Here is a 57,671-nt window from a genome sequence, read left to right as displayed (position 1 = left end):
CGTCACCGTGCCGGGATCGCGGCGGACGAGCTGATCTCCTTTCGCGTCGTAGAGGTAGGAGGTGGTCCTGCCGCCGGCGGTGATCGACGCGAGGCGCCCCTCGTCGTCCCAGATCAGCGTCTGGGCTCCGGACGGCCCCGGGCGGGTGGTGGTGTTGCCGGCCGCGTCGTAGGCGTAGGCCGCGCTCGCCATTCCCGTCGTCGTGCCGGTCACCGCGTGGGGCCTGGCCACACCGTCACCCGGAGCCGGGTAGGCGTAGGTGGTCACCTCGTCGGCGCCGCCGCCGACGCCCTTGACCGTCTTGGTCCTGCGGTTGCCGGCCGCGTCGTAGGCGTACTGGTGCCAGTAGGGCGCGGGGCCGCCGATCACCGATGCCGACGGGGTGCCGGCGCAGGTGTCGGTGGCCTGGGTCCAGGCTTCGGTGACGCGGCGCAGGTGGTCTGCGGCGAAGCACTGGGTGTCCTTGGTCTGGCCGGCGGTGCGGTCGGTGATGCGCTTGACGTTGCCGGTGGGGTCGTAGCCGTAGGTGAGGTCGTTCACCATGATGCCGTCGGCCTGCTCGCGCTCGGTGAGCGTCTCGGTGACCCGGCGGGTGCCCTCCTCGTAGTAGGTGGTGCGCCACAGCCGCTTGCCCGCGGGGCCCAGCTCGCGCTGGGCGAGCTCACCGAGCTGGTTGTACTCGGTGTCGGTGACGTAGGTCAGGCCGCCGCTCACCGTGTCGGGCCGGCCGAGGTCGTCGTAGCCGTAGGTCAACGTCTCCTGCGCGAGATCGCCCAGTTTGGGGACCGTTCTGGTGGCGGGGCTGCCGTCGGCCGCGTACGTCGTGGTCGTCGTGTAGGCGCCGGCGAGCTGCTTCTCCACTTCCGGGATGGTCACCGTCGTCCCCTCGGGACGCCCGGCCTTGTCGTAGCCGGTGATCTCGCTGACATAGGCGTGCCCGTTGACGTACCGGGTGGCGGAGGTCAGGGAGCCCTTGGCCAGCGTGTCGTAGACGTTCTCGGTCAGCAGCGGACCGGTGGCGGAGCCCAGGTGGGTCTCCACCACGCGCCCGAGCTTGTCGTACGTCGGGACGACGGTCTTGCCGCGCGCGTCGGTGCTGGTCAGGAGCTGGTCGTTGGCGTCGTAGGTCATGGTGGTGACGCCCTTGTCCGGGTCCTCGGCCTTGATCTTGCGGCCGAGCACGTCGTAGGTGTAGCGCCACACGTTGCCCGCCGCGTCGACGACCTCGGCCAGCTCGCCGCTCTTGGTGTAGCCGTAGCGGGTGACGTCGTAGGGGCCGGTCAGGGTGCGGCCGTGGTACTGCACCAGCGCGGTCATGCGGTCACGGGCGTCGATCCACTTGGTGGTCGCGGTGCCGCCCTCGGGCGGGATCACGCTCACCCGGTCGGCGCTGTAGGACGTGGTGGTGCGCCACTGCTCGACGCCGAGCTTGAGCACGATCTCCTTGGTCGGCCGCGCCGCCCCGTCGTAGGTGGTGACGGTCGCGGCGGGGACCGCGCCGGCGTCCGGCTGGTACAGCGTCTTCCCCGCAGCGTCCGTGTGGTGGTATGGGGCCCGTTTCACGCTGAGGAGACCGCGCGAGTCGTACAGGGTGTCGGTCAGGATCCGGCCGCCGGCAGGGCTGGGCTCCTGCGTCTGCCGGGGACGCAGGAAGCCGTCGTACAGCGTGTACGACGCGACATGGTTGCCGTTGGGCCGCAGCGTGCTGGTGAGGACCCAGTTCGGGGTGCCGCTGCGGTTCACGCCGTACTCGAAGCGCAGGTGCGGGCTGTCGCCGGCCGCCTCGGTACGGCCGGGCTTGAACACCTTCGCCACGCGGCCGAGCGCGTCGTACGTCGTCGAGGTCGTCCGGCCGTCGGCGTCCCTCTCCTGAAGGGTGCTCCCCCACGCCGGGTCGAAGGTGGCGGTCACCGTGTGGCCGAGCGGGCTGGTCGTCCTGGTCTCGGTGGTCAGCCCGTTGACCTCGGTGTAGGAGATGGCCGTCTCCTGCTGGAGCGCGTCACGCGACGCCGTCGGCCGGCCGTGGGCGTCGAACGAGGAGGTGCCGTCCACCAGGTAGGCGGGCGTGCCACCGGTGTAGGACTCGGCCTCCTCGGTCGTGGTGACGTCTCCTCGCAACGGCGCCCTGCCGAACTCCTGGTCGTCGTAGGACAGCCGGGTGTCGGAGATGGCGTCGGCCGGGTACGACGGGGTCGCGCCGCAGGCCACGCCGACCGTCGTGGTCCTGCTCGGGAACTCCACCAGCATCAGGGGCGCATTGTGCGCGTATGTGGTGGTGATGCACCGGTCGTCGCCGGTCGAGGCGACGTCGCCCAGGTCGTTGACCCTGGTCGGGTTGCCGTATTCGTCGTAGGCGGTCTCCACCCGCTGGGTGCGGTAGCCGCCGTCGGTGTACCGCTCCCGGGTCACGGTCCGGGCGACCTCGACCTGGTAGGCCCGCAGCGCGCCCTGGGCGGCGGTGAGCCGGGTCCACGGGTCGCGAATCCCGCCGGTGACCTCGTCGGCGCCGTCGTAGGTGATCTCCTCGCGCAGGAAGCCCTTCAGCGGCTCGGCGTCGGCCGCTTTCGTGCCGGTGGAGTCGGTGACGTCCACGGTCTTGGCACCGCCGGTGGCGTTGAGCCGGTCGCCGTGCATGCCGCGGAAGTACAGATACGCGGTCGTGGACTCGGGCTTGTTCTCGTCGTTGACCGGGTCGCCCTTGCGGACCACGACCTTCTCGTAGCCGCGCCACTCCGACCAGGTGCGCTGGTTCTCCGGCACCAGCGGGTTGTCGTCGTAGGCCCAGGCCGCGCCCTTGACGGTGTCGTAGTCGTAGCTGGTGACCATGTCTTCGGCGTCGGTGACGAGATCGTCCTCGACCACCTTGGTCACCACGTACTTGTGGAACCAGTCGTTGACCGGCGTGGTCGCGGGCGGCATCGCCCATCGCTGCGGGAAGCAGCGCTTGGTGTTGGCCTCCGCCGCGGCCGGCAGGGCGCCGGGGGCGCAGTCGGGCTTGGCGTAGCCGACGTTGGTCGCCCCGCCGGACTCGGTGGTGATGGTGGTGATGCGGGGCTTGTTCAGCGCGGGCAGGCCGTCCGCGGCGGAGTTGACCCGGTTGGCCATCATGGTGCCGTCGAACGTGACGGCCGGCTGCTTGATCGCGGTGCCGGCGGCCAGGCCGGTCTGGGTGATCGCGTTCAGCCACAGCGCCCTGTCCCCGGTGCCGTCGCCGGCCGGCGGGTACGCGTGAGACAGCTCCCACTGGTCGACGCTGCGATAGTCGCCGCCGCCCTTCGAGACCTGGGTGGTGATCTTCGACAGGCGTTTGGTGGACCAGAACGTCGGCGCGTACCTGTCCCCGCACGTCGAGGTGCATTCGGCGTCCCAGGGCACGTCCGGCCACGAGACGGCGGTGTGGGCGGCGCAGTTCTGGCCGGGCACGCAGCGGTCGGCCGGCTCGAACACCACCCGGGCGGGCGCCTGACCGGTGTACTCGGCGCCGGTACGGGTGCCGTACTCGATGCGCGCCAGGGTGCCGCCGCGCACGTACGTTCCCGTGGCGGCGCCCAGGTTCTGCGCGTAGCGGTTGGTCTCCTGGTCGTAGAAGTAGCTCATCGAGTTGCCATGCGCGTCCACGACGTGGTCGAGGTTCCAGCGGTAGGCCTGCGGGCAGGCCGAGGCGGCGAAGGCGGCCTGGTGGCACGGCTCGCCGGCGTCGTTGCCGAACACCGGCACCGTCCAGGCGGACTGCGTGGTGGTCCGGCCCGCCGTCCAGCCGGGCAGCCGGTTCAGGCCGAAGTAGTACTGCGTGCCGTCGGTCGTGGTGACCTTCCAGTACTCACCGTCGTCGTCCCCGTTGACGGCGCCGGACAGGCGCTCCACCCGGGTGCCGTCGTCGTCCTGCGACCGCCACACGTTGTTCTCGAACACCAGGCGGCCCGACTGCTCACCGAAGGACAGGACGGCGTTGTCGGTCTCCCAGCACAGGTCCCCGGTCTTGGTCTGGCCGTTGTTGCCGCCGAGGTCGTCGGCGCAGCCCCGGTACGACCGCTCGATGAAGCCGGGCGCCAGGTTCCAGCCCTCTCCGACCCAGGACGGCTGGTTGTTCGTCGCGACGGTGCGCCCGTCCACCGCGCCGGAGGAGTAGGACAGCGCCAGCGGCGGGGCGAGCTCCCCGGGCACCGGCGGCGTGCGCAGCGGGTACGACCAGGTGAAGTCGCCGCTCTGGCCGGAGACCTGCCACCTGCTGGACGGCGCCAGCGAGGTGGCCTTGTAGTCGCCCTTCGGCCCGGCGGGCGCCGCCGTCAGCGCGAATGTGCTCGCCGCGTCGCCGACCGACACCTCGGCGGTGACCGTCGCGGCCTTCAGGTCGTTGCGTCCGGCGGTGACCGGCGTCCCGTCGCCCGCGGCGGGGACGAGCCGCAGGCGTGAGGCCCAGTCACCGCCGTACGCGTCCTTGAAGGCCGAGTAGTCGACCGTCACGTTCACGGGGCCGCGTTCGGCCTGGCCGTCGGTACGCCGTACCGAGAGCAGCAGCCCGGCCGCGCCGGCCCGGTCGAGCACCTCCACCTTGACCCGGGCGGGGCCCGGCCTGGCGGCCGGAGCCACCCAGACGGGCAGCGTCCCGGCCCTGGCCTTGCCCGCCGCCGCGGAGCGGCCCCGCCCGCCGACGGGCAGGGCGGCCGGTACGGTGACCTCGGCGGCCCCGGGGGCGGGCCGGTCCGTCCTCGGCGCCGGCTGCCGCGCGGACGCCGCCTCGGGGTCGGGCCGGGCGGCCGGCGGTTCGAATGTCGTGCCCGGCACCGGCTCGACCCCGTCCGGCTTGCTGGGTTTCACGGGCGCCTGCGCGGCCGAGGCCATGACGATCTCGGCGGGCGACGCTCCGGCCGGCGTGCCGGCCATCAGCACGATGAACAAGCAGCCCAGGACCATGATCGGCCAGAGCCGCCATCGGTTACGGCGCATGAGCGACATCTCCTTTTCCTCTCAGAGTCCGATGGCGACGAAGCCGAGTGACCTCTCGCGGGTCTGCCCCTCGCAGCCGGGGTCGCGCGAGTCGAACAGGTCGCCCCAGTCGGCCCGGCAGCGGAACAGCTCGGAGCCGACCGCGGCCGGCGCGCCGGGGACGGTCGGCGGCGGGCTGGTCCAGACGTAGCCGATCCTGCGCACGACCGTCTTGCCCTCGCAGGCGGCGTCGGTGGAGCTGAAGACGTCGATGCCGTCCCGGCAGCGCAGCAACGCCGTGGTGCCGGGCAACTGGGTCATCGACAGCGTCCCGTAGTAGCCCTCGGGGCGGTAGTTCGCCCCGATCCGGGCCGTGGCGCCGGCGTGGTCGTACGGGTATCCGGTGGTGAGATGCCTGACCAGGTGGCTGTAGGCGCGGGTGTAGCCGAGCTCGAACTCCTTGGTCTGGCCCTCGCACCCGGGGTCGGTGGAGGCGAAGTGCCCCACGTTGGGGATCAGGCACCGGTAGACCAGCAGCGTGGGCACGCCGGCGGGCGGTGTGCTGTAGAGCCGTCCGACGCTGCCGAGGTTGGCGTGGGCGCCGCAGTCGTGGGCGAGGAAGTAGTCGACCGCCCCGTTGCGGCAGGAGTACACCACTGTGGTGCCGGGCTCGTCCGCGCCGGCCATCAGGCCGAGGGAGAACTCGAAGTGCGCCGCCTGCGGCACCGGCCCGTTCGTCACGATGTGCCGGCCGGTGGCGAGGTCGAAGTAGCGGCTGAGCTGGCCGCCGTACGGAACGTACCGCTCGGTGACCGGCCTCTGGTACTCCGCCTTGATCTGGTCGCCGGTGCGCACCCCGGTCCACGCGTGCACGTCGTCGACGTCCCCGGTGAACGGCGTCGCCGCCGCCCCGGCCTGCCTGCCCCGGCCGACCTGGAGCGGGCCCGTGGCGTTCACCGTGACCGCGCCCTTCTTCCAGGCCGCCTTCACGCCGTCGACGTACAGCCGGATCTCCTGGGCCGCCGGGTCGTAGACCCCGGCCAGGTGCGTCCACGCCCCGGCCTGCGCGCTGTCTCCCGGCTCGGCGGTGAGCCCCAGCTGGGTGTCGGTCCCGGACTGCGGCAGCGCGAACGACCACGTGCGGGTGTCGCCGTTGTACCGCAGCTGGAAGCCGCTGCCCTGGCCGGCGTCCTGGCTGAGGACGGTGCGGGTCCGGTCGTCGGCCGTGTCCAGCCGCGCCCAGGCGGTGACGGTGAAGCCGGCGTCGGTGCGGAGCACCGGACCGGTGGTCGTGACGGTATCCGTGCCGCCGTCGAACCTGACCGCGCCGGGTCCCACCTTGCCGGTGGTCCAGGACGCGGCGCCACCGAGCGCACCGAGACGGTAGTTGCCCGATATGTCCTGCGCCGTCGTGCCGGTCCCCTCGTCCAGCGGCAGGAACAGCTCTTCGGTCGCCGGGGAGCCGGCCAGGTCGTGGATCTCGTCGTCGGTGAGGGTCCGGTCGTAGACGCGCACCTCGTCCAGCGAGCCCGGCCAGTAGTTGACCGGCTGGCCGCCCACCTGGGCCCGGCCGAGCTGCACGGTGCCGGTCGCGTTCCACGGCGTGAGGTGGCTGCCGGTCGTGCCGGGCACACCGTCCACGTAGATCTTGATCTGCCGGGCGGCGGCGTCGTACGCGCCGATGAGGTGCGTCCAGCGACCCGCGACGGCGGGGCTCAGCGATTCGGCGACGTCGCGGGCTGCGTCGCCGGCGTTCTTGGCCGGCATCACGAAGTGCCACTTCTTGGTGGTCGGGTTGTACTGCAGGAAGAACCCGCTGATCGTGGTGCCGCTCTGGCTCACCGCGGTGCGCCAGTCGCCGTCGAGCCGGTCGAGCTTCACCCAGGCCGAGACGGTGAACGACTTGCCGGTGTCCACGGTGGAGCCGCCGCCGGTGCTCGCGTGCCCGGTGGCGCCGTCCAGCCAGAGCGCGTCACCGTGCCTGCCCGCCTGCCACCTCGCCGGCCCCTGAGCGAAGGTCGCGTCGTGGCCGTTGCGCGAGTCGTCGACGACATTCGGCTCGACGTAGCCGTCGAGCTTCCAGTGGCCACTGGGGGGTGTGCCGGGACCGACCCAGAAGTGGTAGCGGTACTCCGGCCCCACGTTGCCGGCACGGTCGACGCTGCGGGCGTACAGGTCCATGGGGCCGTCGTCGGGCGGTGTGGCCAGCACGTTCGTGCTGCCGTTCGCGGCGGTGGCTCGGTAGACGCCCTCCTGCCCGTACAGGTGGTACTCGAATCCGGCCACGTCGTCCACGCCGTCGGCGCCCAGGGCGAAGCCTCCCGTGCGTCCGACACCGCCGCCCCTCGGGCAGGGGTCGTAGTCCGGCGGCGGGCATTCGGGGTAGGTCACCGAACTGACCTTCGGCGCCTTGTCCGGGGCCTTCCTGTCGATGGTGACGTCACACCACGGGCCCCACGGCCCGGCGTCCACGCCGTCCGCGCCGCGTACCCGATAGGCCAGCTTGGCCCCGTCGCCGGCGTGCGCCGCCGGCAGGTCCACGGTGAAGGCGGAGCCGGAGGCCTTGAACTCGGTGGCGGACCCGCCCAGCTGCGCCCCGAACCTCGTGTACCACTCGAACTGCGCTTGCACCGGCCCGCCGTCCGGGTCGGAGATCACCGCCGACAGCTTCGGCCCACGCGGCCCCTGGTTCGGATCGTTGTCGATGTGCGGGTTGGCGTACGGCTCGTTCGGCTGCACGGCACACGCCGCGTTCTCCACCTTCTGGCCGGTCGGCGTGCCAGGGTAGCTGTTGTAAGTGACGACCAGACTCGGGTTCGTGTTGAACTTCTTCCAGGCGAACCCGTCGCCCTCGTTCGCCGCCTTCAGCATGATCGCCAGATGCCCGCCGCCGGATGCCAGGCCCTTGCTGACCGCGCCGAGGGCGTTGAACCCCACCCAGGCACCCGGGCAGGCGGCGCTGTACCCGCGGGCGACATTGACCGTGCCCAGGCCGACCGGTGCTCCGCCGGGGAACGGCTGGTTGTTCCACGTCGTCCCCCCGCCGACCGGATTCGTCCCCCACGCCTCCACCTCACGGGGCGAGCACGACGGGGCGTAGTTCTCGAACGCGTTGAACTCCGCCGCCAGGACGTGCCTGCCGAGCAGGAACGACGCGTCGTACTGGAAGTAGGAACGGGCCACGCCGATGCCGTTGCAGCCGCCCCAGTCGCAGAACCCGACCTTCGCCACGTTCTCACCGTCGCCTCCCCAGTACGCCTGGTTGGGATGACCGGAGAACACCAAGGCCATCCCGGTCAGCCCCGCGGCGAAGTCGGGGTCGATGTAGACGGGGAAGGTCGTGGCCGGGTCGCTCAGCAGTTTGCGGTCGGGACGCAGGACGAGCTCGTCCTTCTTCAGGTCGAGCCGCCCGACGGCCCGCGCTGCGGCCGAGTCCCACGCCATCGGCGCACCCGACCCGAAGACCTGTTCGCCCTTTGCGTCGCGAGCGGTGAGGTTGCCGTGACCGTCGTCGCGGAGCTCAATCCCCTTGGTGTCCAGGCCGAACCTCAGCTCGGCCAGCTCAGGGTTCTCAGCCGCGGCCCCGTTCTTGACCACCAGAACTTCCTTGAAACCCTGCGCGGTCGCGGTCATCCGGAGATCCACCCCCGTGAAGACCTCCGGGTAGGTCGCGCTGTCCCCGCTCAGTACCGGCTCGGGCAGCGGTTTCGGCCAGCGCAGCTCCACCTGCGCCGCACCCTCCCCCAGGCGTACGAGCGGCTGGTCGCCGCCGCCGGAGAAGACGACGGGCACCGTGGTCGCGGCCGGCTCCACGCCTCCGCCGGCCCGCTGCCGCAGCGTCGTGTCGACGGGGACCCAGCCGGAGCCGCGCCGGACGCGGACCGGGGTGGTCCGCAGCTCGGCCGTGAACGATCCGTTCGGGTTGGCGTACACGTCCCGGGCCTCGGACTGTTCCGCCGTCACCGCGATCCGCTGCCTCGTCTTCTTCGCCTGACCGACCGCCCAGGGCGCGGAGCCCACCGGGTCGTGCTGCATCTTCGCGGCCGGCGTCGCGATCGGCGGCGGATCCGCCGCCGACGCCTCCGCCGCTGCCGCCATCGGTAACAGACCGGCGATCACGGCCGTCAGCGCCGCCAGGGGCGTACGCAACCAGCACCTCACTGTGCCTCCAGAAAGTCCTCGGGCAGGCCGCACCCTGGCATGCCCGTGTGCTGCGCTGTTTCCGGGGGTGAACGCCTTCTTCGAAGGCGGTGAGGTGCTCCCGCGAGGAAGCCTCACATCCCGGCAAGGAACAGTTTCGGACGCGGGCGTTTCATGATCCAGGTCAGGAAGCGGACATTCACCGGACATTCGGTCCCGGTCCGACGGCGCGCGCAGCCGTCGCTCGACACGCCCGCCACCGCCGCGGAGACCGGGATCACGATCCCGCGGGACCGGACCTCAGGCCGGCCCGGCCACCGGCCGCTGCGGGTCCGCGACACGCTGTTCTGATCCGCGCCCCGGCCCGGACACGGCGCTGATCGTGGGCGGCACCCCCGGCGTCACACGTGCAGTCACTCCAGCGGTGTCTGTGCGCAGGCCCGGCTGATCGCCGGGCCGATGGACCGGGGCGCGGCGTGGTCAGTGGGTGTCTGGTCTGGGGATGTGGATGCCGGCGGCGCGGAGCTTGGTCTCGACGAGCGTGACTCCACGGGCCGCGGCCGATCCCTGTTCTTCGCCGTGGAGGGCGATCAGTTCGTACCGGGTCGCGGCCTCGGTGCGGGCCTGCAGACCGGTCATGATCTTCAGCAGTGCGGGGTTGGCGAGGAAGTGGTCGGCCATGGCGGTGGCGAGCTCGGCGATGCGGGGGTCGTCCGGTTCCCAGGCCGTGGCTTCGGTTGCGCGCTTGATCAAGGCGACGAACCGGGTGTCATCGAGGGCGTGCTCGAAATGGGTGAGGTAGTCGTCGAAGCCTTCCGGGACCAGGGCCTTGGCCAGCACCCAGCCCTCCCTGGTGGCCGCCACATCGTCCGCGGGGAATCCGAGGCCGGACATCCGCTCCAGCAGCGCCACCGCGCGGTCGCCCAGCAGAGCCCGGTCGCCGTCGGCGAGCCGATGCAGCGTGTCACGCCGCACGATCAACTCCTCGATCCGTTCGGTCAGCTGCCGCTCGACGTCGGCGAGCGCAGCGGCGAACAGCGCGGCATCGGCGTCGAGCAGGGGCCCGATCTCGGCCAGCGGCACCCCGGCGGCGGCCAGCGTCCGGACCTGCACCAGCCGCAGCAGATCGGCCGATCCGTACCGCCGGTAGCCGGAGCTGTCGCGTTCCGGCTCCTTGACCAGGCCCAGCTTGTGGTAGTGCCGCACCGTCTTCACCGTGACGCCGACGAATGCCGCCGCCTGCCCGATCGTGACTCCGTTCATCTGCACAATCCTGCCTTGTGCTCGAGCTCGACGACTACGCACACCATGAACGGGACCACGCCGAGCTCGGTGTGGTCCCGGTCCGCGTCTTTTCTGGTGTACGACCGGAAGGGGGCGGCGCATGGTGGCGTACGGGGCACAGGTGCTCAGTCCGTCGGCTGAGCCGGCTCGGCCGATCCGGCCTGCCCACCGCAGAACACCTCGTTGACGAGCCTTTGCTGGGCCTTCTGGAACGCTGCTGCGATGGACATGTCGGCATCGTCCACGCAGTTCAGCGCGGCGGTCAGGGTCGTGCCGCCGTCGGGTGTGCTGTACATCAGCGCCGCGTGGCCCACGGCGGCGCCGTTGTGGGAGATGAGGGTGCCGCCGCCGTCGGTGGTCACCACGAACACGCCCAGGCCGTAGTCCATGTTCGGGATGCCCGTCGGGTGCGGGGCGCACATCTCGGCCAGCAGCGGAGCCGGCAGCAGCTTGCCACCCACCAACGCGGAGATGAACGTGTGCAGATCCCGGGTGGTCGAGATCATGTCACCACCGGTGGAGATCCAGGACGGGTTCTGGCGGGTGATGTCGACCGTCTGCTGCCGGCCGTCCTCCTCATAGCGGTAGTAGGCGTGGGCGTGCGGCTCGGGGATCTCCGGCGAGGCGTCCGGCACCACGGTGCCGGTCAGGCCGAGCGGCCCCAGGATCAGCCGCTGCATCTCCTCGGCGTAGGTGCGGCCGGTGACCTTCTCGATCAGCAGCCTGGCCAGCACGTAGTTGGTGTTGGCATAGCTCCAGCCCGTCCCCGGCTCGAACCGCGCCGGCTTGGACAATGCCAGCTCCACCAGCTCCTGCGGCCGGTAGGTCTTCAACCGGTTGTCCAGCCACTCCGTGCCCGCGGGGCCGTAGGGCATGGAGATCCCCGGCGCGAACGTCCCGTCGTCGTAGACCTCGCCGGTGAAGTTGAACACCCCGCTGGTGTGCTGCAGCAGCATCCGCACCGTGATCCGCTCGTCCAGCCCGAACTCGGGCAGGTAGTCCGCCGCCGGGATGTCCAGCCCGATCCTGCCCTCGGCCACCAGCTGCAGCACCAGGGTCGCGGTGAAGGTCTTGGTGTTGCTGCCGATCCGGACATGCCCGTCGATCGGCGGCTTGGCGGCCCCGCCCAGCTCGGCCACCCCGGCGCTGCCGGCCCACTCGCCCCGCTCATCGTGCACCCGCAGCGACACCCCGGTGAAACCGGAATCGACGATCTCCTCGATCGCCTTCTGCAACTCCGGGCGATCCTGCCCGGCAGCAGCCGCCGACGCGGCCCCGCTGTCCCCAGTGGCCACCCCGGCGGCGTCGAGGGCGGCGGTGATCTTGCGGGCCATCTCGGCCATGGCGGGGCTGGGCTGGCCATGACGGATCTGAGCGGTTTCGATGGCGAGCAGGACGGTGCTGCGGAAGTTGTCGGCCTCTGCCGGAGCCTGCTTCTCGAGCAGGGTCACCGCTGCGGTCAGGGTCGGTAGCACCTGGTCGGCGAGCGCGGCGACGGACTTGCTGTCCAGTTTGATGCTCTTTGACCTGTCGCCGAGCACGTGCCCGATCAGGCCGGTCGCCGACGCCAGGGCGATGCTGCCGTCGGTGGCGATCTTTTGCGGCTTGCCTCCGGCGGCACCGGCAGCGGCAACCAACGAGACCGCGCCGTATGCGGCGGTCCGCAGGGTGCTCTTGTCCTGGTCGGAAAGGGGGATGGACATGATGGTTTGCTCCTTGGAATCTGTTATGTCCGGTCGGCGTCGCGCCGCTGCGACGAGCTTGCACCCTGACCCGAGGTCAACCTCAACCGTGATCTAGCTCACAGCTGCTTTTACGGGTCGGGGACAGCTTCGAGAGCAGACCGCTGCGAGCGAAGCATGTCCGAAGGCGCTCGTCCGGTCCGAGGACCCGTTTCGGGCACCGTCCGGCCATCACTCATGGCCTTCCCCCTTCGCGCCCGGCCTGCTTGCCCGCCCGACGGCGGGCATTCGCGCCAGGACGAGACCAAACGCGATCAACGCCACGCCAAGACCTAGAAACCCCATGTCGTAGAGGAGCTGCCCAGACCCGTGCCGGACATGGTGCACCCCGAGAATCTGATGGTCGATCAACCCTTCGACCAGGTTGAACACTCCCCACCCGGCGATCATCCAGCCGATGACCTCCTTCAAAGGAGCTGGTCGCGCCCGAGAGAGCAGCAGCACCCCGATGACGACGATGACCAGGCAGCCGAGGTGGAACAGGCCATCCCCGATCATGTTGACGTGCTCGTTGCCGGGATACCAGCCGCTGAGCATGTGATGCCACCCCAGGAGCTGGTGCAAGATGATCCCGTCGATGAAGCCGCCGATTCCGAGGCCGAGCACCAGCCCGGCCGTACGGGTGGACGCCCCGTCCGCAGGAGCAGAGACGGATGCCCCACTTCGGTATGAATCAGCCATGTGCGTCTGATTTCCCGTGGCAAGCGCGGCCACGCCCCGCGAAGCCCCATGGTTGCTCTCCGATAGGCCGGGGAACCCATGACGTCGGGGCGCCTCAGGAACGTGCCCGGATGCCGGGCGACGAGGCGGCGGGAGCCATCGACGGCAGGGCCCCATCGCCCTGGCCCATCGGTTCAGGCTCGGTGATGTGCGGACTCAGCCTTTACTTCTCCGGAACCGAAAATCTGTAGTGGCTGGAGTAGACATCAGTGGTGGGTGGGGGTAGAGTTTCTGACATCGCAAGGAACAGATCCACGAGGGCAGCGCAGGACGTCAGGCATCACGACGAACTGCCCGGACGGGCGTGGATAGCAGAAGACGACACAGGTGAAGACGGGCAGAAGGTCGGACGTGCCAGGGCCGGTGCAGGTGAAGGGTCTTGGTCGTGGACACCGCTGCCACAGCAGTAGCAGTCAAGCAGCGAACAAGCACCAACGTCGGACGTGCCGGGGCCAGTACAGGTGAAGGGTCTTGGCCGTGGACACCGCTGCAGCAGTGATGCATGAGATCGAGGAAGCAGAGATAGCGAAAGGAGTGTTGAACGCCATCAGGATCGCCCGTTGCCGGCGGAAGTTCGCCGCGCGGGTACCGTAGCCCCACGGATTGGACGGTGGTCTCCGGTCACGCACACGCGATCCCCGCATTCCCGCCCGCATCGGGCGGCCAGTGCGGAAGTAAGAGGCCGGCCCCAAGGCCGGTAGATGGTGTTGAACCTCGCGGGCCCCGGCGCATCATGGCGCCGGGGCCCCTGTTGGCATTCGGGAAGGGTATATGGATCAAGCACCGATGACGTCGGCCGTCCGCGCGCAGCCCGGACTCCGCGACACCGCCGATAAGGCGGAAACGGCTGGCAAGGCCGACACCGCGGGCAGGACCGATGGGCTCCCCACCGCACCGGGCGACACCCCCGGTCACCGGTTCGACGACGAGGACTACCCCGCATACAGCATGGGCCGGGCCGCCGAGATGCTCGGCGTCACCCAGGCGTTCCTGCGCAACCTGGGCACCGCCAAGCTGATCGAGCCGCAGCGCTCCGACGGCGGGCACCGCCGCTACTCGCGCTACCAGTTGCGGCTGGCCGCCCGCGCCCGCGAACTCGTCGACCAGGGCACCGCTCTGGAGGCCGCCTGCCGCATCATCATCCTGGAAGACCAGCTCGCCGAAGCCCTGCGCATCAACGCCGAACTGCAGCAGAGCAACGAGCGGCGACCTGAGAACGCCGGCCGCCGCTCGGCCTGAAGGCGGTGATCCCGGGCCCCCATCGGCACCCCGGTGGTTCGCGCCCCTGTCGCCGTGGGCAGGGGCAGGGCGGCCGGGTCTGGGGACCGGCCGCTCACCGCATATCCATCCAGCGCCCCGGCTCGGGCCTTAAAAAACCACGAAACGGCCCAAGACCGGTAAGCGACGGCCAAGCATTCGCGGTGACGAATGCGCGGCCGGGTGCATCGCCGGACCGCTCCCCCATGAGCAGCCTGCGACCACCGGCCCGCGCTGGTGCAACAAGTAGGCCGCCGAAGGGCGAAGCGGACCCGTTGCCGCTTTCCAGATGGGGTGGTGAACCGTACCCCCATCTGCCGGAAACGCGACGGGCCCATGATCACCATTCGTGCGGTTATGGCAGGGGATTTTGCGCTCCGGGCAATGGCGTGTCGCTACCCTGGCGTTTTCTGCGGGTGTGGTGAGATTCGGGGGTGACCCCCACCGGATTCGCCAACGGGGTCGCGCTGTCTGCCGGCAGGCGGGTTTGGCTCCGGGCGGCTCTCCACAGAGCCCGACATGAGGAGCGGTTGATGTTCCTGCACACCAAACACCTGCAGTTCGAGGCCAAACCCGAAAAGCCCGACCCGGTCTACGCTCACAAGCTCCAGGAGTTGCTCGGCGGCGCGTACGGCGAGATGACCGTGACCATGCAGTACCTGATGCAGGGCTGGAACTGCCGGATGTCCGGCAAGTACAAGGACCTGATCATGGATATCGCGACCGAGGAGATCGGTCACGTCGAGATGATCGCCACGATGATCGCCCGTCTCCTGGAGGGCGCGCCCGCCACCGCGGTCACGAAGATGGCCATGACCGACCCCGTGGTGGGTGCCGTGCTGGGCGGGATGGATCCCCAGCAGGCCATCGTCTCCGGCGGCGGACCCCTGCTCGCCGACAGCAACGGCTATCCGTGGAACGGCCGCTGCCAGCGGCAACCTCCTGGCCGACTTCCGCGCCAACGTCGCCGCCGAGGCACAGGACCGTCTGCAGACCGCGCGGCTCTACAACATGACCGACGACCCCGGCGTGCGCGACATGCTGAAGTTCAACCTGGCCCGTGACACGCTGCACCAGAACCTGTGGCTGAAGGCCATCGAGGAACTCCAGGAGGACGGCCTGGAGGACGTCGTCGTGCCGGACGCGCTTTTCGACGAGGAGTACGCCGAGCACGCCTCCGCGATCTGGGACCTGTCCGAGGGTACCGAGGGGACGCAGGGAGGCTGGGCCTCCGGCCCGCAACCGGACGGCCGGCACGAGTTCTCCTACCTCCTCGATCCCCAGCCGCTCGGCGGCCTCGCCACGGCACCGCCACCTGACCCCGCGCTGTACAACACCTACGACGGCGCCATGGGCGAGCCGCGGGGGCCTGTCCTGGGCACCGAGACCGGGCCCCTGGGCAAGCTCAAGGACAAGCTGACCTGATCGCCGCAGGAGACAGGGCCGCCCCCGCACCGGGCCGGCCCGTGTCCCGCGCGCTCGGAACGTGAGCGGACCTACCCGATGTGAGGCTTTCGTGCTTGACTCCCGCCCCCACCAGGATGAGCCGCCGACCGCCGTCCCCAAGGCCGGTGACGCCGGCGTGCCGCTCCCCCGGCGGCTGCCGGCACGTCTGCTGCGGCGGGCCGGACTGTTCGGGCCGGCCTTCGTCGTCTCGATGGCCTACATCGACCCCGGCAACTTCGCGACCAACATGTCGAGCGGCGCCCGCTACGGGTACCTCCTGCTGTGGGTGATCGCCGCCGCGAACCTGCTGGCGATGTTCGTCCAGGCGCTGTCGGCCAAACTCGGCATCGCCACCGGCCGGAACCTGCCCCAGCTCTGCCGCGACCATCTGCCGCGACCGCTGACCATGGTGCTGTGGGTGCAGGGCGAACTGGTCGCCATCGCCACCGACCTGGCCGAGTTCATCGGCGGCGCGCTCGCCCTGAACCTGCTGTTCGGCATCCCACTGCTGCCGGGCGCCATGATCACCGCGGTCGTCTCCTTCGTCCTGCTCGGCCTGGCGCCGCGCGGCCGCCACCGCTTCGAGGCGGTCATCACCGGCATGCTCGTCATCATCGTGGCCGGCTTCGCCTACCAGGTGCTGCGCTCCGGCTCCCTCGCCGGTGCCGTCGACGGCCTGGTGCCCCGCCTGGCCGGACCGGACAGCCTGCTGATGGCGACCGGGATCATCGGCGCCACCGTGATGCCCCACGTCATCTACCTGCATTCGGCCCTCACCCAGGACCACGGCAGGATCAGCGGCCTCCGCGCCGCGGTACGGGCCAGTCGCGCCGACATCGCGATCGCCCTGGGCGTCGCGGGGTTGGTCAACATGGCGATGCTGACCGTGGCCGCCGCCACCTTCCACGGCGGTGACCCCGGTAGCCTGCAGGCCATCCACGCCGGGATCGGAGCGATCCTCGGCCCCGCGGCGGCGGTCGCCTTCGCGCTGGCCCTGCTCTCGTCGGGACTGGCCTCCTCAAGCGTGGGCACCTACGCCGGACAGGTCATCATGGAGGGATTCCTCCGCCGCCGCATACCGCTCACGGCACGCCGCCTGATCACCATCGTGCCCGCCATGATGATCCTGTCCGCCGGCATCGACCCCACCCGCGCGCTCATCCTGAGTCAGGTCGCACTGTCCTTCGGCATCCCCTTCGCCCTGGTACCCCTCCTCGCCTTCACCGGCAACCGCAGACTCATGGGCGCCCTGGTCAACCATCGCCGCACCACGGCACTGGGCATCACGGTCGCCACCGTGATCATCGCCCTCAACGGCTTCCTCGTCGCCCAGGTGTTCACCGGCTGAGAGCGCCTCACCCGACCCGTCCGGTCCACCGCGCAGAGAGTGGACCCGCAACGGAACCGGATCACACGATAAGCCGGTTCGAGCAGGTCGGGAGGGGTAGCTGGGGCGGATCATCCGAGGGCGACACTGAGGATGAATTCCCGCGGTTGGATCGGTCTACCGTCTGCGCGGGCCACCTGCCGAAGCCGAACGGCCCGAGATTCGGTCCGGGCCCCTCACCGGCCTCGAACCGCCGGAGGCGCGTTCGCGCACGCGCAGCCCGAGCACCGCCGTGAACAGCAGCTCCACTGCGGCGTCGACGTCCAATGCGGCGGGCAGGTCGCCGTCGCGGATGCCGCTGCCCAGTAGCGACGCGAGGGTTTTCCTGGTGACGTCGAACGCAGCCTCGGTCCTTTGCCGGACCTCGGGGTCGGTGGTGCCGAGTCCGGCGGCCGTATCGACCACGACGCAGCCGCGACCGGCCTCTACGGATGGGCCCCTGTCCGCAGCGCCGGTCCCCCGCGCCGGCCCGCCGGCACAGGCGTACTTGGGGATATGTGCTCACTGCCCAGCAGCCTGAACAGCCACATGATCGCCGTCGCGGGTCGGATCCTCGCCGGTCGCGAGGTTCTGCGAGGCGCGCAAAGCACTGCGCGCGGCGCCGAGCAGGCCAGCCTGCCGCCCGAGCATGGAGGGATGAACGGTGATCCGCTGCACGAAGTTGAGTGTGGCCAAACGCCTGAGATGGCGTCGCAACGGGGCGAACAGGACGTCACCGGCCGCCGAGACCCCGCCGCCGATCACGACGCGGTCGAGATCGCACACCGTGGCTGTGGCGATGATTCCGCGGGCAAGAGCTTGGGTGCCCTGGTCGAAGGCGGCCAGAGCGATGGCGTTGCCCCGGCCGGCGTCGGCGGCGAGGACACGGGTGTCGGCGCCGGTCCAGCCGTGTCGCTGTGCCCAGCGGACCATCGACGGGCCACTGGCATACGCTTCCACGCAGCCGGTAGCCCCGCACGAGCACAGCGGCCCGGCGGGATCAACGACTGTATGTCCGATATGGCCGGCGTTGCCGCTCGGCCCGGGGTACGGTGCGCCGTTAAGCACGAGACCGCCGCCGATGCCTGTCGAGACGACTATCCCGAGCATCGAGGCCGCGCCGCGGCCCACGCCCCGCCAATGTTCGCCGACGGCTGCCGCTATGCCGTCACCCACCAGAGTGACCGGGACGCCGGGCACGATGCCGCTCACCAGATCGACGAGCGGGAAGTCACGCCAAGCGGGAATGTTGACGGGACTCACCGTACCGCGGTCCATGTCGAGCGGCCCTGCCGAAGCCACTCCGACCGCGCTGGGGGCCACACCTTCCACAACGGATGCGAGTAATGCTCGAAGCGCCTCGCTGAGTTGCAGCTCCGTCGCCGGTGTGGGTGTCTCGGTGTGTCTGCTCACCACCCCGTCCCCGCCGACCAGCCCGGCGGCAATTTTGGTGCCGCCGACGTCGACTGCGAGTACGGCTGTCTGACCCATTGATCATCCTGTTCTGATCAGTCCGCGAGAAGCGCTGACAGTTGGGGCGAGTACGTGGCGTGAAGGACGAGTGCGGCGCTGCCGACGACGGCGGCGTCCGCCCCGAGCGGGGAGGACGCGACGTCGATGATCCGGATGTGGCGGGCCAGCGGTCTGGTGGCCAGGGCGGAGGCGACGGCGTCGGTGTATCGCGTTTCGACGTGCTGAATGCCGTGTCCGCCGAGAACGATGAGGTCCACATCGACGAAGTTGGCGACGCTGACCGCGATCGAGGCGACGTGTTCCGCGGCCCTGTCGATGACCTCGGCCGCAAGTGGGTCGCCGGCTCCGGCCGCGACCCGGATCGAGGCGTGGTCGACCCAGGCCGGATCGCGCTCGAACGGCTCCGATAGCACGCTGCCGTCGTGCTCGCCGGCGAGCCGTCGATGCACCTCGGCGACGATCGCGGACGGGTTGACCAGCCTCTCCAGGCAGCCCCGATTGCCGCAGTAGCACTCTGGTCCGTCGGGCAGCACCGAGGAGTGACCGAACTCCCCGGCGTTCAGCGAGCCACCCCGGTAGACCTGGTGATTGAGGATGAGACCGCCTCCGATGCCGGTGCCGAAGAAGAAGTACGCGAAGTTCGCCACCCCTCTGCCGGCGCCGGACCACCGCTCGCCGACCGCGGCGGCGGTGGCGTCGTTGTCCAGGGTCACCGGCAGGCCGGTGACGTCGCTCAGCATCCGTTGCAACGGCACCCGCGTCCAGTTCGCAAGTTGGGGCGGAGCGACGATCATGCCGAGATCCTGGTCGATCGGGCCCGGGGTGGCGAGACCGAGGCCGAGCACCCGGCTGCGCGGCACGTCTGTTTCGGCGAGCACCTCGGCGACCAACTCGCTCATGGCCGAGACGACATGCGACGGATCCGTGCCAGGTGGTGTGGGCCGCCGTTTGACGACCAGCGGCCGGCCGAGCAGATCGACCACGGCACAGGTGAGCTCGACCGGGTCGAAATGGAGTCCGACGGCGCTGCCCGCATCGGCGTTGATCCGCAGGGTGGTGCGTGGTTTTCCTCCGCTGGAGACGCGGTTGGCGTGGTCTTCTCGCACGATGCCCTCGTCGAGCAGCCGACGCACGATACCAGAGACGCTCTGCGGGGTGAGGCCCGTGCGCTGGGCGATCTCCACCCGGCTGATGCCGTCGGCAAGCTGGATCTGGTCCAGCACCACCGCTCGGTTGTATCGCCCCACCTTCGGGAGATTTGTACCTGCTTGCCCCACACAAGGTCCTCTCTGCTCGTCGCCTCGGACATTCTGCACTAGGGCGTTGACTTAGTAAAACAAATGGATTTAGAGTCCCTGCCCGTAGACGTAACACGCCGGACATGAAGACATCCCGCAGCGACCCCCGGCGTACGGCGCTGTGACTGCGAGTCGATAGACCAAGCCACCGGAGGAAGTTGATGTCCACGACCCGCCGCATCCCTCAAGGGCCGGATCCGTTTGATCGCCACGGTATCCGGAGGGCGGAGCCTCAGCGGTGAGTCGCGCTCCGATCCTCGAGATGCGGTCGATCACCAAGACGTTCCCCGGTGTAACCGCACTGGCCGATGTCAACCTGGTGGTCCGGGCGGGCGAGATCCACGCGATCTGCGGTGAGAACGGCGCAGGCAAATCCACGCTCATGAAGGTGCTCAGCGGTGTGCACCCGCACGGGACCTATACCGGCAACATCGTGTACCAGGGCGAAGAGGTCCGCTTCCACGACATCCGGGCGAGCGAGCAGACCGGCATCGTCATCATCCACCAGGAACTCGCGCTGGTGCCGGGCATGTCGATCACCGAGAACATCTTCCTCGGCAACGAGCCACGCAAGCGCGGCGCGATCGACTGGAAGACCGCCCAGCGCCTGGCGATCGAGCTGATGGAACAAGTGGGACTACGGGAAGACCCGGACACCTTGATCAAGGACATCGGCGTCGGCAAGCAGCAACTTGTCGAGATCGCGAAGGCGTTTGCGAAAGACGTGAAGCTGCTCATCCTCGACGAGCCGACCGCGGCGCTGAACGAGGCCGACTCCCGGCACCTGCTCGATCTGCTGCGCGACTTCCGGGAGCGCGGTATCACCTCGATCATCATTTCGCACAAGCTGAATGAGATCGAGGCGGTCGCCGACTCCATCACGATCCTGCGCGACGGCCGGACGATCGAGAGCCTCGACGTCAAGGCCGATGGCGTCAACGAGGACCGCATCGTGCGCGGCATGGTGGGCCGTGAGCTGAACAGCCGGTTCCCCGACCATACGCCGGACATCGGCGAGGTCTTCTTCGAGGTCCACGACTGGACGGTGCGGCACCCGAACTCGGCTGAGCGCCTGGTGTGCAAAAGCTCCAGTTTCAACGTCCGGCGCGGTGAGATCGTCGGCTTCGCCGGTCTGATGGGCGCCGGACGCACAGAGCTCGTGATGAGCCTGTTCGGCCGCTCTTACGGCGTGTACCTGTCGGGCCAGGTCTTCAAGGACGGCAAGGAGATCCACCTGAAGTCGGTGGCGGACGCCATCCGGCACGGTCTTGCCTACGTGAGCGAGGACCGCAAGTCGATCGGCCTCAATCTGCTCGACGACATCAAGACCTCGATGGTGGCCGCCAAGCTGACGAAGATCTCCACGCGCAGGGTCGTCGACCCGGTCCGCGAGCACCGGGTCGCGGAGGAGTACCGCAAGAGCCTGAGAATCAAGACGCCCAGCGTCGACGAGGGGGTCACGAAGCTGTCGGGCGGCAACCAGCAGAAGGTAGTCCTGGCGAAGTGGATGTTCACCGACCCGGACCTGCTGATTCTCGACGAGCCGACACGCGGCATCGACGTGGGCGCCAAGTATGAGATCTACGGGATCATCCAGCGACTTGCCTCCCAGGGCAAGGGCGTCATCGTCATCTCCTCCGAACTGCCCGAGCTCATAGGTTTGTGCGACCGTATCTACACCGTGTTCGAAGGCACGATCACCGGCGATGTGGCGCGCCGCGACGCCAGCCCGGAACTCCTCATGAAGCAGATGACCTCTATGAAGAAGATGCCGATGCCATGAGCCGAATCAAAGACCTGCAGAAGAACCTCTTCGGAGGCACGACCTCCAACGCCCGCCAGTTCGGCATGATCTTCACCCTTGTCGCGATCGTGCTGCTGTTCCAGCTCTGGACCGACGGCCTGACCCTGACATCCGGCAACCTCATCGCGGTGGTGAGCCAGTACTCCTACATCCTGATCCTGGCCATCGGCATGCTGATGGTGATCGTCGCCGGGCACATCGACCTCTCCGTCGGCTCGATCGCCGCGTTCACAGGCATCGTGGTCGCCAAGGCGATGCAGGAGTTCTCGATTCCATGGCCGCTGGGCATCGTGCTCGGCCTGCTCGTGGGCGCGGTGATCGGTGCCTGGCAGGGTTTCTGGGTCGCCTACGTCGGAGTGCCGGCGTTCATCGTAACCCTCGCCGGCATGCTGCTGTTCCGAGGCGGCAACCAGTACATCGGCAACGCCGACACGGTTCCGGTACCCGAGGGCTTCCGCACGATCGGCGCCGGGTTCCTGCCCGAGGTGGGACCCAATACCGGGTACAACAACCTGACGCTGCTGCTCGGCCTGGCCGCCTGCCTGGGCGTCGTGTGGCGAGAGTGGAGGACAAGGCAGACGCGGCGCGAGATGAACGCCGACGTCGCGCCGATGTGGATCTCGGTTCTGCGCCTGACCGTGATGCTGGGCGTTATCATCTTCGCGACGCTACGCTTCGCCGGCGGCCGCGTCGGCACCAGCCTGCCGATCTCCGGCATCATCCTGATCGTCCTGGTGCTCGCATACTCGCACTACACCCGCAACACCATCGGCGGCCGGCACATCTACGCGGTCGGCGGCAACGCCCGGGCAGCGGAGCTGTCCGGCGTAAAGCTCAAGCGGGTCAACTTCTTCGTCATGATGAACATGTCCGTCCTGGCTTCGCTGGCCGGCATGATCTTCGTGGCGCGGTCCTCGGCTTCTGGCCCGCAGGACGGCCTGAGCTGGGAGCTCGACGCCATCGCCGCCGTCTTCATCGGCGGCGCAGCGGTCTCCGGCGGCCTCGGCACCATCAGCGGGTCCATCGTCGGGGGGCTCGTCATGGCCCTGCTCAACAACGGCCTACAGCTCGAGGGCGTCGGCTCCGACATGGTCCAGATCATCAAGGGCCTGGTCCTGCTCCTGGCCGTCGCCCTCGACGTCTACAACAAGAGCCAAGGACGCTTTTCGATCTTCGAGTCGCTGATGCGTCCGTTCCACCGAGACGCTTCGGCCACCTCGGGCAAACAATCAAGTCCAAGCTCCGATCCGGACACGGCACCGGTCGTCGGCTGACAGTTCCGGCGCCGCAGACAGCGCCGAACTCAACACGCTTGCCCCACCCCCCGCATCACTGCAAGAAGGGCTCATCTCACCATGCGCAAATTCCTCACCCAGAGCATCGCGATGGCCGGTGCCGTCGCGATGCTCACGCTGAGCGCCGCTTGCTCCAACGAGCGCGAAGGCACCACCAGCACCGGAACCGGCGACAGCACCACCGCCGCGAAGGGCTTCGCGGCCGACGCCCTCATCGGCGTCGCACTGCCGTCGAAGACCTCGGAGAACTGGGTGCTCGCCGGAGACCTGTTCACCAACGGGCTCAAGGAGGCCGGCTTCAAATCCGACGTGCAGTACGCGGGCGCGTCCACCACCGTCGCGGACCAGCAGGCGCAGATCTCTGCCATGGTCACCAAGGGCGCGAAGGTCATCGTCATCGGCGCGACCGACGCCGCGCAACTGGCCACCCAAGTGGCGCAGGCCAAGCAGGCCGGCACGACCGTCATCGCCTACGACCGGCTCATCACCAACACGCCGGACCTCGACTACTACATCGCGTTCGACAACTTCAAGGTCGGCCAGCTGCAGGGACAGGCCCTGCTCGACGGCATGAAGGCGAAGAAGGAGAAGGGCCCGTGGACGATCGAGCTGTTCTCCGGCTCGCCGGACGACAACAACTCCGCCGTGTTCTTCAACGGCGCGATGGAGGTGCTCAAGCCGCTCATCGACAAGGGTGAGGTCATCGTCGGCTCGGACCAGACGGACATCAAGCAGACCGCGATCCAGGGCTGGAAGGCCGAAAACGCGCAGCAGAGGATGGACTCGCTGGTGACCTCGACCTACAACGGCAGCAAGACCCTCGACGGCGTCCTGTCGCCGAACGACACCCTCGCCCGCGCGATCATCACCTCGGTGAAGGGCGCGGGCAAGCCGATCCCAGTCGTGACCGGTCAGGACTCCGAGATCGAGTCGGTCAAGTCGATCATCGCTGGCGAGCAGTACTCGACGATCAACAAGGACACCCGGAAGCTCGTCGCAGAGACCGTGAAAATGGTCAAGGCGCTGCAGAGCGGTGGCACGCCGGAGATCAACGACACCAAGTCGTACGACAACGGCGTCAAGGTCGTCCCGGCATATCTCCTCCCGCCGGTCATTGTCACCAAGGACAACGCGGCCGAAGCCTATGCCGACGACCCGAAGCTGGCGCCCCTCACCAAGCAGTAGGCAAGCACGATGACGCCGTCGTGCGTCCCAGGAACGATCCCGGGACGCACGAGGCAACCAGATCGATCTCAGATCGCGCGGCGCCGCCGTGATCTGAAGCGGCACATCTTCCGCGACATCGGCAACAACCGCGCGCGCTTCCTGGAGATCCGCCTCCAACCCGATGACCCCCACTGCCGGACGCCGCAGGCCGCTACGCAGGGCGAATGAGGAGACAGCGGACGTGAACACACTGGTCAACACCATCAAGGAATACGACTGGGGATCGCCCACAGCCATACCGGCGCTGACCGGCAGGACCCCGACCGGCCGCCCGCAGGCCGAAATGTGGCTGGGCGCCCATCCCGCCGGCCCATCGGCACTGATTCGCAGCGGCGTACGGCGGACACTGGCCGACGTGATCACGGACGACGCCGACGCCGAGCTCGGTCCGGCCGTGAAGGAACGATTCGGCACTCGGCTGCCATACCTGCTGAAGGTGATCGCAGTGGCACGGCCGCTGTCGCTTCAGGTGCATCCGAGCGAGGAGCAGGCCCGCAGCGGCTTCTCCAGCGGAGACGCCAACTACGTCGATTCCCATGCCAAGCCGGAACTGATCTGCGCGCTGACCCCATTCTCGGCTCTGGCCGGTTTCCGCCATCCGTCCACTGCGGCCGACCTGCTGGAAGCCCTTAAGGTGGAGCCGCTGACAGAACTTGTCGGCATCCTGCGAACCACTGACCATCGCAACGCGCTTCTTCAGGTGCTCCGGCAGCTCACCACCTGGCCGCTCGAGGCACGACCCGACCTGGTGGCTGCGGTAGGTGGAGCGGCTGCCGCCTTGAACGGCACCGAATTCGGCCTCGTCGAGAACCTTGTCACGGTCCACCCCGCCGATCCGATGGTCCTCGCACCCCTGCTGCTGGAACACCACGAACTCGCTCCCGGAGAAGGAATGTTCCTCGGCGCCGGAGTCATCCACTGCTATCTGAACGGTCTGGGAGTGGAACTCATGGGTGCGTCCGACAATGTCCTGCGTGCGGGCCTGACATCCAAGACCGTCGACCCGGCCGGGTTGCTCGCCATCGTGGATCCGCTGCGCCATCCGGCGAAAATGCTAGCACCGGACGGCGTCTACGCCGCCCCCGTGCCGGAGTTTCGCCTCCGCCGAACCGACGTGGGAGAAACGCTGAGCCTCCCGGCAGGTCTTCCTCGCATCGTCCTGTGCATCTCCGGCACCGCGATCGTGTCGACGCCCTCGCCACACGTGATCAGGGCGGGAGAGTCGCTGTTCGTCCCAGCCGCAGAACCGCTCGACGTCACAGCGGACGGAACAGTCTTTGCGGCCGAACCGGGGCTTTGACCGCGAACAGCTGCCCGCCCTGCCGTGCAGGCCACCGGGGCTGCGACTGGGCATGCCGCTGGAGCAGGTCAGGTTCCGGCACGACATGAGCACCCACGGTGTCCGCAAACTACCGGTCGCCTGGTAACACCACGACAGGCGCCCTTCGCGACCACAACCGGTCCGGCGGCCGCCTTGGGCAGGCCAGGGCCGCCGCCTCCGTTTTTGATGGCTGGTTTCTGGTTTGCTTAGTTTAATGATCTTGATCTTAAACGGACGCCTTTACAATGTAGATTTTTTAGAACGGATGCCGCGTCAGACAACGACCGTGGTGTCCACCGCCTGAGGAGCGAGGACGTGCTCGATCACCATGACGGCCGCTCCGATGATTCCGGCATGGTCTCCCAGCTTGCTGGCCTGGATGCGCAAGTGCCGCGTGGCCAGCGGGAGGGAGCGCTTGTAGATCACCTCGCGGACCCCGGCGAGGAAGTGCTCTCCGGCCTCGGCGATGTCACCGCCGATCACGATCGCCCCGGGATTGAAGAAGTTGACGATCGAAGCGAGAACGTCACCGGTCTCCCGGCCGGCCTGGCGTACGAGATGCACAACCTCAGGGTCGCCTAGGCCCAGTAGCCGCACCACGTCTCGGCTGTCCTTCGCGAACACGCCCGACGCGGTGATCCGGGCGGCCAGGGCGGCGCTGCCGGCGACGGCTTCTACACAGCCGGTGTTGCCGCAGTGGCACACCACCTCGTCCGCGTCGACGACACGGATGTGCCCGATGTCGCCTGCGGCGCCCTGAGCGCCCCGGTGCAGCCGCCCGTCGGAGATGATGCCGCAGCCGATGCCCGTACCGATCTTGACGAAGATGAGTTGGTCGGCTTCGGGGTACCCGGCCCGGTGCTCGCCGAGCGCCATGATGTTGACGTCGTTGTCGACAAGGACCGGCACACCCAGCCGCTCCCCCAGCCACTCAGGAACGGGAAAGCGGTCCCAGCCCGGCATGAGGGGCGGGTTGACGGGGCGTCCCGTCGAGTATTCGACCGGGCCCGGCAGGCCGATGCCCGCCCCGCACACGTTGGCGAGGTCGTACCCACTCTCGGCGAGCAACTCGGCGAACGTCTGCGCGAGCCATGCCAGGGTCGACTCCGGCTCCCGGTCGATCGGGACATCGGCGGTGCGTTCGGCCAGCACAGTGGTGCCCAGGTCAGTGATCGCGACGCGGTGGTGCGTGACGCCCAGGTCGGCGGCGAGCACGAGACGCGCCGCCCTGTTGAAGGCGAACGCGGCCGCCGGGCGCCCACCCGAGGAAGTGGAGGCGTCGGCGGCTACGACCCAGCGGTGCCGGAGCAGGGCGTCCAGCCGTTGGGACACCGTGGTTCTGGCCAAGCCGGTGAGCTCGACCAGTTCCGTGCGGGTGCGGGCAGGTCCCTCCCGCAGGACGGACAGCAGTGCGCCAGCCCCAATGCTCGCACCGTTGAGCGTCTCCTCAGTCACACTTGCCCTTCCACCGACGAACGAACCCCTTCAAACGCCCCTAAGTATACTTATGACTTCCAAAATCATATTTATGCTTGACCTCCGCCATAAGACCTCCTTACGATCTCGAAACATGGAGGAAATAGGTCGTAACCCGACGGATGTTTCCCAGCTTCGGGTGGGGATCGTCGGAACAGGTTTCATAGGCGGCGTCCACGCCCGAGCCGCTAGGCTCGCCGGTGCCCGCATCGTCGGTGTGGCCGGCTCGACCCCTGAACGGGCAGCGCGGGCGTACGCCGCCCGGCTGGCCGAGCGGGTCTTCCGCTCGGCAGAGGACCTCATCGAATCCGGCGAACTCGACGTCCTGCACGTTTGTACTCCCAACCACCTGCACGCCTCGATCACGATCAAGGCGCTGGAGGCCGGTCTGCACGTCATCTGCGAGAAGCCGCTGGCGACCGACTTCGACACTGCCGCGCTGATGGCTGCCCGCGCCGCGCAGAGCGCGCGTACGGCGACCGTGCCGTTCGTCTACCGGTTCCACCCGATGGCCAGAGAGGCCAGGCAGCGCGTCGCCGAAGGCCATATCGGCCGAGTCAACCTCATCCACGGCAGCTATCTGCAGGACTGGTTGCTCAGCCCGGATGATGACAACTGGCGGGTGGACCCTGCCCTGGGCGGGCCAAGCCGCGCCTTCGCCGACATCGGCTCGCACTGGTGCGACCTGGCGGAGTTCGTCACCGGCGACCGGATCGCCGCGGTGTCGGCGCAGACGGCGGTGGCGGTGCCCGACAGGACCAAAAGGCCGGACGTGCCCACCGAGGACGTGGCGACCGTGCAGTTCAGGACGGTGGGCGGCGCGGTGGGCACGATGGCGGTCAGCCAGGTCTCGCCGGGACGCAAGAACCGGCTGTTTTTGGAGATCTCAGGCAGTGAGGCGAGCATCGCCTTCGATCAGGAGCAGCCGGAAACGCTCTGGTTAGGGCATAGACAGGGCTCGGAGTTGCTGGTGCGCGATCCGCAGACCCTGTCGGTCCCGGCCCTCCGCTACTCCCCCCTGCCCGCGGGTCACGCCCAGGGCTATCACGACTGTTTCGACGCGTTCACGACCGACAGCTACGCCGCGGTGCGGGGAGAGCGTCCTGAGGGACTGCCGACCTTCGACGACGGCGCGAGGGCCGCCCGTATCTGCGACTCCGTACTCGCCTCGGCGCGTACCCGCTCGTGGGTGGAGGTGCACCCCGCGTGAGGCTCCTGGAGATGCGAGGGGTGGACAAGAGCTTCTTCGGTGTACGTGTGCTGACCGGAGTCGATCTCGACGTCGAGGCGGGACAGGTGCACGCCGTCGTCGGTGAGAACGGTGCGGGGAAGTCGACGCTGATGAAGATCCTCGCCGGGGTGCACCTCCCCGACGCGGGGACGATCGCGATCGACGGCGAGCCGGTCGCGTTCAGCCATCCTCTCGACGCGCAACGATCCGGAGTGGCGATCATCTATCAGGAGTTCAACCTCCTGCCCGAACGCTCGGTCGCCGAGAACGTCTTCCTCGGGCGCGAGCCAGTACGGCGGGGCCTGGTAGACCGCACGAAGATGGAGGTGGAGACCGAACGGCTGCTGGCGGGGCTCGGTGAGACCTCCTTCGGCGCCCGCGACGCCGTTCGCCGCCTGAGCGTCGCCCAACAGCAGGTCGTCGAGATCGTCAAGGCCCTCTCGGTTGACGCCCGCATCATCGTGATGGACGAGCCCACCGCCTCGCTGGCCGAGCACGAGGTCGAACTCCTCTACTCCCTGATCCACCGCCTGCGAGAGCGCGGCATCGCCATCCTCTACATCTCCCACCGCATGCGCGAGGTGTTCGACCTGTCCCAGCAGGTCACCGTACTCAAGGACGGCACCCGCGTCACCACGGCCGCCACCTCCGACGTCGGGTCGGCCGAGCTGGTCAAGCTCATGGTCGGCCGGGAGCTCAACGACTACTTCCCGCCCCGCGCCACGGCCGCGGAGGTCGGCGAGGTACGCCTGAGCGTGCGCGGCGGCAGGAATGAGAAGCTCAGCGGCATCGACCTGGAGCTGAGAGCCGGGGAGATCGTCGGGGTGGCGGGCCTACAGGGCTCGGGCCGGACCGAGCTGGCCAAGGCGATCTTCGGAGCGGAGCCGTTCACCTCGGGTGAGATGACCCCCCGCAGGCCCCGGACGGTCCGCCAGGCCGTGGCCGCCGGGATCGGGCTGGTCACTGAGGACCGCAAGGCCGAAGGGCTGGCGCTGCGGCAGTCGGTGGGAGACAACGCGCTGCTGGTGGCACGCACCTCCGCCGCACGCACCCCGGCGGAGCGGGCCTCACGGAGTGGGCTGCGCGCGCTCCTGGAGTCGGTACGGCTGTCACCACCCGACCCTGAGCGTGAGGTGCGCTACCTGTCCGGCGGCAACCAGCAGAAGGTCGTGCTGGCCAAATGGATGACGGTCAACCCCAGGGTGCTGCTGTTCGACGAGCCGACCCGGGGCGTGGACGTCGGTGCGAAGGCCGCCATCCACGACCTGATGCGGCAGTTCGCCAGAGACGGCATGGCCATCATGATGATCTCTTCGGAGCTGCCCGAGCTCATCGGGATGAGCGACCGGATCATCGTCATGCGAGAGGGCCGTATCGCGGGCGAGCTGCCGGCCGGCGTGTCCGAGGAGGCCATCATGCACGTGGCGGCGAGCGAGGAGACCGCATGAACGGCCAGAGCCCGTCCCCGGTGCGCCCGGTCGCGACCTCGACGACTCCCGAGCCCGTCCGGAGCAGCGTGGGAGCGAGGCATGGCGGTCTACGGCGCGGCTTCTTCACGGAGGTCAATCCGACCAGGGTCGTCTACCTCGCGCTCATCGCCGTGACCGTCATCGGCTGGGGGCTGGTCGCCGTCGACGGCGGGAACTTCCTCACGTTGGAGACCGTCGTCGGCATACAGCAGCGTTCGGCCGCCCTGGGCATCGTCGCCGTGGGGCAGACCCTGGCGATCCTCGTCGGGTCACTGGACCTGTCCGTCGCCTACCTGATCAGCCTCGGGTCGCTGGTCGCGGCCGAGATCATGGCGGGCCACGACGGCGGCGTCGTACCGGCCATCCTCGCCGTGCTCGGCGTCAGCGCCCTCGTGGGGCTGGTCAACGGTCTGGTCATCACCCGCCTGCAGGTGCACGCGTTCATCGCCACGCTGGGCACCGCGCTCATCCTCAAAGGCGTCATCGACCACCGCTATGACGGACCGGCCGGCAGCGTGCCTGAGTCGTTCCAGCGTCTGGGCTACGACCGGCTCGGCCCGGTGCCCGTCTCGGCGCTGCTCTGGGTCGCCGTGGCGGTGGCCGCCTGGTTCCTGCTGCGCCGGACTCCCCTGGGCTACCGCATCTACGCGGTCGGCGGGGACGCCGACGTGGCCCGGCTGTCAGGGGTGCGTACCAGCAGGGTCGTGGTGCTCACCCACGTTCTGTGCTCGCTGTGCGCGGGCGTCGCCGGCCTGCTGCTGGCCAGCAGGCTGGGCGCGGGCGCGCCCACGGTCGGCACCGACGGCGGATACGACCTGGAGTCGATCGCCGCGGTCGTGCTCGGCGGCACCGCGCTGGCCGGCGGCAAGGGCGGGATCGCCGGGACCGTCGGCGGCGTGCTCCTGCTTGCCGTGCTCGACAGCGTCTTCAACCAGCTTGAGGTGAACTCCTTCTTCAAGGACGTGGTCAGAGGCGTCGTGATCGTGGCCGCCGTCGCCGTCTACGCCCGTCGCGGCAGAAAGGGGCGGACGGCATGAGAAGGACGCTTCCGATCCTCGCGGTCCTGACCGTACTGCTGGTCGCGATCGCAGCCGCCAACCCACTTTTCCTGGAGCCCGCCGGGTTCCTGGCCTTCGTCAAGCGGGCCGCACCGCTGGTGATCCTGGCGGCGGGCCAGTACTTCGTCATCGTCTCAGGCGAGTTCGACCTGTCGGTCGGCTCGCTGGTGACGGTCGAGGTCGTCGTCGCCGCCCGCCTGATCGACGGGGAGGAGTCGGCCACCTGGTGGGTGCTTCTCCTGCTGATCGCCATCGGACTGCTCGTCGGCCTGGTCAACGGCGTAATCACCACGGCCCTGCGCGTTCCCTCCTTCATCACGACGCTCGGCATGATGCTCATCCTGTCGGGCGCGGTGTTCCTGTGGACGGGCGGCGCTCCCCGCGGCGCGCTGTCGGAGAGCTTCCGCGCCTTCGGCCGGGGCAACCTCGGTCCCGTGCCGTGGTCCGTCCTCATCTTGGTCGTGGTCGCCGGCACCGGGATCGCGCTGATGCGTTCCGACTTCGGCAAGAGACTCATGGCCACCGGCGACAACGAACGCGCCGCCGCCCTGTCCGGCATCGGCGTGCACCGTACGCGGATCCTCGCGTTCGTCGTCTCCGGCCTGGCCGCGGCGGTCGCGGCCATCCTGCTCGGTGGCTTCGCAGGCGTCTCGGCCCAGGTCGGCCAGGGACTGGAGTTCTCCGCCATCACCGCCGTCGTCCTCGGCGGCGTGGTGCTCGGCGGCGGCCGGGGCTCGGTCGTCGCCGCGATGGCCGGCGCGCTGACCCTGGAGGCCCTGTTTACCCTGCTCAACCTGTACGGCATCTCAGGGGCTCTGGAGTACACCGTGCAGGGCGTCATCATCATCGCGGCGGTCGCGGCGGGAGCGATGCGCTTCCCGTTCCGGCTCCGCGTGAGCACCTGATCAACCTAGAAAGCAAAGGAAGCACTATGCCGAATCATCGGCCGTTCATCGGCCTCGTCGTGGTGTCGACCGTGCTGTTCGCCGCCGGTTGCACCAGTGACAAGCCCACCGCCCAGTCCTCGGCAGGACCGTCCTCAGCTTCCTCGTCCTCGCCCGCCCAGGGCGCGAACACCGGTGAGCAGTCGAAGTTCTTCGTCCAGGCCGACTACGACGCCCAACTCGCCATGCGGACGAAGTCCGCGCAAGGCCCCGCGGACAAGCCCTGGGAGCAGGCGATCGACCCGCAGATGGTGGACACCGCGCGGTACAAGAAGAGCGGCGGCTATCACCTGTGCTTCTCCAACGCCGCAGTGAACAACCCTTGGCGGCAGGTGGGTTGGAAGACCATGCAGGCCGAGGTGGGCCTGCACAAGGAGATCACCAAGTTCACCGCACTGGACGCGGAGGGCAAGGACGACAAACAGATCTCCGATATCGCCGAACTGCAGGGCAAGGACTGCGACGCGCTCATCGTCTCGCCCAACACCACCGCCACCCTGACTCCGGCCGTCGAAGGCGCCTGCGGCAAGTTACCGATCATCATGTTCGACCGCGGCGTCGACACCGACTGCCCGGTGACGTTCATCAACCCCATCGGCGGCTACGCCTTCGGCGCCGACGGCGCCGAATTCCTGGTGGAGAAGGTGCCCACCGGCGGCAAGATCCTCGCGCTGCGCATCAGTCCCGGCGTGGACGTGCTGGAGACCCGCTGGTCGGCGGCGAAGGTCGCCTTCGACAAGAGCCGGCTCAAGGTCGTGGGCGTGGAGTTCACCGACGGTGACGCCGCCAAGACCAAGAGCATCGTCGACGACTACCTCCAGCGCGAAGGCAAGATCGACGGTGTGTGGATGGACGCCGGGGCCACCGCCGTCGCGGCGATTGAGGCCTTCGAGGACGCCGGTCAGCCCGTCCCGGCCTTCGTGGGTGAGGACCAGCAGGATTTCTTGAGCAAGTGGAAGAACGACAACCTCACCGCGATCGCTCCCACCTACCCGACCTATCAGTGGCGTACCCCGATCATCGCTGCCCTGAAGATCCTCAAGGGCGAGGAGGTGCCCAAGCAGTGGAAGCTCCCGCAGCCGAAGATCACCTCAGCGAACCTGGACACCTACCTGCAGCCGAACATGCCGCTCCTGCACTACGCCCTGTGCGGCTGCGAGAACCTGCCCGGCTTCCCTGAGAACTGGGGCGGCAAGAAGGGCTAGCCGCCGACCCGAAGAACCGACCCCCGTCACCCGAGGAGGATCCAGGCATGTGGCCGATCGGCGTCAACACATGGGTGTGGACGTCACCGCTGACAGACAACGAACTCGTACGGCTGGCCCCGCGAATCGCCGGCTGGGGCTTCGACACCGTCGAGCTGCCCATCGAGCGGCTCGGTGACTGGGACCCGCACAAGGCCGCCGCGCTCCTGGCCGAGGTGGGGCTGGGTGCCTCCGTGGCGCTGGTCATGCCGCCGGGCAGGGAACTGGTCGCGGCCTCCGCCCAGACCGTCGCCGACACACAGGACTACCTGCGTGCCTGCGTGGACGCGGCCGCCGTGGTGGGCTCACCGGTCATCGGCGGACCCGCCTATGCCTCCGTCGGCCGCACCTGGCGCATCTCACCGGACGAGCGCCGCGCCCTGTACACCGAGCTGCGCGACAACCTGCGGCCGATCGCGGACTACGCCGCCAGGCGCGGGGTGCGGATCGGCGTCGAACCACTCAACCGCTACGAGACCAGCCTGATCAACACGGTTGAGCAGGCACTGGACGTGCTCGACGGGCTGCCGGACGAGGGCTGCGGCCTGGCCCTGGACAGCTACCACCTCAACATCGAGGAGAAGGATCCGGCGGCGGCCGTACGGGCCGCCGCCGAGCGGATCGCGCACGTGCAGGTGTGCGGCACCGACAGAGGCGCGCCGGGCGCCGACCAGTTCACCTGGCCCGCCTTCGCCGCCGCGCTGCGCGAGGCCCGTTACACGGGACCACTGGTCATCGAGTCGTTCACCGCCGACAACCAAGCCATCGCCACCGCGGCCTCCATCTGGCGGCCGCTCGCCACCAGCCAGGACGCCCTGGCCACCGAAGGGCTCGCCTTCCTGAGAACCCTCTGACTCCCACCGGCCCGCCGGGCTTCTTATCGGGGCGGCCCGGCCTCTTCCGTATGCCTCCTCTCACCCCCCCTCGGAGATCCCATGCGCCGAGTGTTCGCACTCGTCCTCGTCCCCCTCCTGCTGTTATCCGCCGGCCTGAGCCACGCCCAGGCCACCACCAAGGCGGCAGCGGCCGCCTTCCGGGTGCTGCTGTTCACCGAGACCGCCGACTACGTGCACGGCTCGATCCCGTCGGGCATCACGATGGTCCAGCAGCTCGCCGCCGCCAATGACTTTGAGGTCGTCCAGTCCGCCACCTCGACCGCGCTCAACGACGCGAACCTGGCGGGCTTCGACGCGATCATCATGCTGCAGAACTCCGGCATGGTCTGGGACAACGAGGCCCAACGCCAGGCCACCCAGAAATTCGTCAACGACGGCGGCGGCATCGTGGCGATCCATAACACCACTGACATGAACATCGAGGCCCAGTTCCCCTGGTGGGACCAGCTCATCATGGGCGGCGCGCACATGACCGCGCACTCGGCCACCGTGCAGGGCACCGCCAAGGTCATGGACAAGAAACACCCCTCCACCGCGGCCCTGCCCGACCGCTGGACACGCACCGAGGAGTGGTACAACTTCAGCAAGAACATGCGCGGCGACGTGCACGTCCTGGTCACCGCCGACGAGACCACCTATGACGCCGGTGGCAGCAAGATGGGCGCCGACCATCCGATCTCCTGGTGCCGCAACGCCGAGGGCGGGCGCGTGTGGGCGACCGCGATGGGCCACGAGAACGCCTCCTACAGCGAGGCCAACTTCCGCCAGCACGTGCTCGGCGGCGTCAAGTGGGCGGCCGGCAACGCCGCGGGCGACTGCGGCGGCACCGTATGGAACCGGTTCCAGAAGGTGACCCTCGACAGTGCCCCCGACCAGCCGATGGGCCTGGACATCGCCGCCAACGGCGACGTCTACTACATCACCCGCTCCGGCAAGCTCATGCTGATCCGCAAGAGCAACGGCCAGATCGTGACCACCGGCACGCTGAGCGTCTACGTCGGCGGTGAGGACGGCCTGATCGGCCTGGTTCTCGATCCAGGCTTCGCGACCAACCGCTGGGTCTATCTCAACTACTCCCCCACCGGGTCGGCGGCGATCAACCAGGTCTCCCGCTTCACCCTTAACGGCGACACCCTGGATCTGGCCAGCGAGAGGAAACTGCTGGCCATCCCAGCCACCCGGACCGACGAGCCCGGCCACACCGGCGGGCAGCTCGCCTTCGGACCCGGCGGTAACCTCTACATCGGCGTCGGCGACGACACCAACCCCTTCGCCTCCGACGGGTACGCGCCCATCGACGAGCGGGCCGGCCGCGCCAACTACGACGCCCAGAAGACCAGCGCCAACACCAACGACCTGCGCGGCAAGATCCTGCGCATCCACCCCGAGACCAACGGCACCTACACCATTCCCTCGGGCAACATGTTCGCGCCGGGCACCGCGCAGACCCGCCCGGAGATCTACGCGATGGGTTTCCGTAACCCGTTCCGGTTCGCCGTGGACTCCGAGACCGGCTGGATCTCCTCGGCCGACTACGGCCCTGACGCCGGATCGGCCAACGCCAACCGTGGCCCCGAGGGCACCGTGGAGTGGAACCTGATCAAGTCGCCCGGCTTCTACGGCTGGCCGTACTGCGTCGGCAACAACATCCCCTTCAACGACTACGACTTCGCCACCAACACCTCCGGGGCGAAGTTCAACTGCGCGGCGCCGGTGAACAACTCGCCCAACAACACCGGCCTGACGAACCTGCCCGCGATCAAGACGGCCACCGTCTGGTACAACTACCACCTCGTGCCCGAGTGGCCGGAGATGGGCAGCAGCGGCGGCGCGGCCCCGATGGGCGGGCCGTTCTACCACTACGACGCGGCCAACCCCTCGGAGACGAAGTTCCCCTCCTACTTCGACGACACCCCGTTCTTCTTCGAGTGGAGCCGCAACTACCTGATGGAAATGCGGCTGGACGGTAGCGGCAACATCCTGAAGACCAACCGGTTCCTGTCCAACCTCGGGTTCAAGTCGCCGATGCACATGAAGTTCGGCCCGGACGGCTCGATGTACCTGATCGAGTGGGGTTCGGGTTACGGCGGCACCAACCCCGACGACGGCGTCTACCGCATCGACTACATCAACGGCTCGCGTTCCCCGATCGCCAAGGCCGGCGGCACGCCCACCTCCGGCCAGGCACCGTTGACCGTCCAGTTCTCCTCGTCAGGCTCGGCCGACCCCGACGGGGACCCGTTCACCTACGCGTGGGACTTCACCAGCAACGGCTCGACCGACTCCACCGCGGCCAACCCCTCCTTCATCTACACCACCAACGGCACTTTCACCGCCAGGCTCACGATCACCGATTCCTCAGGTAAGAGTGGCTCGGCGACGGTGCCGATCACGGTCGGCAACACCGCACCGGTGGTGCGGTTCGGCTCGCCGCCCGATGGCGGGGTCATCACCTTCGGTGACTCGGTCCCGTACACGGTGGCCGTCACCGATCCTGAAGACGGCACGATCGACTGTTCCAAGGTCACCGTGGTCACGGCCCTCGGCCACGACGCCCACAGCCACGACACCGGCACTTTCACCGGCTGTTCGGGCACCGTCTCGACCACGGCCTCAGGGCACGACGCCGACGCCAACACCTACTACGTCCTCACCGCGACCTATACCGACAAGGGCGGCCTGTCCAACACCGCGAACCTGGTCCTGCAGCCCCGGCAGAAGCAGGGCGAGTACTTCACCGGCTCGTCCGGGATCCGGATCATGGACCAGGCCGGGGCGCAGAACGGCAAGCGCATCGGCGACATCTCCAACAACGACTGGATCTCTTTTGCGCCGATGAGCGTCCAGGGGATCACGTCGGTGTCCTACCGGGTGTCCTCGCCCGTGGGCGGCGGCTCGATCGAACTGCGGGCCGACTCGCCCACCGGGCAGCTGCTGTCCACCACGGCGGTGCAGAACACCGGCGGCTGGGACACCTACCAGCAGACGACCAGCACCCCGGTCGCGGCGCTGTCCGGCAGCCATCCGCTGTTCCTGGTGTTCAAGCACCCGACCGCCAACCAGTTCGACCTCGACTCCCTCAGCCTGAACGGGCCGGGCGTCGGGAACAGCGGCGGAGGCGGCCCCGTGGCCGGCGGCGTCTACACGCTGACCGCCGCGCACAGCTCCAAGGCGGTCGACGTCGAGGGCCAGTCCACCGCCGACGGGGCCAAGGTGATCCAGTGGGCGGCCAACAGCGGCATCAACCAGCAATGGAGGTTCACCGCCGCCGCTGGCGGGGCCTTCACCCTCACCGGAGTCCAGGGCGGCAAGTGCATAGATGTGAACGCCGGCTCCACCGCGCCGGGCGCGCTCATCCTGCAGTGGACCTGCCACAACGCCGCCAACCAGCAGTGGAGGTTCACCGCCGCGGCCAACGGCAACTGGACGATCACCTCGGTCGCCAGCGGTCTGTGCCTTGAGGTGCCCGGCGTCTCGACCGCCGACGGCACCCAGCTCGACCAGTGGACCTGTAACAACGGCACCAACCAGCAGTGGAGGCTCGCGAGGGTCTCATAACCGAACGTGAAACCCGGCCACCACCCGACGACATTCCGGAATCGGGCGGTGGCCGGCCTTCACATGCCCGGACGACCGCGGCCCGGTACCGTGCCCTTCGAAAACGGCGACCCGGGTGACCCGTCCGCCGAAGTCTCCGTCAAGGGTGAAATGCCGCCTTAACCTGGGTTTCGACGGCTTTAATGTCATCTCGCCCTCGGATCGCAGGCCATGGTTCGTCGGACATCCGGATATCACGCTTTAAAAAAAGCACTTGTGACATCGTTGACATACAAAGTGCGTTCGTTGATAGTCCGTGTTGGAACCTGCTCGGTTCGTGCGTCGGCCGACCGAACCGAGGCGGTGACGCCTACGAAACTGTCGCGCTTCGGTTCGAGGGTTTTACCGGAACCTCGGGAGTCGCGCGTGCGCTCCGCACGTCGCGGACGATCCCACGATCCCGTACCGGTCACCACGGTCGCCCTCACCGTCGAGGCGGCGTACGTGGCCGGCACGCCGCTGCGGATCCGAACCCGCGACGGTGTCACCGACCAGCAAGAATCGCGCGACCAGCTCCACCCGACACCCCCCAAACAAAGGACAGCCAGATGAGAAAGGTCGTCTCGGGCATTGCCGCCGCAATCGCGTTCCTCCTACTGATCGCGGGAGCACCTGCCGCCCAGGCCGCTCCCACCCCCGCCTCCTCCAGTATCGCCGTGCTGATGCAGTCCTATGACGCCGGCTCCGGACGCATCGGCGGTGGCTGGTGGACCGGCGCCGTCGCGCTGAGCACGGTGATGACCTACCGACAGGCGACCGGCGACGCCCAGTACGACTACGCCATCTCCGAGGCGTTCGCCAAGAACAGGGACTTCACGAACGAGTACATCGACGACACCGGCTGGTGGGCGCTGGCCTGGATCCAGGCCTACGACATCACCGGCCACAAGGCCTACCTCGACATGGCGGAGACCACGACCCGGTACATGCACGACTACTGGGACTCCCAGTGCGGCGGCGGGGTCTACTGGAGCACCGAGAAGAAGTACAAGGCCTCCATCGCCAACGAGCTCTTTCTCGCCGCGACGGCCGGGCTGCACAACCGGATCCCCGGCGACACCACCTACCTCGGCTGGGCCAACGCCACGTGGAACTGGTTCAAGGGCACGGTCCTGATCAGTGGCAACCTCGTGAGGGACGGGCTGAACGTCGGCGGCTGCGGCCTCAGCAGCGCGACCTACACCTACAACCAGGGTGTGATCCTGCGGGGGCTGGTCGAGCTGTCGAAGGCGACCGGCGACACCTCCCTGCTGAACACCGCCAAGTCCATCGCTACCGCGGCGACCCAGAAGTTCTCCAGGAACGGCGTGCTGTACGAGGGATGCGAACCGAACTGCACCGGCGACGGCCAGTCGTTCAAGGGCATCTTCATCCGCTACCTGCGTGAACTGGCCACAGCGACCAATACCACCGAGTACGACGGTTTCATCACGACCACGGCGAACTCGATCCTGACCAACAACACCAACAGCGCCGGGCAGCAGGGCAACTCGTTCGTCGGCCCGTTCGCCCTGTGGACGTACAACACCCAGGCGAGCGCGGCGGCGGCCCTGGTCGCCGCCCTCGGCAGCACCACCCCACCGCAGCAGGGCGGCGTCCTGCGCGGCCAGGAGTCGGGACGGTGCGTCGACCTGCCCGGGTTCGGCCAGACCAACGGCACGCGGGTGGCATTGTGGGACTGCAACGGCGGCGCGAACCAGACCTGGACGTTGAACTCCTCCCGGCAACTGGTCGGGTTCGGCGGCAAGTGCCTGGAGGCCAACGGCTTCAGCTCGGCCGACGGGACCACGGTGCAGATCTGGGACTGCAACGGCGGCACCAACCAGCAGTGGACCCTCAACACCAACGGCACGCTGGTCAACGCGAACTCCGGCAAGTGCCTGGACGCCACCGCGCACGGCACCGCCAACAGCACGCCGCTGCAGCTCTGGACCTGCACCGGCGGCGCCAACCAGAAATGGGTGCGCGCCTGACGCCACGCGGACGAACGCCGCACCCGCGTTCGCCCTGACGACCGGAGGCGGCCTGCGGCACCGGCGAAGGCCGTGGGGTGGTCACACCGGCCGCCCCACGGCCCCGTACCAGGTGAGGCCTCGTCCCCTCTCGGATCGCGGCACGCCGACGACGAACCGGTCGCGGTGGCCCCGCCCCGCACGCGGCGGAGATCTTCCCGTTCAACCCGCTATGACAACGTGGTCATAAATCACCCGGCAGGAGTTTTAGGCGCGATGTTCTCCCCACCCCCCACCAAACCGGCATGCTTTCCGTCCGGGAGTCCCGCATGAGACTGAAAAAATGGTGTATCGGCCTCGTCTCCGGTATCACCCTTCTCGGATCGACGGTCATCCCCACCGGCCAGGCCGCCGCCGCGGCCGCCCCGGTGAGCGATCCGGCGGCGCTGGTCAACCCCCTGCTCGGCACCTCGAACGCGGGGAACACCTTCCCCGGGGCCGTGACACCGTTCGGCATGGTGCAGTGGAGCCCCGACACCCCTTCCCGGCCGGAAGGCGGCAACTACGCCTACCGGGACAACACGATCACCGGGTTCAGCCTCAACCACATCTCCGGCCCCGGATGCAACGCGACCGCCGACGTGCCAATCATGCCGACCGTCGGAGCGGTCAACGGGACCGCGACGTCCACGTTCTCCCACGCCAACGAGACGGCCGGCGCCGGCTCGTACGCGGTGAACCTGGACAACGGCGTGCGGACCGAGATCACCACGACCACCCGCTCCGGCATGGCGCGATTCACCTTCCCCGCCACCGGCCAGGCCAACCTGCTGTTCAAGCTCGGCTCCCCGGCGACCCGCACGGACGCCATGAGCTTCACGAGGGTCAGTGACACCGAGATTCGCGGATGGGTCACCTCGGGATACTTCTGCGCCGACCGCCCCACCTACACACTGCACTTCAACATGGTCTTCGACCGGCCGATGAGTTCGAACGGCTCCTTCAGCGGCGGCAACTCGGTGACGTTCAACACGAGCAGCAACCGCGTGGTGCACGCCAAGGTGGGCGTGTCCTACGTCTCGGAGGCCAACGCCGCCGCCAACCGCGCCGCCGAGAACCCCGGCTGGGACTTCAACGCCACCCGCCAGGCGGCCCACAACGCCTGGAACGACATGCTCGGGAAGATCCAGATCTCCGGCGGGACCTCGGACCAGCAGAAGGTGTTCTACACCGCGCTGTACCACTCGCTGCTGCACCCCAACGTCTACAGCGACGTCAACGGGCAGTACACCGGCTTCGACCGCAGGGTGCACGCGGTGAGCGGCAACCAGCGAGCCCAGTACGCGACCTTCTCCGGCTGGGACATCTACCGCTCCCAATCGCAGCTGCACGCGCTGGTCGCGCCACAGCAGGCGAGCGACAGCGCCCAGTCGCTGGTCAACGACCACGCGCAGAGCGGATACCTGCCCAAGTGGTCGCTGAACCACGCCGACACCGACGTGATGAACGGTGACCCCTCCCCCATCATCATCTCCAACTACCACGCGTTCGGCGCTCGCAACTTCGACACCGCGGCGGCGAAGAACGCGATGGTGAGTCAGGCCGGCAGCACCAACTTCATCCGCAAGGGGCAGCACTACGTCGACGAGCTCGGCTACCTGCCCTCCGACGGCACCTACGAGAGAGGCTTCTACGGTTCGGTCGCCACCACCCTGGAGTACGCCACCTCCGATTTCGCCATCGGGGCGTTCGCCGGCCGGCTGGGCGACACCGCGACGCAGAACCGGTTCGTCAACCGTGCCCAGACCTGGCGCAACGTGTTCAACCCCGCGAGCGGCTTCATGCAGCCCAAGCAGATCAACGGGCAGTGGAGGCCGAACTTCAACCCGGCCAGCAGCCAGGACATGGTCGAGGGAACGTCGTGGCAGTACACCGGCATGGTGCCGTTCAACCTCCGCGGCCTGGCCGACGCCAAGGGCGGCAACGCCGCCATGGCCGGCTATCTGGACAGCGTGCTGTCCAGGCTGAACGGCTCCAGCAACAACTCCCAGTACGCCGACATGGGCAACGAACCGTCCATGGCGCTGCCCTGGGCGTTCAACTACGTCGGGCAGCCGTGGAAGACACAGCAGAAGGTCCGGCAGGTCCAGAACGAGCTGTGGACGAACTCGCCGACCGACTGGAGGGTCGGCAACGACGACCTCGGCACGATGAGCGCCTGGTACGTGTGGTCGGCGATGGGGATGTACCCCAACACCCCCGGCACGGCCGACATGGCATTGGGCAGCCCGCTGTTCACCGAAGTCAAGGTGTCGCTGGGAGGCGGCGGCACGATCACCGTCACCGCGCCGCAGGCCGCCACCAACGCCCCCTACGTGCAGAGCGCCACGCTCAACGGGGCCACCTGGAACAACGCCTACCTGCCGGCGTCGTTCATGACCGGCGGCGGCACGCTCGCCTTCACACTGGGCACCACCGCGAACACCTCCTGGGCGACGAGCGCCTCCTCGGCACCTCCCTCCTACCCGGGAACCGGCGGCAACGGCTCCGTCACCGGCCCCCTCAGGGGTCAGGAGTCCGGGCGATGCGCCGACGTGACCGGCTTCAGCCAGGCCAACGGAACCCGGATCGCCCTGTGGGACTGCAACGGCGGCACCAACCAGAGCTGGACGGCGACCACCGGCAAGCAGCTGATGGTGTACGGCAACAAATGCCTCGACGTCAACGCCCACGGCACCGGCGACGGCGCCGTGGTCCAGATCTGGGACTGCACCGGCGGCACCAACCAGCAGTGGAACGTCAACTCCGACGGCACGGTCGTCGGCATCGAATCCGGCAAGTGCCTCGACGCGGTCGGCCGCGGCACCGCCAACGGCACACTGCTCCAGCTGTGGACGTGCAACGGCGGCGCCAACCAGAGATGGGCACGGAGCTGACCGGGAGCGACGGCGCCGGACCCGCGTCCGGGCAGGCGACCGTGTAGCGTCGCCCCGCCTCGTGGTCCGCGAGGTCCCCGGTGGACGCTCTCAGGCGCACCGGGCCGGAGACCTCGCGGACACTCGGCCCCGGTCACACCGCTCGGCGGGCGGTCCTGGTCGATTCCTCGACCAGGACCGCCCGTCGAGGGACGACCTGCTCGGCTGATCGGAGCTGGCCGGACCGTGTCGGGCCACCGGGAAACGTGACCTGGCGCAACAACGGCGGCATATCACGACCATTGACGCCATCTATGACATCTGGCTAACTTCATAACCAACTCCTTGTTAGGCCCGCTTGCTTTCGAAGACACCCCCCACTTGTGACATCGTTGTCAGATTTTCTGTCTGACAACGATGTCAGTCCCTCGAAAGGTATCCATGCGCCTGCATCGCCGACTTTCCGCGTCGGGAGGCTCCCCGCTCCCACTCCCCCGCTCTCATCGCGGCGGCCTCCTCTCCTCCGCACCGGTCCGGGCCGCCACCAGCGGCCGCGTCGGCTCTCGATCCGCGGGCGCCGGGCACGGAAGCGCCGGCACGGCGGGGGGCGGCGCCCGTCCGGCCGTCCGGCCGCGTCGTTCCAGGATCCGTCACGGCCTCGGCGTCCTCCTCCTTGCCGCCGCGACCGTGTGCGGCGTCGGGCAGGCCCCCACCCAGGCGGCAGCCCAGGCGGCTCCGAGCCGCCCGACGTTGACCTTCTCCGACGCGGGCGCGCAGTCGACGCTGGGCGCGGCGTACACGAAGGCGCTCACCAACCTGCTCGACGTCAACACCGTCCGCTACGACCCGGCGGTGTACAACCAGACCGGTCTGATGACCGCCGATCCCGGGACGTTCATCCGCGCCGGCGCCGAGTACGCCCAGCCGTGGACCAGGGACACGGCCGTCAACGTGTGGAACGCCGCGAGCCTCCTGCAGCCCGACGTGGCCAGGAACACCCTGTGGTCGGTGGTCCGCCGGCAGTCCAACGGCCAGCTCATCGTCGAGCAGGACAACCAGTGGTGGGACCAGGTGATCTGGCTGACGGGCGCGTGGAACCACTACCTGGTCACCGGGGACCAGGGCTTCCTCACCAACGCCTACCAGGCGGCCGTCAACACCCTGAACACGCGAAGGAGCGCCAACTACAACAGCGCGTACGGCCTGTTCCAGGGGCCGTCCTTCTTCAACGACGGCATCGCCGGCTACCCGGCTCCCCCGGCCGACAGCACCGAGAGCAGGGGCGGGTTCGTCGGGAGCTACCCGACCGACACGATCATGACGTTGAGCACGAACACGCTCTACTACTCCGCCTACCGCAGTGCGGCGCTGATGGCCTCGGCCCTCGGCAAGCCTTCCGGCGAGGTCGCCGCGCTGAACTCCTCGGCGGACACCCTGAAGACGAAGATCAACCAGCACTTCTGGATCCCGGCCAAGGGCACGTACGGTTACCTTATCCACAACGGCGGCAGCCTGTCCGGCACCCTCGACCAGTCGGAGGAGGGCTCCGGGCTCTCGTTCGCCGTCATGTTCGGCATAGCCGACGCCGCCCAGGCACGGTCGGTCATGCAGAACACCAACGTCCAGCCGTACGGCATCGCGGACGTCTATCCGCACTTCCCCCGGTACAACGACGCCAAGCCCGGCCGCCACAACGTGTCCGTGTGGCCGATGGTGCAGGGGTACTGGGCCGACGCCGCCGCACGCGCCGGCGAGCCGGCGCGTTTCGCCTCCGAGGCCGTCACCCTGGCCGGGCTCGCCAACTCGAGCGGCGGATTCTACGAGGTCTACAACGCCAAGACGGGCGCGGTGGACGGCGGGTGGCAGACCAACCATCACTGGGGCGGGCTGCGCGACCAGACCTGGTCCGCGACGGCGTACCTGCGCATGATCTACAACAACGTGTTCGGGATGGGGCCCACGGTCGGCGGCCTCTCCTTCCAGCCCACCCTGCCCTGGGGATGGGGGGACGTGACGCTGTCCGGGCTGCGGTACCGGTCGGCGACGCTCAACGTCACCCTGCGCGGCGCCGGGAACGTCGTCGGCTCCTTCAAGATCGACGGCGTGTCCACGTCCGCGCGTTCTGTGCCCACGTCGCTGAGTGGGACGCACTCGGTTGAGATCACGCTGACCGGCGGTACACCGGGTTCGGTCAGGGGCCACGGAGGGCTGTGCCTGGACAACCGCCAGGCGAGCACTGCGAACGGCAATGCCGTCCAGGTCTGGTCCTGCAACGGCAGCGAGGCCCAGCGGTGGACCGTCGTGGGGGCCGGCAACACCGTGCGCGTGCAGGGTAGGTGCCTGGACGTCAACGGAGGCGCGACCGCGAACGGCGCGCCGGTGAGTCTCTACGACTGCAACGGCACCGGCGCGCAGGTCTGGATTCCGCAGGCGAACGGCGCGCTGCGCAACCCCCAGTCCGGCAAGTGCCTCGACCTCCCCGGCTGGTCCACCGCGTGGGGGACTCAGGTGGCGATCTGGGACTGCAACGGAGGTGGCAACCAGCGGTGGTTCCTGCCCGCCTAGTACCGCGGCACCTGTGTGGTCACCTCGGTTCGTGGCCACACAGGTCTCGTGACAACTGCAGATCTTGAGCGGCGGCCGTTGCGGACCGCGAGCTGGGACGCCGACGCGGTCCGCGATGACCTGTGTGATCGTGTGGTGGACCATGCCGGGGACCGCGGCGGCCTCCTGCTCGTTGACGACACCCGACTCCCGAGGAAGGACCCGCACTTGGTGGGGTACGGCGACGGTACTCCGGCACGGCCGGCCGGACCGGGAAGCGTCGGATCCTCTGCGAACGGTACGCACGGCCCAATATGTGAGAAACCCGCGGCCCACTCCGGCAGCGACAAGAAGGGAGACCCGACCTGGCACGATCCTGCTGAGGCCGGTCGGGAGTCAATCCAAACGGTGTTTTCCGGTAAGCGCCGACCTGTGTCGACCCGACTGCCCTGCCCGGCCATTCGCATCTCCACCGCTGAGCTCGCCCACCTTCAGGGCGTTCCCCACGGCGCTGAGACAGCCGACACCACCGACACGAGGGAGAGCGCCGCATGAACGCGCCAGACGACATCGAACACCTCCTGCGGGACCTGGAGCGCGAAGGCCTCATCCTCCACCTCGGCATCGGTGACGCCACCGTGTGGTTCGCCACCGAGTTCCGTGAGCAGGTGATCGCCGACCGGCTGGCGATGCTGCCCGACAAGCCCCTGGTGAGCGTCGCCACGGCCGCCGCGGTGCTCAACGCCCCGCACTCCCACGTCATCGCCGAAGTCCGCGCCGCCACGTTGACCGGCCATGACAGCGGTCATCGGATCTGGGTGCGCCGTGAGGCCCTGGTGCGACGCCTGACGGCCCTGGGCTCACCCCGCTCAGCACCACCCCGCCCGGCCCGCCCGAACTCCCTCGACGGCTCCACGCACGGCCACGCGCGTCCATAGGCGAGCGCTCGCGGGACGCCTTCCACGCCGGCACGCCGCCGTTCGCCGAGGTCGAGAGCGAGAGCGAGGTCGAACCCACCGTCTTGGCCGCCGGGCCGGACGGGAGGAGCCCGGTGAGGAGGGACCCGCGCGATTCCGAGAGCCGGAGCGCGGTGACGCGCTCCGGCTACCCGGCGGGAACCGGGTCGTGATGGTGCGACATGCCGTCGCTCAGCCGCGCCGCCACTTCTGGTTGGCGCCGCCCGTGCACTCCCACAGGTTCAGGGGAGCGCCGTCGTTGCCGTTCCAGCCCTTGATGTCGACGCACTTGCCGGCCTGAGGATTGACGAGATCGCCGGCTCCGTTCAACACGAACTGCTGCGCCGGATTACCGCTGCAGGTCGCGATCTGTATCACCGCGCCGTTGTCCCGCGACCCCCAGGCCACGTCCATGCACTTGTTGTTCTGCGTGCGCAACGTGCCACCGATGAAGGTCCACCTCTGGTTGGCGCCGCCGTTGCACCCGTAGGCCACCAGTTGCACGCCGTCGCTGAAATTGCCGCCCGGCACGTCGACGCACTTGTTGTTCCAGTTGCTCACCAGCGCGCTCGTGTCACCGCCGGGGTCCGAGGGACCGCCGGCCCCGAAGGGGCTCAGGACGATGGCGGCCGAGCGCGGGTTGCCGTCGTGCACCAGCGATTCGAAGTTGCCGACATCGTCGAAGGGGAATCCGTACGCCTTGCCGTCCACCATGTTGGCGTGGATGATCCGCGAGTAGTGGTTGGTCAGCGAACCCCGGTAGAAGTCGGCGGCGTTGTAGCTCGGCTGGGTGTCGACGGTGCCGAGGGTGGAGCGTTGCAGCGCCGCGCAGATCGTCCGGGCGATCGGGCCTTGAACCTGGTCGTTCGGCGCGTTGAGGGCTCCGCTGCACCCCCACACGTCCGCGCTGCTGGGCTTGTTGATGGAATACACCTGCCGTCCGGAGGCGTCGGTGAAGTTCATCACGTTGCCGGACGTACGGCCGAAGTACCTGGTGTTGGGCTGGGCCTGGAACGGCACGACGGTCAGTGTCTTGCCGGTGTAGGCGTTCCAGGCGCTGGTGATGTACGGGTCGAGGTAATTCCTGTCGAACAGCCCGGCGTCGGCGGCCTTGCCGGGCGCCAGCACCCGCAGCACCGTGCCGTCGGAGCGGGTGCGGACGGTGTTCGCCCAGCCGGGCTGCGCCCTGACGGCGTTGATGATGTTCTGGCGGCCGTTACCGACCACGTCGCCGGTTCGCTTGGTCACTCCGTCGCCGCCGGTCACGCTGACGGCGTGCGGGATGGCGAACTGGTCGACCTGGGAGCTGTTGAGCCACAGGCCCGCGTCGTTGTAGGTGAACTCGCTCCAGTCCAGCAGGATGTCGTGGTTGGGGTCGCCGGAGGCCCAGGGCGCCGGCTGCACCAGGCCGTCCGGGGTGAGGAAGAACTTGAGCCTCTCGCCGATGGCGAAGTACACCCGGGCCGACAGGAAGCGCGGGAAGTGGATGGTCGTGCTCCCGCCGTTGCCGGGGCCCGGGATCGACGCGTCGGGTGCCGGGGACGGGGGCAGCGAGCCGGCCGGCCACGGGGAGAACGCGCCGCCCTGGTTCACGTAGCCCAGCCGACCACCGGGCCGGATGTCCTGACCGATGACATACAGGTAGACCGGTTCGTTGCGTCCGGTGTTGTTGGTCACAATGACCGGCAGCAGATCCGGTCCGGCCGCGTGCGCCGGGGCCGTCGCCGTGACGGCGGCCATCGGCAGGGCGAGCGCGACGGCGGCCAGCCAGGTGAGCAGTTTTCTTCTGATGGACTTTTGTTTTGCGTACATGGTCAGCTCCTGGACAGGGGGCGACTCATGGACCGACTCACCGTCGAATCCGATGAAGGCGAGTGGACGGGCCGCCCTCCAAACGGTGGGCCCCGCGTTTACGAAACCCGAATAGGGTGAGAGCGCTCTCTGTACATTTTGATGGCAAAGGGATGATTGTCAACAGAGTCCTGCGCGACTTAACGCCCTGATGGGCGGTACGAACCGGCCGCATCGCCACGACGATGTCTTCGCTTCAAGCGAAGACGTCATCCCAGAACCCGACGGCCGGAATCCGAGTCCGGCGGACAGGAGCCGTACCGCCACAGGGGGTTGGCGGCACGAGACGAGACGAAGTCCAGGCGATGGGCGTGGGAGCGCTCTCTCACAGGAGTCCGCATAAAGTGGTTCAATGCGATTTTTTAGATCTTGACAGACGTCTCGCATTATATTAGCTCTCTCTCCCGAGAGTGCTCTCGCGCTTTTTGTACTAACTATTCCCCGAGCACAGTGATTTGACCTTCCGCGTCGTTGGCGGCATTACGGAAAAGCCTTCTGGGCCGGGACCCGCAGGGGCGGGCGGCCCCACGGCGTCACCTGGAACTGAAGATCAGGCGGCGACCGGGCACCCATTCCCGGCGCGACGCGAACGCCCCTCCTCCACCGAAAGGACGCGAATCGGAGATACGCGGCAAACAACCGCCGACGGATTTCGAGGACGATGTCATAATCCGTCGTATGACAGCCGACGCACCGCTCAAGCAGCCCGGCCGCCCGAGCCTGATACAGGTGGCCGCGCTGTCGGGGGTGTCGGCGAAAACGGCGTCGAGGGCACTGAGCGGCGAGGGATACGTGGCGGCCAAGACTCGTCAGCGGGTGTACGAGGCCGCCGACCAGCTCGGCTACCGGCCCAACGGAGTCGCTCGCGATCTGCGTCGCGGCGCCAAGGCCTCCACGCTCGTCGGCCTGATCAGTGGCGACCTGGCCAACCCGTTCTACTCGCGGCTGGCCAGCGGGCTGGAGCGGGAGCTGCGGATGAACGGCCTGCAGCTCATCACCGCCAGCACCGAGGAGAACCCCGAATGGGAACGCCAGCTCACCGACACGCTGCTGGAGCGTCGCGTCCGGGCCCTGGTGATCGCCTCGACCATGGACAGACACGACCACCTCGCCCGTGAGCGAATACACGGCATCCCGTTCGTCTTCGTCGACCGCCCGCCGGTCGGGCTTTCCGCCGACGCGGTACTACTGGACAACCGCGCCGGTGCCCGGCAGGCGGCGAGACATCTGGTCGAGGCCGGGCACCGGCGCATCGGCGTGATCGGCGACCTGTCGCGGTTGTCCACCCACCGGGATCGGATCTGCGGGTTCGCCGAGGTGATGAAGGCGGCCGGGATCACCGACTGGGCCGACTACCTGCTGGAGGACGCGCACGACGTGGCCGCCGCCGAACGGGCGGTGCGGGAACTGCTGGACCGCACCCCCGCGCCGACCGCGCTGTTCACCACGAACAACCGGATCACCACCGGTGCCGTACGGGCACTGGGGGGACACCCGTCGCCGCCGGCGTTGATCGGCTTCGACGAGCTGGACCTGGGCGACTTCCTCGGGATCAGCGTGATCACGCACGACCCCGAGGAGATGGGACGCTGGGCCGCGCAGCTGCTGCTCGACCAGCTCTTCGGCGACGCCGACGAGTCGGCCCGGCACGTGGTGCTGACGACCCGCCTCCTCATCCGTGACTCCAGCGAACGTCCGCCACGCGACCTCCGCGGCTGAGCGCCCGCGGCGCTCACCTCCGCGGGCGGTCGTCAGGGGGCGGCGTCGAGCCCGGGACGACATGCGCTATCAGCTACGTGACCAGATCTGGTTGCCGGCGCCGTTGCATGTCCAGATGGTGAACAGAGTGCCGTTGGCCGTGCCGTGTCCGGTCGCGTCCAGGCACTTGCCGGACCCGACGTTGACGACCGCGCCGTCGGCGCGGACCCGCCACTGCTGGCCGGCGGAACCGTTGCAGTCCCAGATCTGGACTGCGGCCCCGTCGGTGGTGCTCCCGCCGGCGACGTCGAGGCACTTGGTGTCGAAGACCTTCAGTTGGTTGGTCGTGGTCGACGTCCAGGCCTGATTCCCGCCGTTGTTGCAGTCCCACAGCGCGGGACGGGTACCGTTAGTCTGGCTCGCTGCGGGCACGTCAACGCACTTGCCCGACTCCTGGCCCTTGAGGATGCCGGGGGCGTCGGTGCGTGCCCATCTCTGGTTGACGCCGCCGTTGCATGCCCAGATCACCAACCCTGTGCCGTTGGCCGTGCCGTGTCCGATCGCGTCCAGGCACTTGCCCGACCCGACGTTGACGACCGAACCGTCGGCGTTGACCGTCCATTGCTGGGCGCCACTGCCGTTGCAGTCGTAGATCTGCACCACGGTCCCGTCGGCAGTGGCGCCGCCGTTGACGTCCAGGCACTTGGTGCCGTAGACCTTCAGCTGCCTGGACGGGGTCGCCGTCCAGCTCTGGTTGGTGGCGCCGCTGCAGTCCCAGAGGTTGACGGCGGCGCCGTTTGCCTGGGTGAAGCCGGGCACGTCGACGCACAGGCCGGATTCCTGGCCCTTGAGAATGCCGCCGAAGTCACCGGCGGCGTTGGGGGTGACGGTGAAGTTGTCGAACAGGTTGGTCTGGTAGCCCACGACACCGAGGCCTGCCAGGCCGGTGGTGAACGCGGTGTCTGTCACCGTGCCGAGCGTCGTGCCGTCGGCGGTCGCGGTGATCTGGTTGCCGGAGAAGCCGAGTTTGATCGTGTGCCAGGTGTTCAGGCCCAGCGCGGCCCGGGCGCCTGAGGCCAGTGTGGTGAGGATGCCGCCGCTGGAGTTTCTCGCGATCGACCAGGCGCCGGTGTTGCTGATCCGCAGCTGGTAGGCCGCCTGATGGCTCTGCGGGCGGTTTTGGGTGTTGGCCCGCCCGAGCAGGGTCACCGTGCCGGCTTGTTGCATGTCGACGTCGACGCTGACCGTGTAGTTGCTCCAGCCGGGGTCGCCGACCAGGGTGTAGGCGTCGCTGTCGTCCTGCCAGTTGATCGGCCTGGTCGGGGCGACCTGCTGCAGACACTGCCCGCCGCGGCCGGCGGCGCAGGGGCGCACCTCGTAGGAGCCCTGCATGTCGGAGAAGTACTTGGCCTGCTTACGGGTGGCGTAGCCGTCGAAGTTGTCGGAGTAGGGCAGCGCCAGGGCGCTCACGGGCGGGCCGGTCGCGGTCCCCTTGCCCTGTCCGGTCGTGGTGGTGAGCGTGTAGATGCGGTTCGGCTGCATGGTCAGCGAGTACGACCCGGACGAGGGGGTGATGTCGGCCTGCCTGACGAAGTGGTCGGCGGGGTTTGACGAGCCCAGGTCGGTGGACCACACGCGGACGGTGCCGGTTTTCAGACCGCCGGACACGGTGACGTTCACCGTCTGGGTGGAGGTCGTGCCGGTGGTCTCGTAGATCGTGGAGTAGTCGGTGTTGTTCGTGGACCTCAGCGAGATGTAGCTGCCGTTGGCGCGGTCGCCGCCGAGGTAGCCGCTGGCCGAGCCGGTGAGGAACCTCCAGCCTGGCTGGGTGAACTGGGCCACCTGCGCGTTGGCCCACAGGTTCCTGCCGAGCTGGTAGGAGCCCGACCACGGGGTGTTCGCGGTGGCCAGGGCGACGGTGCTGTAGGGGAGGTTGGAGTACAGGGAGGCCACCAGCGGCCAGTTCATGAAGCCGGTCATCTGGCCGTCGAGGTAACCGCGGGTGATGCTGCGGATGTAGGGCACCGAACCGCTGTTGAAATCCTGCGAGCCGAACTCGCTGGCCCACAATGGTTTGCCGGTGGCCTTGGCATTCGACGACGAACCGCACGAGGTCGCCTCGGAGAGGTATCCGCACGGGTAGTGCGCGCCGAGCACACCGACCGCGTTGTTGAACGCGCTGTCGCCGAGCATGTCGTCGGCGACCTCCCAGCCGCTGTCATTGCCGACGATCTGCACGGAGCCGTAGCCGTTGGCGTTCAGTGCCGAGCGCAGGTTCTTGTACCAGGTCTTGTCGTGGCCGCGTTCGTTCCAGCCGCCGATGTAGTTGATGTTCAGGCCGTGCTGCCTGGCGCAGTTCAACCAGGAGATGTCGTAGTCGATCATGTCCTGGGACCAGAAGTTGCCGCCGCCGATCCAGCCGGGCGCCGCCCAGGGCAGTGCGACCAGTTTGATGTTCGGGTTGCGGGCGACGGCCTGCTCGCCGAGCCAGAACTCATATCCGACGTTGCAGTTGATGTCGCCGCGCACATGCTGGTGGCTGGGCTCGGAGCCGTCGGTGGAGTTCGCGTCGCCGCCGATCTCCAGCTTCAGCAGTTGCACCGCGGCGCCGTAGTTCGGTTTGAACAGGTAGTCGAGGATTTGTGAGCGCTGTGGCTCGAGGTAGTCGATCAACAGGCGGGAGTTGCCGCCACCGCCGCTGATCGCGCCGACTCCGTCGAACGTGCGTCCAACGCCGTTGCCGTTGAGGTTGACCGTTGTGGTGGCCGCGTCGGCCGGTGTCGTGACCGCGACGCAGGCCATCGAGGCGATCAGCCAGGATACGACCAGGATGAGCAGGCTTCGTGAGGTGCGTCTGCGCTGCGCTGGGAACATCGATTCTTCCCTTTCTACGCCGGCGGAACAATCGCGAGGAGCATTCGAGGATCGGCGGTGGGCGGCTCTGGTGCGGGGGCCATCGGAGCCGCCCACCGGGTTGTTGGGAGCGGTCGGCGCCGGTTGTTACCGGCGCGGCCCGCTCACGCGGGCAGCAGTGTCCAGCGCTGGGGAGTGGCGAGGCCGGCCGTGAGCGCCAGGCTGGGAAGCGGGAGCGCGGGGATCGCCAGAGACGATCGCCATCGAGTCTTCATGGTGACTCCGAGGATCGGACCAGACTGGGGGGAATCAGTCCGATAGGGAGGTGCGGTAACCGTAATGAAAGATGACGTTCGCCGATATGTCAACGATGTCATACCACGGAGGTTGACCACCCCAGAATGAACGGTACCCCCGTTGGCCTGGGAGAACAGCGAGAAACGTATGGCGGCGACGCTGTGGTTGACTGTTACGCCGTCAAGTCGACCCCATTGCGGTCCGTACGTTCACCCGCCGGTCACCGGCCTGATCACAGCGATCGCCGTGGCTGGAAACCGGCATGACGCCGCTCTCCCGATTCACCGCCACCCGCCGGAAAACGACAGAAACCGGGCGGGAGCCGGCACGTCGACGTGGTCGCCGGCCGCCCGACGACCGGCGCGGCCCGCTCCTCGAAGGCTCGGCCGCGCCGGCTCGGCGCGGGTCGGCGGCCAGTGCGGCCAAGCGGTCAGTACGGCCAGCCGGGAACGTTGAGGCGTACGCTGTACAGCCCGAAGTTCCCGGTGTTGCCGCCGCGTGACGCCGTCCCGGAGGTGATGAACAGAGTCTGCCCGTCGGGGCCGCCGAACGCCACGTTGGTGGTGTTCTGCCCTGCCGAGATCGTGCCCAGGGGGGCGCCCGAAGGCGCGAAGACGTGCACCTTCCCGTCGTTGTAGGAGACCTGGTACAGGTTGCCGGCGCAGTCGACGGTCACACCGTCCGGGTTCGACACCGACGCGAAGTCGCCGCGCGCGCCGACACTACCGTCCGCGTTGACCGGATACCTGTAGACCTTGCCCGCGCCGCCGACGTAGAGCGTCCCGCCGTCGGGCGAGAGCGCGATGCCGTTCGGTCCTTTGATCGTGTCGTCGACCATCGACACCACGCCATTCTTGACGCGGAAGACGCCGGTACGGCCGGACATCTCGTCGGGCCGGTTGGCGCGGTTGAAGTCGGGGTCGGTGAAGTAGACGGTGCCGTCGGCCGCGACCGTGAGGTCGTTCGGCGAGTTGAACGCGCGCCCCTGGTAGTTCGCGGCCACCACGCCGCGGGCTCCGTCCGCCAGCCGGAACGACGAGACGCTGCGCTGGTCGTGCGTCGCGGCCGGCAGCGTGGTGCCGTCTCTGCTGATGGCAAGGCCGTTGCTTCCGGCGCCCGCGATGAACATGGTGAACGTGTTCGGCTCGGTGAACCGCAGGATGTCCGACGGCTGCACGCCCTGGGAGCCCGCGCCGTCGCGCATGCTCGACAGCAACAAGGTCTGCGACGTGGCGTCCCAGACCGGGCCCTCCAGGAAGTTGAAGCCGTCGCGGATCTTGGTGGCGGCGACCGAGGGCGAGGACAGCGGGTTAGGGTAGCTCGCGCCCGGGGTGCACGGCCCGACGCCGGGGCGGGGCGGGTTCGGCGGCGCGGTGACGGTCCACCGCTGGTTCGCGCCGCCGCCGCAGGGCCAGATCTGCAGCGGGGTGCCATCGGCGCTGCCGTTGTTCGTGGCGTCCAGGCACTTGCCGGACGCCGTGTGAACGATCTGTCCCGGCCCGGCGGGCCAGGTCCAGCGCTGGGCGCTCGTGCCGTTGCAGTCGTAGATCTGGACCCTGGCGCCGTTGGCGGTGGAGGCGCCCGCCACGTCGAGGCACTTGCCAAGGGCCCGGATCGTGCCGTCGGTTCCTGTGGTCCACTGCTGCGCGGTGCTGCCGTTGCAGGTCCACACCTGCACACGGGTGCCGTTGGCGCTGTTGGAGCCCGCGACGTCGACGCACTTGCCGCCGATGCCGGTGATCGGCGCGGTAGCGGCGGCGAACGCGGAGGTCACGTGGGCCACGGCCGCCGGCACCGCCGAGGCGGGTGCCGCACCCGCCATCGTCATGGCGAGCGCGACGGCCACCGCGGCCGACGCGGCCACCGGCACACGCGGCCACGACCTTCGGCGGTCGATCGAGGGGGATGTTCGCACCGGTCCTCCAAGGGGAGATCGTCGATGGGGTTTACCCGGATACTCAGCCGCTGTGGAGGCGCCGGTTCGCGGGCGCCTCCACAGCGGCGGTCACCGCACGGACCAGCGTTGTGCCCCGGTGCCGTTGCACTCCCACAGCTGGACCAGCGTCCCGTTCGCGGTTCCGCTCGCCGCCACGTCGAGGCACTTGCCCGATCCGGCGCCCACGATGGTGCCGTTGGCGGTGAAGGTGAACTTCTGCGCAGTGCCGCCGTTGCAGGTCCAGATCTGCACCTTCGTGCCGTTGGCCGTGCCGTTGCCGTTCACGTCCAGGCAGCGGTCGCCGTAGACGCGCAGTTCGTCGGCCGCGGTGCGGGTCCAGCGCTGGTTGGTCCCGCCGTGGCAGTCCCAGATGTGGATCTGCGCGCCGGGGGTGGTGCTGATCCCGGAGACGTCCAGGCAGCGGTTCGACTGCGGGTTGGCCAGCGACACCGCGGTGCCGACCGGCGGCACGACCACCGGGGTGAGGCTGCCGGGCACGGCCCGCAGCGCGGCGAACCAGCGCTCGGCCATCTTGGCGTAGCCGGTCGCGTTCGGGTGCAGGCCGTCGGCGAGGTCGGCGGTGGTGAACCCGGTGTGCATGTCGACCAGGTGAGTCATCGGCCCCTTCTGCGCGACGACGCCGGGGATGGCGGCGTTGAAGGCCTGGATCCGCGCCTCCAGCGCGGGGTCACCCGCCGGAACGATCTGCGCGACGAAGAGCTCGGCCACCGGCGCGTTAGCGCGGATCTTGTCGATGAGCGCGGACAACCGGGCCGGCGCGGCCGCGACGTCGTAGTTCTGGTTCATGTCGTTGGTGCCGATGTGCAACAGGACGGTGCGGGGGGCGGAGTTCCGCAGCCAGCCGACGATGTTCGCGTCGAGGTCGTTGATCCGCCACCCCGAGTGCCCCTCGTGGTCGTGGTCACCGAGGGTGGAGGGCCCGTTGAACCCGGATCCGACGAAGTCGACCGTGTACTGCCCGGTGACCAGCCGCTGCCACAGGTTGACGCGGTAGCCGCCGGGCACGTTGAATCCGTCGGTGATGGAGTCGCCGAGCGGCATGACCCGCACGCCGCCGTTCGACTCGGCTCGCATCGACGCTGCCTGCACTGACCCGGCTTGTGTCGACGCTGCCTGTGCCGGTGCGGCCGTCGTCATCGTCAACCCGGCCGCGGTGAGGGCGAACCCGAGCACGGCGGCCCAGAACCGCCTGGAGTTCCGTCGCATGGCTGATCCTCTCGTCCGCACCGTCCCAGGACATGACCTCGACAGGTCGTAGCGGGGTGGGTGCGTGGTTCAGGGGGGTGGAAAGGTCTGCTGCCGGCCGGTGCCGTCCGCGCGGTCCGCGATCAGGGGCGGGTGCCGTGACTCATGCGGTGTCCCGGATGACCGGAACACCTTCCGAACGCCGGGCCGACGAGCACGCCGTTCACCGGTGTCCAGCGCCGACCGGTGCTGGTCGAATGCCGATCGAATGCCGTAAGCAAAGAGGAAGTCACCAATGTTTGTCAACGTTGTCTTCATGATTGTCGGGAACGGCGCCCACCCCCACGACGGCGGCCGAGGGCTTGCCGAAAGCGCGGACAAGGCCGTGTGACCAGGTGTCCGGCAGCCGATCCCCTCGTCCGCCGGGGTGTCGGCCGCCCGGCGTCCCGACCGGGACCGGCGGCCTCCGACCGGCGTCGTGCGGCTTCACCCTACCGATCGCGGGGCCGGACAGCAGTGATCGTTCCGGCTTCGGACGGCCCCGCCGGCCCGCTCGCACCGACCTCGTTCATCGAACGGCGGACAGAACGACGGCCAACCGGCGGTCACCTGCGCCGCGAAGCATTACATTTGACCGGGATATCGTTATCACCCCTGTGGTGGCGGACGAGTCAGGCCGTGGGCGGGAGCGCGATCCCGGCAGGAGGACTTCGGTGGGTGGACAGGACAGGCCGCGAAGGCCCACCGTCTCCGACGTGGCGGCCACGGCCGGCGTCAGCGTGAAAACAGTCTCCCGGGTCATCAACAACGTGCCGACGGTACGGCCCGAGCTGGTCGAGCAGGTGCTCGCCGCGATCGGCGAGCTCGGGTTCCGGCGCAACGACATGGCCAGTTCGCTGCGCTCCGGCCGGCGAACCGCGACGATCGGGCTGATCATCGAGGATCTGGCCAACCCCTTCTACTCGGTGATCGCGGCGGCGGTGGCCAAGGTCGCGCGTGCCCACGACACCCACCTGATCACGGTCAGCTCGGAGGAGGATCCCCAGCTGGAACAGCGGCAGTTCCTCGAGCTGTGCCAGCGCCGGGTGGACGGGCTGATCATCGTGCCCGCCGGACCGGACCACTCCTACACCCGGCCCGAGATGGAGCTGGGCATGCAGATGGTCTTCCTGGACCGGCCGCCGTCCGGCATCCTGGCCGACAGCGTGGTGATCGACAACGCGCGGGGTGCCCGGGCCGGCATCGAGGCCCTGCTGGCGGCCGGGCACAGCCGGATCGGTGTCATCACCGACTCCTCGGCCATCTACACCGCGCGCGAACGCCTGGCCGGAGTGCGGACGGCGCTCACCGGAGCGGGCATTCCCTACGACGACTCCCTGGTCCGGGTCGGGGTGACGCATCCCGAAGAGGCCGTCCGCGTGGTCGCGAACATGCTCGACGGCGCCGACCCGCCCACCGCGTTCTTCACCGGCAACAACCGGATCACGGTCGGCGCCATCCACGAGCTCTGCCGCCGCGGCCACGACGCCGCGCTGATGGGTTTCGACGACTTCGAGCTGTCCACGCTCATGCCCCGCCCGCTGACCCTGATCGCCTACAACGTCCAGGAGCTCGGCCGCACCGCCGCCGTCCGGCTCTTCGACCGCATCGGCGGGGACGACTCCTGGCCGTCGGAGACCGTGATCGGTACCAGGCTCGTCCGCCGCGGTATGGAACTGTGGAAGACCTGAGCGAGATCAGACGACGCGCGGCCGACCGGCCCAAGATAGGCCGTCTCCAGACATCGTTGTCAACAACGACGTGAGGGCCGTGACATGCCCGTGATCTCGGCCGGATCGTTCACGCACTCTTAGCGTCACCGTAATCGGGCTGTGAGCTGCGTAGAGAAAGAAACCTTGACGAAAGCCGTTGACAGCGGCAAACCTCCATCCGATTATCCGATCAACTTCTCATTTATGACAACGATGTCCCCCCGCGGTGAATGGTCATTGCCGCATCGTTGTCACTCCCCGCAGGAGGCACACAGTGCGTGCCCTACTCGTGCTCGCCCTCATCCTGACCGCCCTCGGAGTACCGGCCACCGCCACCGCCACCGTACGGCTCGCGATCAGCGACCCCGCCCAGTACGTCAACGCGTTCGTCGGCACCAAACCCGGCGGCCCGGACTTCGGGCACGGCGGTGGCGCCGGCAATACCTTCCCCGGCGCCGACGCGCCCTTCGGCATGCTGCAATGGAGCCCGGACACGGC

General features: G+C 68.5%; 36 protein-coding genes and 1 pseudogene (2 of these 37 cut by a window edge). 24 read left to right on the top strand and 13 right to left on the bottom strand.

Annotated elements, in window-relative coordinates; genetic code table 11:
- Both OHA77_RS39220 and OHA77_RS39215 read right to left on the bottom strand, forming a co-directional pair.
- Positions 1-4,947, bottom strand: the 5' portion of a protein-coding gene (locus OHA77_RS39220) for an RHS repeat-associated core domain-containing protein (RefSeq protein WP_406314359.1). 1,089 nt of this gene lie to the left of the window's left edge; only the first 4,947 of its 6,036 coding nucleotides appear in the window; the start codon lies at positions 4,945-4,947; its stop codon lies beyond the left edge, outside the window.
- Between the two features lie 21 nt (positions 4,948-4,968).
- Positions 4,969-9,075, bottom strand: a complete 4,107-nt coding sequence (locus tag OHA77_RS39215; protein WP_406314357.1) for a LamG-like jellyroll fold domain-containing protein — start codon at positions 9,073-9,075, stop codon at positions 4,969-4,971.
- Between the two features lie 165 nt (positions 9,076-9,240).
- Between OHA77_RS39215 and OHA77_RS39210 the strand changes: the two genes are divergently transcribed.
- Entirely contained in the window at positions 9,241-9,417 is a 177-nt protein-coding gene (locus OHA77_RS39210) for a hypothetical protein (protein ID WP_406314355.1), read from the top strand.
- A 129-nt stretch (positions 9,418-9,546) separates the two neighbouring features.
- On the opposite strand, the gene OHA77_RS39205 is transcribed toward OHA77_RS39210, so the two are convergent.
- The 3 genes from OHA77_RS39205 to OHA77_RS39195 form a co-directional block, all read right to left on the bottom strand.
- The gene (locus tag OHA77_RS39205) at positions 9,547-10,329 is read right to left on the bottom strand and encodes a MerR family transcriptional regulator (protein ID WP_406314354.1); all 783 of its coding nucleotides are present in this window, start codon (positions 10,327-10,329) and stop codon (positions 9,547-9,549) included.
- A gap of 146 nt (positions 10,330-10,475) precedes the next feature.
- Positions 10,476-12,053 (bottom strand): serine hydrolase domain-containing protein, encoded by a 1,578-nt coding sequence (locus OHA77_RS39200; RefSeq protein ID WP_406314352.1) that lies wholly within the window; start codon positions 12,051-12,053, stop codon positions 10,476-10,478.
- A gap of 210 nt (positions 12,054-12,263) precedes the next feature.
- Positions 12,264-12,698 carry a DUF2243 domain-containing protein gene (locus tag OHA77_RS39195; RefSeq protein WP_406314350.1) on the bottom strand — a complete coding sequence of 145 codons (435 nt, stop codon included), beginning with the start codon at positions 12,696-12,698 and terminating at the stop codon, positions 12,264-12,266.
- A 1,062-nt stretch (positions 12,699-13,760) separates the two neighbouring features.
- On the opposite strand from OHA77_RS39195, the gene OHA77_RS39190 reads away from it, so the two are divergent.
- From OHA77_RS39190 to OHA77_RS39175, 4 genes and pseudogenes are all read left to right on the top strand, one after another.
- Positions 13,761-14,051, top strand: a complete 291-nt coding sequence (locus tag OHA77_RS39190; RefSeq protein WP_406319950.1) for a MerR family transcriptional regulator — start codon at positions 13,761-13,763, stop codon at positions 14,049-14,051.
- A gap of 551 nt (positions 14,052-14,602) precedes the next feature.
- A pseudogene (locus OHA77_RS39185) lies at positions 14,603-14,932 on the top strand (manganese catalase family protein); the annotation flags it as partial.
- Complete coding sequence (locus tag OHA77_RS39180) at positions 14,901-15,494, top strand: manganese catalase family protein (protein ID WP_406314348.1); 594 nt, start codon at positions 14,901-14,903, stop codon at positions 15,492-15,494. The pseudogene OHA77_RS39185 and the gene OHA77_RS39180, both read left to right, overlap by 32 nt.
- 91 nt (positions 15,495-15,585) lie before the next feature.
- The gene (locus OHA77_RS39175; protein WP_406314347.1) at positions 15,586-16,863 is read left to right on the top strand and encodes an Nramp family divalent metal transporter; all 1,278 of its coding nucleotides are present in this window, start codon (positions 15,586-15,588) and stop codon (positions 16,861-16,863) included.
- 156 nt (positions 16,864-17,019) lie between these two features.
- On the opposite strand, the gene OHA77_RS39170 is transcribed toward OHA77_RS39175, so the two are convergent.
- From OHA77_RS39170 to OHA77_RS39160, 3 genes are all read right to left on the bottom strand, one after another.
- Complete coding sequence (locus tag OHA77_RS39170) at positions 17,020-17,307, bottom strand: TetR family transcriptional regulator C-terminal domain-containing protein (protein ID WP_406314345.1); 288 nt, start codon at positions 17,305-17,307, stop codon at positions 17,020-17,022.
- A 96-nt stretch (positions 17,308-17,403) separates the two neighbouring features.
- Entirely contained in the window at positions 17,404-18,372 is a 969-nt protein-coding gene (locus tag OHA77_RS39165; protein WP_406314344.1) for an ROK family protein, read from the bottom strand.
- Between the two features lie 17 nt (positions 18,373-18,389).
- The gene (locus tag OHA77_RS39160) at positions 18,390-19,601 is read right to left on the bottom strand and encodes an ROK family transcriptional regulator (RefSeq protein ID WP_406314342.1); all 1,212 of its coding nucleotides are present in this window, start codon (positions 19,599-19,601) and stop codon (positions 18,390-18,392) included.
- A gap of 313 nt (positions 19,602-19,914) precedes the next feature.
- Between OHA77_RS39160 and mmsA the strand changes: the two genes are divergently transcribed.
- From mmsA to manA, 4 genes are all read left to right on the top strand, one after another.
- Entirely contained in the window at positions 19,915-21,435 is a 1,521-nt protein-coding gene (gene mmsA, locus OHA77_RS39155; RefSeq protein WP_406319949.1) for a multiple monosaccharide ABC transporter ATP-binding protein, read from the top strand.
- On the top strand, positions 21,432-22,730 hold the full coding sequence (gene mmsB, locus OHA77_RS39150) for a multiple monosaccharide ABC transporter permease (protein WP_406314340.1): 1,299 nt from the start codon (positions 21,432-21,434) through the stop codon (positions 22,728-22,730). Before mmsA ends, mmsB begins: the two co-directional genes overlap by 4 nt.
- Before the next feature lie 81 nt (positions 22,731-22,811).
- A complete protein-coding gene (locus tag OHA77_RS39145) occupies positions 22,812-23,936 on the top strand; it encodes a substrate-binding domain-containing protein (RefSeq protein WP_406314339.1) in 1,125 nt (374 codons plus the stop codon).
- A 223-nt stretch (positions 23,937-24,159) separates the two neighbouring features.
- Positions 24,160-25,278, top strand: coding sequence for a mannose-6-phosphate isomerase, class I (gene manA / locus OHA77_RS39140; RefSeq protein WP_406314337.1), 1,119 nt, complete (start codon positions 24,160-24,162; stop codon positions 25,276-25,278).
- A gap of 294 nt (positions 25,279-25,572) precedes the next feature.
- Here the strand turns inward: manA and OHA77_RS39135 are convergent, their stop codons facing one another.
- Complete coding sequence (locus OHA77_RS39135) at positions 25,573-26,754, bottom strand: ROK family protein (protein ID WP_406314335.1); 1,182 nt, start codon at positions 26,752-26,754, stop codon at positions 25,573-25,575.
- A 115-nt stretch (positions 26,755-26,869) separates the two neighbouring features.
- Between OHA77_RS39135 and OHA77_RS39130 the strand changes: the two genes are divergently transcribed.
- The 12 genes from OHA77_RS39130 to OHA77_RS39075 all read left to right on the top strand — a co-directional run bounded on the left by OHA77_RS39130 (position 26,870) and on the right by OHA77_RS39075 (position 45,563).
- Complete coding sequence (locus OHA77_RS39130; RefSeq protein ID WP_406314334.1) at positions 26,870-27,985, top strand: Gfo/Idh/MocA family protein; 1,116 nt, start codon at positions 26,870-26,872, stop codon at positions 27,983-27,985.
- Positions 27,982-29,454 (top strand): sugar ABC transporter ATP-binding protein, encoded by a 1,473-nt coding sequence (locus OHA77_RS39125; protein WP_406314332.1) that lies wholly within the window; start codon positions 27,982-27,984, stop codon positions 29,452-29,454. Before OHA77_RS39130 ends, OHA77_RS39125 begins: the two co-directional genes overlap by 4 nt.
- Positions 29,451-30,512 carry an ABC transporter permease gene (locus tag OHA77_RS39120; RefSeq protein ID WP_406314331.1) on the top strand — a complete coding sequence of 354 codons (1,062 nt, stop codon included), beginning with the start codon at positions 29,451-29,453 and terminating at the stop codon, positions 30,510-30,512. Before OHA77_RS39125 ends, OHA77_RS39120 begins: the two co-directional genes overlap by 4 nt.
- Positions 30,509-31,438, top strand: coding sequence for an ABC transporter permease (locus OHA77_RS39115; RefSeq protein WP_406314329.1), 930 nt, complete (start codon positions 30,509-30,511; stop codon positions 31,436-31,438). The genes OHA77_RS39120 and OHA77_RS39115 overlap by 4 nt, the downstream gene beginning before the upstream one ends.
- A 26-nt stretch (positions 31,439-31,464) precedes the next feature.
- Positions 31,465-32,682 carry a substrate-binding domain-containing protein gene (locus tag OHA77_RS39110; RefSeq protein ID WP_406314328.1) on the top strand — a complete coding sequence of 406 codons (1,218 nt, stop codon included), beginning with the start codon at positions 31,465-31,467 and terminating at the stop codon, positions 32,680-32,682.
- Between the two features lie 47 nt (positions 32,683-32,729).
- The gene (locus OHA77_RS39105; protein WP_406314326.1) at positions 32,730-33,575 is read left to right on the top strand and encodes a sugar phosphate isomerase/epimerase family protein; all 846 of its coding nucleotides are present in this window, start codon (positions 32,730-32,732) and stop codon (positions 33,573-33,575) included.
- A gap of 81 nt (positions 33,576-33,656) precedes the next feature.
- Positions 33,657-37,175: a ThuA domain-containing protein gene (locus OHA77_RS39100; protein ID WP_406314324.1), complete on the top strand. Its 3,519-nt coding sequence runs from the start codon at positions 33,657-33,659 to the stop codon at positions 37,173-37,175.
- 405 nt (positions 37,176-37,580) lie between these two features.
- Entirely contained in the window at positions 37,581-37,766 is a 186-nt protein-coding gene (locus OHA77_RS39095) for a hypothetical protein (protein WP_406314323.1), read from the top strand.
- Positions 37,763-39,187 carry a glycoside hydrolase family 76 protein gene (locus tag OHA77_RS39090; protein ID WP_406314321.1) on the top strand — a complete coding sequence of 475 codons (1,425 nt, stop codon included), beginning with the start codon at positions 37,763-37,765 and terminating at the stop codon, positions 39,185-39,187. Before OHA77_RS39095 ends, OHA77_RS39090 begins: the two co-directional genes overlap by 4 nt.
- A 308-nt stretch (positions 39,188-39,495) precedes the next feature.
- A complete protein-coding gene (locus tag OHA77_RS39085) occupies positions 39,496-42,102 on the top strand; it encodes a lectin (protein WP_406314319.1) in 2,607 nt (868 codons plus the stop codon).
- A 420-nt stretch (positions 42,103-42,522) separates the two neighbouring features.
- On the top strand, positions 42,523-44,646 hold the full coding sequence (locus tag OHA77_RS39080) for a ricin-type beta-trefoil lectin domain protein (RefSeq protein WP_406314317.1): 2,124 nt from the start codon (positions 42,523-42,525) through the stop codon (positions 44,644-44,646).
- Positions 44,647-45,176: 530 nt separating this feature from the next.
- Complete coding sequence (locus tag OHA77_RS39075) at positions 45,177-45,563, top strand: hypothetical protein (protein ID WP_406314315.1); 387 nt, start codon at positions 45,177-45,179, stop codon at positions 45,561-45,563.
- Positions 45,564-45,773: 210 nt separating this feature from the next.
- Here the strand turns inward: OHA77_RS39075 and OHA77_RS39070 are convergent, their stop codons facing one another.
- Positions 45,774-47,393, bottom strand: coding sequence for a beta-1,3-glucanase family protein (locus OHA77_RS39070; protein WP_406314313.1), 1,620 nt, complete (start codon positions 47,391-47,393; stop codon positions 45,774-45,776).
- Between the two features lie 717 nt (positions 47,394-48,110).
- On the opposite strand from OHA77_RS39070, the gene OHA77_RS39065 reads away from it, so the two are divergent.
- Positions 48,111-49,151 (top strand): LacI family DNA-binding transcriptional regulator, encoded by a 1,041-nt coding sequence (locus tag OHA77_RS39065; protein WP_406314311.1) that lies wholly within the window; start codon positions 48,111-48,113, stop codon positions 49,149-49,151.
- A 69-nt stretch (positions 49,152-49,220) separates the two neighbouring features.
- On the opposite strand, the gene OHA77_RS39060 is transcribed toward OHA77_RS39065, so the two are convergent.
- The 3 genes from OHA77_RS39060 to OHA77_RS39050 all read right to left on the bottom strand — a co-directional run bounded on the left by OHA77_RS39060 (position 49,221) and on the right by OHA77_RS39050 (position 55,443).
- Positions 49,221-52,004 carry a ricin-type beta-trefoil lectin domain protein gene (locus OHA77_RS39060; protein WP_406314309.1) on the bottom strand — a complete coding sequence of 928 codons (2,784 nt, stop codon included), beginning with the start codon at positions 52,002-52,004 and terminating at the stop codon, positions 49,221-49,223.
- Positions 52,005-52,710: 706 nt separating this feature from the next.
- Positions 52,711-54,195, bottom strand: a complete 1,485-nt coding sequence (locus OHA77_RS39055; RefSeq protein WP_406314307.1) for a lectin — start codon at positions 54,193-54,195, stop codon at positions 52,711-52,713.
- Between the two features lie 90 nt (positions 54,196-54,285).
- Positions 54,286-55,443, bottom strand: coding sequence for an RICIN domain-containing protein (locus OHA77_RS39050; RefSeq protein WP_406314305.1), 1,158 nt, complete (start codon positions 55,441-55,443; stop codon positions 54,286-54,288).
- A gap of 692 nt (positions 55,444-56,135) precedes the next feature.
- On the opposite strand from OHA77_RS39050, the gene OHA77_RS39045 reads away from it, so the two are divergent.
- Positions 56,136-57,152 (top strand): LacI family DNA-binding transcriptional regulator, encoded by a 1,017-nt coding sequence (locus OHA77_RS39045; protein ID WP_406314304.1) that lies wholly within the window; start codon positions 56,136-56,138, stop codon positions 57,150-57,152.
- A gap of 295 nt (positions 57,153-57,447) precedes the next feature.
- On the top strand, positions 57,448-57,671 hold the start of the coding sequence (locus OHA77_RS39040) for a lectin (RefSeq protein WP_406314302.1). 2,494 nt of this gene lie beyond the right edge of the window; 224 of the gene's 2,718 nt are visible here — the first part of the coding sequence; it begins with the start codon at positions 57,448-57,450; its stop codon lies off the right edge, out of view.

The organism is Streptosporangium sp. NBC_01639 (assembly GCF_045209755.1).
GTDB lineage: Bacteria > Actinomycetota > Actinomycetes > Streptosporangiales > Streptosporangiaceae > Streptosporangium.
Note: the sequence above shows the minus strand (reverse complement) of the source record. Positions and strands in the feature narration are given on the sequence as shown.

What these genes read in the sequence shown, in the direction of transcription:
- OHA77_RS39070 (WP_406314313.1), bottom strand. Translation starts at nt 47,393, where the DNA reads ATGTACGCAAAACAAAAGTCCATCAGAAGAAAACTGCTCACCTGGCTG.
- OHA77_RS39050 (WP_406314305.1), bottom strand. Translation starts at nt 55,443, where the DNA reads ATGCGACGGAACTCCAGGCGGTTCTGGGCCGCCGTGCTCGGGTTCGCC.
- OHA77_RS39100 (WP_406314324.1), top strand. Translation starts at nt 33,657, where the DNA reads ATGCGCCGAGTGTTCGCACTCGTCCTCGTCCCCCTCCTGCTGTTATCC.
- OHA77_RS39065 (WP_406314311.1), top strand. Translation starts at nt 48,111, where the DNA reads ATGACAGCCGACGCACCGCTCAAGCAGCCCGGCCGCCCGAGCCTGATA.
- OHA77_RS39080 (WP_406314317.1), top strand. Translation starts at nt 42,523, where the DNA reads ATGCGCCTGCATCGCCGACTTTCCGCGTCGGGAGGCTCCCCGCTCCCA.
- OHA77_RS39145 (WP_406314339.1), top strand. Translation starts at nt 22,812, where the DNA reads ATGCGCAAATTCCTCACCCAGAGCATCGCGATGGCCGGTGCCGTCGCG.
- OHA77_RS39110 (WP_406314328.1), top strand. Translation starts at nt 31,465, where the DNA reads ATGCCGAATCATCGGCCGTTCATCGGCCTCGTCGTGGTGTCGACCGTG.
- OHA77_RS39205 (WP_406314354.1), bottom strand. Translation starts at nt 10,329, where the DNA reads ATGAACGGAGTCACGATCGGGCAGGCGGCGGCATTCGTCGGCGTCACG.
- OHA77_RS39105 (WP_406314326.1), top strand. Translation starts at nt 32,730, where the DNA reads ATGTGGCCGATCGGCGTCAACACATGGGTGTGGACGTCACCGCTGACA.
- OHA77_RS39090 (WP_406314321.1), top strand. Translation starts at nt 37,763, where the DNA reads ATGAGAAAGGTCGTCTCGGGCATTGCCGCCGCAATCGCGTTCCTCCTA.
- OHA77_RS39165 (WP_406314344.1), bottom strand. Translation starts at nt 18,372, where the DNA reads ATGGGTCAGACAGCCGTACTCGCAGTCGACGTCGGCGGCACCAAAATT.
- OHA77_RS39115 (WP_406314329.1), top strand. Translation starts at nt 30,509, where the DNA reads ATGAGAAGGACGCTTCCGATCCTCGCGGTCCTGACCGTACTGCTGGTC.
- OHA77_RS39210 (WP_406314355.1), top strand. Translation starts at nt 9,241, where the DNA reads ATGATCCAGGTCAGGAAGCGGACATTCACCGGACATTCGGTCCCGGTC.
- OHA77_RS39190 (WP_406319950.1), top strand. Translation starts at nt 13,761, where the DNA reads ATGGGCCGGGCCGCCGAGATGCTCGGCGTCACCCAGGCGTTCCTGCGC.
- OHA77_RS39060 (WP_406314309.1), bottom strand. Translation starts at nt 52,004, where the DNA reads ATGTTCCCAGCGCAGCGCAGACGCACCTCACGAAGCCTGCTCATCCTG.
- OHA77_RS39130 (WP_406314334.1), top strand. Translation starts at nt 26,870, where the DNA reads ATGGAGGAAATAGGTCGTAACCCGACGGATGTTTCCCAGCTTCGGGTG.
- OHA77_RS39120 (WP_406314331.1), top strand. Translation starts at nt 29,451, where the DNA reads ATGAACGGCCAGAGCCCGTCCCCGGTGCGCCCGGTCGCGACCTCGACG.
- OHA77_RS39085 (WP_406314319.1), top strand. Translation starts at nt 39,496, where the DNA reads ATGAGACTGAAAAAATGGTGTATCGGCCTCGTCTCCGGTATCACCCTT.
- OHA77_RS39200 (WP_406314352.1), bottom strand. Translation starts at nt 12,053, where the DNA reads ATGTCCATCCCCCTTTCCGACCAGGACAAGAGCACCCTGCGGACCGCC.
- OHA77_RS39075 (WP_406314315.1), top strand. Translation starts at nt 45,177, where the DNA reads ATGAACGCGCCAGACGACATCGAACACCTCCTGCGGGACCTGGAGCGC.
- mmsA (WP_406319949.1), top strand. Translation starts at nt 19,915, where the DNA reads ATGCGGTCGATCACCAAGACGTTCCCCGGTGTAACCGCACTGGCCGAT.
- mmsB (WP_406314340.1), top strand. Translation starts at nt 21,432, where the DNA reads ATGAGCCGAATCAAAGACCTGCAGAAGAACCTCTTCGGAGGCACGACC.